At 42.7% G+C, this 57,671-nt stretch carries 54 protein-coding genes and 1 tRNA gene (2 of these 55 running past the window's edge); 6 read left to right on the forward strand and 49 right to left on the reverse strand.

What is annotated here, in order from left to right; genetic code table 11:
- The 7 genes from MAHAU_RS09705 to MAHAU_RS09740 all read right to left on the reverse strand — a co-directional run.
- Positions 1 to 1,741: the 5' portion of a UPF0182 family membrane protein gene (locus tag MAHAU_RS09705; protein WP_013781553.1), read on the reverse strand. 983 nt of this gene lie to the left of the window's left edge; only the first 1,741 of its 2,724 coding nucleotides appear in the window; its start codon is at positions 1,739 to 1,741; the stop codon falls past the left edge of the window.
- Between the two features lie 30 nt (positions 1,742 to 1,771).
- Positions 1,772 to 2,056, reverse strand: coding sequence for a hypothetical protein (locus MAHAU_RS15770; RefSeq protein WP_171804978.1), 285 nt, complete (start codon positions 2,054 to 2,056; stop codon positions 1,772 to 1,774).
- A gap of 929 nt (positions 2,057 to 2,985) precedes the next feature.
- On the reverse strand, positions 2,986 to 3,885 hold the full coding sequence (locus MAHAU_RS09720; protein ID WP_013781556.1) for an ABC transporter ATP-binding protein: 900 nt from the start codon (positions 3,883 to 3,885) through the stop codon (positions 2,986 to 2,988).
- A gap of 140 nt (positions 3,886 to 4,025) precedes the next feature.
- Positions 4,026 to 4,994, reverse strand: coding sequence for a polyprenyl synthetase family protein (locus tag MAHAU_RS09725; protein ID WP_013781557.1), 969 nt, complete (start codon positions 4,992 to 4,994; stop codon positions 4,026 to 4,028).
- A 10-nt stretch (positions 4,995 to 5,004) separates the two neighbouring features.
- Entirely contained in the window at positions 5,005 to 5,523 is a 519-nt protein-coding gene (locus tag MAHAU_RS09730; protein ID WP_013781558.1) for a Gx transporter family protein, read from the reverse strand.
- 14 nt (positions 5,524 to 5,537) lie between these two features.
- Entirely contained in the window at positions 5,538 to 5,921 is a 384-nt protein-coding gene (locus MAHAU_RS09735; RefSeq protein WP_013781559.1) for a NusG domain II-containing protein, read from the reverse strand.
- Positions 5,905 to 6,939: an FAD:protein FMN transferase gene (locus MAHAU_RS09740; RefSeq protein ID WP_013781560.1), complete on the reverse strand. Its 1,035-nt coding sequence runs from the start codon at positions 6,937 to 6,939 to the stop codon at positions 5,905 to 5,907. Before MAHAU_RS09740 ends, MAHAU_RS09735 begins: the two co-directional genes overlap by 17 nt.
- A gap of 299 nt (positions 6,940 to 7,238) precedes the next feature.
- On the opposite strand from MAHAU_RS09740, the gene MAHAU_RS09745 reads away from it, so the two are divergent.
- On the forward strand, positions 7,239 to 9,041 hold the full coding sequence (locus MAHAU_RS09745) for an FAD-dependent oxidoreductase (protein ID WP_013781561.1): 1,803 nt from the start codon (positions 7,239 to 7,241) through the stop codon (positions 9,039 to 9,041).
- A 66-nt stretch (positions 9,042 to 9,107) separates the two neighbouring features.
- Positions 9,108 to 9,959, forward strand: a complete 852-nt coding sequence (locus tag MAHAU_RS09750; RefSeq protein WP_013781562.1) for an aldo/keto reductase — start codon at positions 9,108 to 9,110, stop codon at positions 9,957 to 9,959.
- Between the two features lie 87 nt (positions 9,960 to 10,046).
- Here MAHAU_RS09750 and MAHAU_RS09755 read toward each other — a convergent pair whose 3' ends face one another.
- The 33 genes from MAHAU_RS09755 to MAHAU_RS09915 all read right to left on the reverse strand — a co-directional run bounded on the left by MAHAU_RS09755 (position 10,047) and on the right by MAHAU_RS09915 (position 47,530).
- Positions 10,047 to 11,066: a carbohydrate kinase family protein gene (locus MAHAU_RS09755; protein ID WP_216086235.1), complete on the reverse strand. Its 1,020-nt coding sequence runs from the start codon at positions 11,064 to 11,066 to the stop codon at positions 10,047 to 10,049.
- Positions 11,067 to 11,117: 51 nt separating this feature from the next.
- A complete protein-coding gene (locus MAHAU_RS09760; RefSeq protein WP_013781564.1) occupies positions 11,118 to 11,864 on the reverse strand; it encodes a class I SAM-dependent methyltransferase in 747 nt (248 codons plus the stop codon).
- A 35-nt stretch (positions 11,865 to 11,899) separates the two neighbouring features.
- The gene (locus MAHAU_RS09765; protein WP_013781565.1) at positions 11,900 to 14,275 is read right to left on the reverse strand and encodes a glycoside hydrolase family 94 protein; all 2,376 of its coding nucleotides are present in this window, start codon (positions 14,273 to 14,275) and stop codon (positions 11,900 to 11,902) included.
- 20 nt (positions 14,276 to 14,295) lie between these two features.
- Positions 14,296 to 15,288 carry a LacI family DNA-binding transcriptional regulator gene (locus tag MAHAU_RS09770; protein ID WP_013781566.1) on the reverse strand — a complete coding sequence of 331 codons (993 nt, stop codon included), beginning with the start codon at positions 15,286 to 15,288 and terminating at the stop codon, positions 14,296 to 14,298.
- 56 nt (positions 15,289 to 15,344) lie between these two features.
- Entirely contained in the window at positions 15,345 to 17,015 is a 1,671-nt protein-coding gene (locus tag MAHAU_RS09775; protein ID WP_013781567.1) for an extracellular solute-binding protein, read from the reverse strand.
- A 50-nt stretch (positions 17,016 to 17,065) separates the two neighbouring features.
- Positions 17,066 to 17,959 carry a carbohydrate ABC transporter permease gene (locus MAHAU_RS09780; protein ID WP_013781568.1) on the reverse strand — a complete coding sequence of 298 codons (894 nt, stop codon included), beginning with the start codon at positions 17,957 to 17,959 and terminating at the stop codon, positions 17,066 to 17,068.
- Between the two features lie 14 nt (positions 17,960 to 17,973).
- A complete protein-coding gene (locus MAHAU_RS09785; RefSeq protein ID WP_463179960.1) occupies positions 17,974 to 18,867 on the reverse strand; it encodes an ABC transporter permease in 894 nt (297 codons plus the stop codon).
- Between the two features lie 246 nt (positions 18,868 to 19,113).
- Positions 19,114 to 19,578: a DUF3189 family protein gene (locus MAHAU_RS09790; RefSeq protein ID WP_013781570.1), complete on the reverse strand. Its 465-nt coding sequence runs from the start codon at positions 19,576 to 19,578 to the stop codon at positions 19,114 to 19,116.
- Positions 19,579 to 19,587: 9 nt separating this feature from the next.
- Positions 19,588 to 20,001: a DUF3189 family protein gene (locus MAHAU_RS15100; protein ID WP_013781571.1), complete on the reverse strand. Its 414-nt coding sequence runs from the start codon at positions 19,999 to 20,001 to the stop codon at positions 19,588 to 19,590.
- 2 nt (positions 20,002 to 20,003) lie between these two features.
- The gene (spoIIP, locus tag MAHAU_RS09800; protein WP_013781572.1) at positions 20,004 to 21,116 is read right to left on the reverse strand and encodes a stage II sporulation protein P; all 1,113 of its coding nucleotides are present in this window, start codon (positions 21,114 to 21,116) and stop codon (positions 20,004 to 20,006) included.
- Positions 21,103 to 21,897 (reverse strand): DUF1614 domain-containing protein, encoded by a 795-nt coding sequence (locus MAHAU_RS09805; protein WP_013781573.1) that lies wholly within the window; start codon positions 21,895 to 21,897, stop codon positions 21,103 to 21,105. Before MAHAU_RS09805 ends, spoIIP begins: the two co-directional genes overlap by 14 nt.
- Before the next feature lie 89 nt (positions 21,898 to 21,986).
- On the reverse strand, positions 21,987 to 22,874 hold the full coding sequence (gene pstA / locus MAHAU_RS09810) for a phosphate ABC transporter permease PstA (protein ID WP_013781574.1): 888 nt from the start codon (positions 22,872 to 22,874) through the stop codon (positions 21,987 to 21,989).
- Positions 22,871 to 23,758, reverse strand: coding sequence for a phosphate ABC transporter permease subunit PstC (pstC, locus tag MAHAU_RS09815; protein ID WP_013781575.1), 888 nt, complete (start codon positions 23,756 to 23,758; stop codon positions 22,871 to 22,873). Before pstC ends, pstA begins: the two co-directional genes overlap by 4 nt.
- A 79-nt stretch (positions 23,759 to 23,837) precedes the next feature.
- Positions 23,838 to 25,559 (reverse strand): methyl-accepting chemotaxis protein, encoded by a 1,722-nt coding sequence (locus tag MAHAU_RS09820; protein ID WP_013781576.1) that lies wholly within the window; start codon positions 25,557 to 25,559, stop codon positions 23,838 to 23,840.
- Positions 25,560 to 25,633: 74 nt separating this feature from the next.
- Positions 25,634 to 26,596, reverse strand: a complete 963-nt coding sequence (locus MAHAU_RS09825; protein WP_013781577.1) for a phosphate ABC transporter substrate-binding protein — start codon at positions 26,594 to 26,596, stop codon at positions 25,634 to 25,636.
- 112 nt (positions 26,597 to 26,708) lie between these two features.
- Complete coding sequence (gene guaB / locus MAHAU_RS09830; protein WP_041644556.1) at positions 26,709 to 28,166, reverse strand: IMP dehydrogenase; 1,458 nt, start codon at positions 28,164 to 28,166, stop codon at positions 26,709 to 26,711.
- 84 nt (positions 28,167 to 28,250) lie between these two features.
- Positions 28,251 to 29,441 (reverse strand): ROK family transcriptional regulator, encoded by a 1,191-nt coding sequence (locus MAHAU_RS09835; protein ID WP_013781579.1) that lies wholly within the window; start codon positions 29,439 to 29,441, stop codon positions 28,251 to 28,253.
- The gene (locus MAHAU_RS09840; RefSeq protein WP_013781580.1) at positions 29,438 to 30,484 is read right to left on the reverse strand and encodes a bifunctional heptose 7-phosphate kinase/heptose 1-phosphate adenyltransferase; all 1,047 of its coding nucleotides are present in this window, start codon (positions 30,482 to 30,484) and stop codon (positions 29,438 to 29,440) included. Before MAHAU_RS09840 ends, MAHAU_RS09835 begins: the two co-directional genes overlap by 4 nt.
- Entirely contained in the window at positions 30,465 to 31,475 is a 1,011-nt protein-coding gene (locus tag MAHAU_RS09845) for a GSU2086 family protein (RefSeq protein WP_013781581.1), read from the reverse strand. The genes MAHAU_RS09840 and MAHAU_RS09845 overlap by 20 nt, the downstream gene beginning before the upstream one ends.
- A 3-nt stretch (positions 31,476 to 31,478) precedes the next feature.
- Positions 31,479 to 32,288: an HAD family hydrolase gene (locus tag MAHAU_RS09850; RefSeq protein ID WP_013781582.1), complete on the reverse strand. Its 810-nt coding sequence runs from the start codon at positions 32,286 to 32,288 to the stop codon at positions 31,479 to 31,481.
- Between the two features lie 187 nt (positions 32,289 to 32,475).
- The gene (locus MAHAU_RS09855; RefSeq protein ID WP_013781583.1) at positions 32,476 to 33,660 is read right to left on the reverse strand and encodes an MFS transporter; all 1,185 of its coding nucleotides are present in this window, start codon (positions 33,658 to 33,660) and stop codon (positions 32,476 to 32,478) included.
- A gap of 91 nt (positions 33,661 to 33,751) precedes the next feature.
- Positions 33,752 to 34,216 (reverse strand): pyridoxamine 5'-phosphate oxidase family protein, encoded by a 465-nt coding sequence (locus tag MAHAU_RS09860; protein ID WP_013781584.1) that lies wholly within the window; start codon positions 34,214 to 34,216, stop codon positions 33,752 to 33,754.
- A 114-nt stretch (positions 34,217 to 34,330) separates the two neighbouring features.
- Positions 34,331 to 35,065, reverse strand: coding sequence for a hypothetical protein (locus MAHAU_RS09865; protein ID WP_013781585.1), 735 nt, complete (start codon positions 35,063 to 35,065; stop codon positions 34,331 to 34,333).
- A gap of 38 nt (positions 35,066 to 35,103) precedes the next feature.
- Entirely contained in the window at positions 35,104 to 37,002 is a 1,899-nt protein-coding gene (gene glgB, locus MAHAU_RS09870; protein ID WP_013781586.1) for a 1,4-alpha-glucan branching protein GlgB, read from the reverse strand.
- A 2-nt stretch (positions 37,003 to 37,004) separates the two neighbouring features.
- Positions 37,005 to 38,126, reverse strand: coding sequence for a glucose-1-phosphate adenylyltransferase subunit GlgD (gene glgD, locus MAHAU_RS09875; protein WP_013781587.1), 1,122 nt, complete (start codon positions 38,124 to 38,126; stop codon positions 37,005 to 37,007).
- Between the two features lie 14 nt (positions 38,127 to 38,140).
- Positions 38,141 to 39,286 (reverse strand): glucose-1-phosphate adenylyltransferase, encoded by a 1,146-nt coding sequence (locus MAHAU_RS09880; protein ID WP_013781588.1) that lies wholly within the window; start codon positions 39,284 to 39,286, stop codon positions 38,141 to 38,143.
- 13 nt (positions 39,287 to 39,299) lie between these two features.
- Positions 39,300 to 41,075, reverse strand: a complete 1,776-nt coding sequence (locus MAHAU_RS09885; protein WP_013781589.1) for a glycoside hydrolase family 13 protein — start codon at positions 41,073 to 41,075, stop codon at positions 39,300 to 39,302.
- A gap of 12 nt (positions 41,076 to 41,087) precedes the next feature.
- On the reverse strand, positions 41,088 to 43,526 hold the full coding sequence (locus tag MAHAU_RS09890) for a glycogen/starch/alpha-glucan phosphorylase (RefSeq protein WP_013781590.1): 2,439 nt from the start codon (positions 43,524 to 43,526) through the stop codon (positions 41,088 to 41,090).
- Positions 43,527 to 43,550: 24 nt separating this feature from the next.
- Complete coding sequence (gene glgA / locus MAHAU_RS09895) at positions 43,551 to 44,978, reverse strand: glycogen synthase GlgA (protein WP_013781591.1); 1,428 nt, start codon at positions 44,976 to 44,978, stop codon at positions 43,551 to 43,553.
- Positions 44,979 to 45,010: 32 nt separating this feature from the next.
- A complete protein-coding gene (locus MAHAU_RS09900; protein WP_013781592.1) occupies positions 45,011 to 45,697 on the reverse strand; it encodes a TVP38/TMEM64 family protein in 687 nt (228 codons plus the stop codon).
- A complete protein-coding gene (locus MAHAU_RS09905) occupies positions 45,694 to 46,275 on the reverse strand; it encodes an anthranilate synthase component II (protein ID WP_013781593.1) in 582 nt (193 codons plus the stop codon). Before MAHAU_RS09905 ends, MAHAU_RS09900 begins: the two co-directional genes overlap by 4 nt.
- Positions 46,276 to 46,404: 129 nt before the next feature.
- Entirely contained in the window at positions 46,405 to 46,734 is a 330-nt protein-coding gene (locus MAHAU_RS09910) for a ferritin family protein (protein WP_013781594.1), read from the reverse strand.
- A 1-nt stretch (position 46,735) separates the two neighbouring features.
- Positions 46,736 to 47,530 carry a family 1 encapsulin nanocompartment shell protein gene (locus MAHAU_RS09915; RefSeq protein WP_013781595.1) on the reverse strand — a complete coding sequence of 265 codons (795 nt, stop codon included), beginning with the start codon at positions 47,528 to 47,530 and terminating at the stop codon, positions 46,736 to 46,738.
- A gap of 253 nt (positions 47,531 to 47,783) precedes the next feature.
- On the opposite strand from MAHAU_RS09915, the gene ymfI reads away from it, so the two are divergent.
- Entirely contained in the window at positions 47,784 to 48,524 is a 741-nt protein-coding gene (gene ymfI, locus MAHAU_RS09920; protein ID WP_013781596.1) for an elongation factor P 5-aminopentanone reductase, read from the forward strand.
- 62 nt (positions 48,525 to 48,586) lie between these two features.
- Entirely contained in the window at positions 48,587 to 49,486 is a 900-nt protein-coding gene (locus tag MAHAU_RS09925) for a M14 family metallopeptidase (protein WP_013781597.1), read from the forward strand.
- 3 nt (positions 49,487 to 49,489) lie between these two features.
- Here the strand turns inward: MAHAU_RS09925 and MAHAU_RS09930 are convergent, their stop codons facing one another.
- From MAHAU_RS09930 to MAHAU_RS09970, 9 genes are all read right to left on the reverse strand, one after another.
- Positions 49,490 to 49,999 (reverse strand): ferritin family protein, encoded by a 510-nt coding sequence (locus tag MAHAU_RS09930; protein ID WP_013781598.1) that lies wholly within the window; start codon positions 49,997 to 49,999, stop codon positions 49,490 to 49,492.
- 60 nt (positions 50,000 to 50,059) lie between these two features.
- Positions 50,060 to 50,144 (reverse strand) — tRNA-Tyr (locus MAHAU_RS09935).
- Between the two features lie 71 nt (positions 50,145 to 50,215).
- On the reverse strand, positions 50,216 to 50,719 hold the full coding sequence (locus MAHAU_RS09940; RefSeq protein WP_013781599.1) for a hypothetical protein: 504 nt from the start codon (positions 50,717 to 50,719) through the stop codon (positions 50,216 to 50,218).
- Between the two features lie 81 nt (positions 50,720 to 50,800).
- Positions 50,801 to 51,751 carry a D-2-hydroxyacid dehydrogenase gene (locus tag MAHAU_RS09945; RefSeq protein WP_013781600.1) on the reverse strand — a complete coding sequence of 317 codons (951 nt, stop codon included), beginning with the start codon at positions 51,749 to 51,751 and terminating at the stop codon, positions 50,801 to 50,803.
- A gap of 12 nt (positions 51,752 to 51,763) precedes the next feature.
- Positions 51,764 to 53,161, reverse strand: a complete 1,398-nt coding sequence (locus tag MAHAU_RS09950) for a peptidoglycan D,D-transpeptidase FtsI family protein (protein ID WP_013781601.1) — start codon at positions 53,159 to 53,161, stop codon at positions 51,764 to 51,766.
- Complete coding sequence (locus tag MAHAU_RS09955; protein WP_013781602.1) at positions 53,148 to 54,413, reverse strand: FtsW/RodA/SpoVE family cell cycle protein; 1,266 nt, start codon at positions 54,411 to 54,413, stop codon at positions 53,148 to 53,150. Before MAHAU_RS09955 ends, MAHAU_RS09950 begins: the two co-directional genes overlap by 14 nt.
- Entirely contained in the window at positions 54,414 to 54,920 is a 507-nt protein-coding gene (locus MAHAU_RS09960) for an FHA domain-containing protein (RefSeq protein WP_083809892.1), read from the reverse strand.
- A 58-nt stretch (positions 54,921 to 54,978) separates the two neighbouring features.
- Positions 54,979 to 55,347, reverse strand: a complete 369-nt coding sequence (locus MAHAU_RS09965; protein WP_013781604.1) for a response regulator — start codon at positions 55,345 to 55,347, stop codon at positions 54,979 to 54,981.
- 19 nt (positions 55,348 to 55,366) lie between these two features.
- Positions 55,367 to 56,335 carry a type II CAAX endopeptidase family protein gene (locus MAHAU_RS09970; RefSeq protein WP_013781605.1) on the reverse strand — a complete coding sequence of 323 codons (969 nt, stop codon included), beginning with the start codon at positions 56,333 to 56,335 and terminating at the stop codon, positions 55,367 to 55,369.
- A 153-nt stretch (positions 56,336 to 56,488) separates the two neighbouring features.
- Between MAHAU_RS09970 and argF the strand changes: the two genes are divergently transcribed.
- Positions 56,489 to 57,451, forward strand: coding sequence for an ornithine carbamoyltransferase (gene argF, locus MAHAU_RS09975; RefSeq protein ID WP_013781606.1), 963 nt, complete (start codon positions 56,489 to 56,491; stop codon positions 57,449 to 57,451).
- Positions 57,452 to 57,464: 13 nt separating this feature from the next.
- Positions 57,465 to 57,671, forward strand: partial view of a GNAT family N-acetyltransferase gene (locus tag MAHAU_RS09980; protein WP_013781607.1) — the 5' portion only. Its footprint extends 291 nt past the window's final position; the window shows 207 of its 498 coding nt (coding positions 1-207); its start codon is at positions 57,465 to 57,467; its stop codon lies off the right edge, out of view.

The following is a 57,671-nucleotide window of genomic DNA, read 5'->3' on the forward strand; positions in this document are numbered from 1 at the left end:
TGCTGGTGGTGTAAGCATCTATTATCCAATACAGCCTGCCATCGTCATCTATAACGATATACGGATCATCGTCGTAGCGCAAAAACGGCGCTATCATCCTCACTCTATCGGCTATATCGCGATTTATCAGTATCCTGCTTCCGGCGTTTATATCCGATGACAAAAGCAATCTGAAATCCCCTGTATACAGCGTAAACAGCAGGCGATTTGCAAATGACATAGCTATGCCAGTCTCTTCCTGATAGATTGTTTCCTTGTTTTGTTCGCCCATGGGATAATCGAATTCTTTTTGCCCTGTCTTTACTATAACATATTGATCAGTAGATTCGCCGAAGTATATTTCCGGCCTCTTTATGTCGACGCCATCAGCGTTCTTGGGCGGTATATCCTTTATAATCAACTGCGGTTGTCCACTAGGTGTTACAGCATTCACAGGCGACATAACAACGCCATAACCATGTGTATATCTAAGATGCTGATTTATCCACGTCTTAGCATTATCCGGAAGTTTATCGATATTTAGCTCCCTAGGTGATAGAAACACCTCGGTATAGCGTTCATCCAGCATATAACGATCTATATCTATGTCATTGAATTGATAGTACAACCTTATACCTTGCAATTGGTTATATACCTCTAACGCTGGTCTATAATCGTTAATCCGTATATTATCTATAGTATCCCTGTTTTCATTTAGATCCTGGACCGTCAAAGTCTGATCTGCGTTAAAATCTTTTTCTTCTATTTTATCCAAACCATAAGCCATTTTTGTATACTTTATGTTGTTCTCTATATAAGGCTGTTCTTTCTTAAATTCATTGGCCGATACAATCAAGCCTTGAACCACGCCTCCGGCAACGGCTGAAACTACAAGAAGCGCCACTATAGCTAGAGGAGCCGATGCAGCCCACCATATCTTTTGCCTTATAGCTCCGATAATAAACACAAACGCTCCTGCAACCGATACAATCATAAGTATTCTGTAAAACAGCAGGGTAACGTGAATATCGGTATATCCCGCTCCTACAACCTTGCCGCGCGTGGAATACAGAAGGTCAAAGGCTTTTAAGTAATAACCGAAAGCCAATGTCAAAAAGAATATGAAACCGAGCCATGCTATACGCTTTATAGCCGCGCGTACTATATCCTTGTTTGAAACAACCCTAACAACGTTATCCTTCTCGAACAAGCGATAAAAGCGCGTTTTATCCGACATATACATAAGAGCGTATACCAGTATTGTAAGTATCGCCAATATAACAGTAAAATTTAATATAAAGCTATAAAGGCTATGTAAAAAAGGCAAACGGAACATATAAAGGCTTAGGTCACGCCCAAAAATCGGATCCTTTATGCCAAAATCGGACGAATTGATAAACGTAAGCCATTGAGACCATATACCTGAGGATTCGGATAAAGCTATTACAGCCGATATGAATAGCAAAGCTGTGATTATAACAGTATTCAACAAGCGGGATTGCCGCTTTGTTAAAGCAGCCGCCATATAACGCATATAATCACGCTTAACCATACTGCTGTATGCATACAACACGGCAAACACTGCTATAAAAACGGGAATAGCGATCTGTGCCTGCGTTATAAAGCGGGTCATAAATACCGAAAGGTAACCTATACTGTCAAACCATTGGTAGTCCACAAAAAATCCCGTCAAAGCCAGCAATACTATGATAACGGCTATTATTATCGTTACAAGCCATCCTATCCATCGTTTCAGCGTCATTGCATCCATCCCTTCGTTATACTAGGCTATCTATATTTTACCCCCCATAGCCAATTTATGCAAGCTAATATTCTTGGCAAATAGCTTTATTACATATCCTTCATCATCGCAAAGTATAAATATATTTCCTCGCTTAACAGGAGCAGCGTACCAACCGGCAATCACTTTTTGGAAGATAGATATCAGTCTAGCACTTATCATTTCTTCTGGCAATGATGTTTTAAGCCTCTTCATTCCTCGATCAATGTTCATTTGTACACATATTCCATAGTAATATAACAAATCATAGCACCAGTAACTATAAAACCACTTCATACTATTATACTACTTTAAGCCTTCCTGCTTTAGCAATAGTAATAAGGCAAGTTGCCTCACAATAGGTGATGTTGTTTTACGCAAAAGTAAGGCGTGAAGTTTCTCCTTTAGTTTCAATTGCTATTCATTTCAAAAACCGCTTACTGATCACGCCTACATTTTCCTTATCCTCCATCTTCCTACAATGTTTGTTATAATAATATACATAAACGAGATTATGATGACCATTATGAGATTGTAAGAAATCGGCCCTTTTTCTGTCATATCTGGCAAAGCGGCAAGGCTTTTTGTATAATATCGCGGTATTATGTATTTAACGATCGGCGTAGAGTAAAATATATTTGAGCAAATGAAGATTCCGATCGATAATAAAATATTTTGAAGGGGTTTAAAGAATAAGCCGGTGAACAACGCGATATTTGCAAAACAAATGAGCTCAAAGGCCATAGCTATCATATTAGCGAAACAGTAAAACGAATATTTATCAAAAAAAGTTTGAGATATTAAAGAATTAGAGGTAATTATAATCTCGGAAACCAAGTAGGAGAAGATGCAGTACAATAGTATATGTATCAACAACGCCCCACTTAACACCAGGCTCTTTACAGTATAAAGGTTGTCCTTTCTCTTTAACCTCGGCAAATAAAGCATGAAATAATTACTATCGATTTCACTGGACAAAGTATTGGTCGCGATTACCGAAAAAAGAATATGGTATACCCCAAGGTCGGTGACAAAGCCTAAAGTCACAATCATCAGATAGAACCTCGATATCGTAGATACGCCTGGAGGAAAACTTATATCCAATCCGAATTTCGGATATTGAATACTAAAAGCAAGGATCAAAGGTACTATGAATATAATAAAAGAGAGCCAATATTCTACTTTCCTTGTTATTTTAAATATTTCTGCCCTAAATATCTCTCTCATCAGACATCACGCTCCATAAACAAATTTTTCAATGACAATTCTTCTACCCATATATCTACCACATGCATATTACAAGTATAGATGAGTTTAAGAAGATCATCTATGGAATATTTGTCCGCCTTAGATGGTTGGAACTTCAAGATATTATCAGACAAAAATTCTACTCCCATTTTTGATGCTTCGCCTATGAATCCATCAGGAATGTTATCTATCTGTACAGTATATAATCTGGAGCGCTGCATAGGTCCATTAAAGGTGCAACGTCCCTGCTTTATCATTACAACAGTATCACATATGTCCGCCACATCTTCTAAGTCATGGCTGGAAAAAAGCACTGCCATATTATGCTCTTTCGCTTTCGACACAATAGCATTCTTCACTATATCTTTCCCTATAGGGTCTAGTCCTAAAAAAGGTTCATCCAACATAAGGAAGGTTTTAGCCGTCATCAATGCTTGAGCTAAGCCCAATCGTTGTCTCATGCCGTAAGAAAAGTGTTTAACTTTTTTATTTTTTACATCCAAAAGCTTCACTAAATCGAGGCTCTCTTTTATTTTATCCCAAATTATCCTCGAATCTACTTCTCCGTCTGCCCATAACAACAATTTTAGGTTATCATTGGCGGTAAGGTAGTCTAAAAAAGCGCTTTCTATTAAAATGCCAAAATTCCTAGGTATGCTCATATCATCCTTCAAGCTTCGATTACGATAGTAAATATTGCCGGCATCAAATGACTGTAATCCCGCGATACACTTGAGAATCGTAGTTTTGCCTGCACCATTTTCTCCCAAGAGGCCGACGATTTGTCCTTTATGTATGTTAAAAGATATACCGTGCAGAACCTTTTTCTCGCCATAAGACTTTTCCAAATCTTTTACATAGATTATATCATTCCCCATGAAAAATAACCTCTTACATATAAATTAATTTGTAACTGTTCAACGCCTCATGCTATCATGATCACAACCGTAAATGAAAATGGCGCAAATTATTTTCGTAGTAGGTACTGTGAAACCTAGGCAATTTTATATAAACATCATCAATACCTACGTTCCACCGATTCGTTCAATATAGCCAGCATAATACGCTTGTGCTCATTATCTGGCAGCAGCTTTATGTCTTCAACCGCTTTAGCCGCAAAGTTGTTCGCTATAGAACGCGCTTTTTCTATGCCGCCCGCTGCCTTGACCATAGCCTTAACCGCTTCCACATCAGAAGCATCATACCTGTCTTTGTTCAGAACATCTAGCAAAGGCAAACGATACTTGGTATCTAATGCATATATCAGCGGCAAGGTATATACGCCTTCTTCAAAATCAGCACCCGCTGGTTTGCCTAACTCCTCCTGCTGGCCTTCAAAATCCAGTATATCATCTATGATTTGGAATACCATACCGAAGTCCATGCCAAAATTTTCTAAGGCGTTATATATCGGTTTGGAGCAACCTGCCCTTTTTGCACCTATGACACAGCTTAGAGCAAACAGATCGGCGGTTTTATGTCTTATGCGCCTTAGGTAAGAGCGCACAGAGACTGCAGTATTGTAGCGGTGTTGGTATTGATCGACTTCTCCCTCGCAAATCTGCTTTACAACTCTCGATACCTCATAAAGATCGTCAAACGACACTTCTTTGCTGAGCAACGAGAAGACCGTACTAAATAAAAAGTCCCCGGTAAAAACGGCCACATCTTTACCCCAACGCGATTGTACGGTCGGTTCGCCGCGCCGTATAGGCGCATCATCTATTATATCGTCATGTACCAATGTGGCCATGTGAAGGATTTCTATCGCAGCGGCCAGATGGATTATCTCATCGCGTTTATAACCGCCGAATCGCGACGACAATATCACCATAAGGGGTCTTAAGCGTTTACCTCCAGATCCGGCCAATTGATTTATAACATCAGAAAGCAAGCGTTGATGCGTCTTAAGCGCTCGCTTTATATAATTATCGACAGAATCCATATCTTGCTTAATGTCATCGGTATAAAGTTCAAATGCAGGCATACCTATCTCCTTATTTCATAAGCCATTTCATATGACTTTTTATATATCGTTCCAAAAACGAGGCCACCAATCCTATAAAATAACCGGCCATCACTCCGGTAATCAATAATGCTGGCAAATAAGCGAATATTCCAGCTGTATTGGCAACTATACTAAATACCAGCAGCTGACCTATATTATGAAACACGCCCCCAGCAATGCTTATACCAGCCAGGCTAAAATATTTATCAAACCTTTTATACATAATGCTCATCACTACGGTACTGAGCAAGCCTCCAGCCAGGCTGTAGAAAAACACCACAAACCCGCCACCGAATAGCGAACCCAAAAACGTCCGCAGTATGACCACTACAACAGCCTCTTTAAAGCCAAAAAACATTATAACTATTAAAGTAACGATATTGGCCAAGCCCAGCTTTGCTCCGGGAGGCATAATGCCCGAAAGCGGTATAAAACTCTCAAATATGTGCAACATAAGGGCTATGGACACCATTACGCCCAACAATACGATCTTATTAGTTCTGCGCATAGAATCTCCACTCATCAATAAGCCACGCTATCTACACCGGAAGGCTGACCCATAATCTGTACGGTCAGTTTATGCGGGAGGCATACTATAATCTCCCCGGGCTTATCTATCCATCCCGTATTAACACATATCTTATCAATACAATCTGCATCTTTTACTCTGATACGACCAGCACTCACTTCTATCGTATTATACCCTCCACCAGCTATCTCTACAGTAAAAATATCATCCTTCTGCATACGCGATGCCGGTATTTCTTTGTAGATATCATTACCTGTTTTTATGATCGCCCCTGTAGCCTTTGCGTCAGATATATTATCGCGGTAATACAATGTCCCATAGCCAACCATTACGGCAATGGCTATAACGAGCAGCAGTATTCTATCGCCCTTCTTCATATACAAAATCCTTATCGGTTATATTGATCTTATCCTGAAGACCGCTGGACACGGTAATTCTTTTATCGTTTGTTATCATGATGCATTCGATATTAGGCAGATCCTCGACAATCTCCATACCTTTTTCAGGGCCTAATAAAAATACGGTAGTTGAAAGAGCGTCGGCATCTATGGATTTACCCGCTATAATGCTGACACTGGCCAACCCGTTATCCGCTGGATAGCCGGTAGACGGATCCAAAATATGATGGTATCGCTTGCCATCTTTTATAAAGTAGCGTTCGTACGTCCCTGACGTCACGACAGTCTTATCTGTCTCTTCGACCACCGCTGCATAATTACCGGTAGGCTTAAAGGGGTTCTGTATGCCCACACGCCACGGTTTCCCATCCGGCCTGGTACCTACCACGACAACATTGCCCCCCAGGCTTATTATACCGTTTTTTACGCCATACTCCTTAAATATTCTTACTGCCTCATCGCCCGCATATCCCTTTGCTATAGCCCCGAGGTCTACGGACATGCCTCTTTCCGGCAATCCTATAGTACCCGCCGATGCGTCTATTCGGAGCTTTCTGTAATCTACAAGGGCTTTCGTGCTATCTATAGCCGCCTGAGACGGTACCTCCTCTTTCTTGCCTATACCCCATAGACTTACCAGCGGCCCTATTGTTATATCAAAAGCCCCCTCTGATAATTGACTGTAATGTTGAGCGGCCTGCACGACATACATGGTTTCATCGCTGACTTTTACAGGGTCTTGTCCCGCAGCTTTATTTATTTTATACACATCTCCCGTTTCAGAGCTTACGCTCATCAGTACATCTATTTCTTTTATACGCTTCATAGCGGCATCTATAGCTTTTTCGCCGTTTGGCCCATAAGCAGTAAGCTCCATCAATGTATCCATAAGGAATTCGGTTTTTACTGTTTTTTCGGGCTCTTTGCTGCATGCCGATACAATGAGCAGCAGGTTTACAATGATCAACCATAATGATACAAGCCTTTTATATTTCAAGCTATTTGCTCCTTCAAAAATAATTAAACTAATGAATAGTATAGCATAGTATTGTACAAAAATCGACAATATCTCATTGGTTAACATTATATCAAATTTTCTTCGGTATTTCATCTGTTATATTGCGGAATACCATGATTCCATTGTTTGTTGTATTAAGCCATTATAATGCTATTCTTCAGCAAAATATTGCTTGAAAAAAATATCGTATATGATACAATATTAAAAGCATAGTATAACTATTGGACTAATTATTTAACAATCATGGTTAATATTTTAACGCAAAGGGGAGATGTTATTTGCCACAAAAACGCATAGTGATACTTGGTGCCGGTTTTGGCGGCCTTACCGAAGCTAAAGCTATACATAAGTATCTCAAAAACGATCAAGATGTCGATATCTTAATGGTAAACCAAAGCCCTTATCACGTATACCTCACAGAACTGCATGAAGTAGCCGGAAGCAGGGTATCGGAAGACGGCATACTGGTACCTATAGAACACGTACTCGAGCATACCAAGGTACGTTTTGTACAGGATACCATTAAAACCGTTGATGTCGACAACCATAAACTGATATCGGATGAAGCGGAATATCCTTTCGATTATCTTATCGTCGCCTGCGGAAGTCAACCTGCATATTTTGGCATCCCAGGTATGAAAGAAAATGCTTTAACGCTGTGGTCGCTAGATGATGCCAAAAAGATACATCAACATGTGCTGGATGTATTTGAACAGGCCTCTAAAGAAAAAGACCCTGCCAAGCGCAAGGAATTACTAACTTTCGTGGTAGGTGGCGGTGGATTTACAGGTGTGGAGATGATGGGTGAGCTGCGTCAATGGACTGAAGTATTGTGTAAACGGTATGGTATACCAAAAGAAGAGCGTACCCTTATCATCGTCGAAGCATTGCCCAAGATACTGCCTAATCTGCCTGATTCATTGATCGAAAAGGCCAAAAACTACATGACTAAAAAGGGCATAAACATCATGACCGATTCGCCCATAACAGAAGTAGAACCAGGCATCATACACTTGAAATCCGGAGAGACGATAAAAGCGGGCACATTCATATGGACCGGCGGCGTGGAAGCTAAAGATTTTGTAAAGAATATCGGACTTAGAACCGGTAAGCGCGGCAAGATAGAAGTAAATAAATATATGCAATCGGTAGACGATCCTAATATATATGTCATAGGCGATGATGCATACTTCGTTACCGAACACGGTGAGATGCCGGCTTTGGTGGAATCAGCCATGGAAAGCGCCGAGTGCGCGTGCTATAATATAGCCGCTGACATACACGGGCAGCCCAAGAAAGAATTTAAGCTGGAGCTGCGCGGCGTTATGGTATCCATAGGCAGCACCTACGCCGTAGCTCATGTCATGAATATGAAGATGTCGGGCGTATTTGCGCTCCTGATGAAGCATCTTGTAAACCTTAATTTCTTATTCGGGGTAGGCGGCATAGAATCGATAGTAAAATATATAAAATATCATTTCTTCCAAAGCAACAGAGGCCGTCCCATGATCATAAAACATATGACGGTGAAATCCCAAACTTTCTGGCTGTCCCTCATACGTTTCTTCCTCGGGTTATTGTGGATAACCGAGGGCATAACCAAGGTACAGGACGGATGGCTTTCAGGTTACGCCAAGATAGGCGACGTCGGTTCCGGTGCCAGCTTGCAGCTCGTTGGTCCATCTACACCAGGTTGGTACGCATGGATAGCTGAACATATAATATACCCTAATGCGATATTTTTCCAGTCGCTCATAGTGCTGACCGAATTGGCATTAGGCCTTATGTTCATATTCGGTTTCCTAACGTTTATAGGAGGCATTATATCAGCCTTCATGAGTATAAACTTCATGTTATCGGCAAGCGCCAGCGCAGGAGCCGCTGTAACACCGTCATTGTTGAATCCGGGTAATCTTTGGATACTGGTATTGTCCATCGCCATGCTGGGCGGTGCAGGAAGGGCTTTTGGACTGGATTATTACTTCATGCCGTATCTGAAGGAATTGATACGCTATTACCAGCGCAATCACAGATTGGCACTGATTCCTTTGATAAAGCATGTGTTGAAAAAAGACCAATAAGTGATATAATTAAGGCAGAATTAAAGATTCTGCCTTAATTATTTAAACTGCAGGAGGTTATATAAAATGGAGAAACGCGTACTCGGAAAAACGGGAGAAAAGCTTTCTATAATCGGTTTCGGCGGAATAGTGGTATCCGGCATGGAACAATCTAATGCCAATAATGTAGTAGCTGATGCCATAGATAAAGATGTCAATTATTTTGACGTGGCTCCCACATATGGCGATGCAGAAGTAAAACTCGGATATGCCTTGGAAGGTAAACGCAATAACGTCTTTCTGGCTTGTAAGGCCGAGGAACGTACCAAGGACGGCGTAATGAAACAGCTTGAGCAATCGTTGAAAAATCTGCGTACCGACTATTTTGATTTGTATCAAATGCACTCCATGACCACACAAGAAGATTTTGATATAGCCATGGGACCTAATGGAGCTCTAGAAGCTCTGGTGGAGGCCAAGCGCAAAGGCCTGACGCGTTATATAGGATTTTCAGCTCATTCCGTGGAGATAGCCCTAAAACTCATAGATGCTTTCGACTTTGACACCATATTGTTCCCCACCAACTGGGTTAATTTCTTCAATGCTGATTTCGGCCCGCAAGTAGTAGAAAAAGCCGCTCAAAAGGGTATGGGGTATCTGGCTATAAAGGCCATGGCTATGACCCCGTGGACTGAAAATGAAGTGCGCGCTTATCCAAATTGCTGGTATAAGCCGGTCGATGATCCTGAGTTGGCAGCGCTAGCATTGCGCTTTACATTATCGCAACCTAATGTAACAGCAGCTATACCGCCCGGTGATCCTAATTTATTTAAGCTCGCTTTAAGCATAGGTGAAAGGCCTTTCGAGAAAATAACCGATGAAGAGGTAGAGTTTTTAAAACAACGAGCAAAGGGATTAAAATCCATATTCCCACAATGAAAGATAGGCGTTATACGAGGATTAGAGGCGGTCGTAACAGGCCGCCTTCGCTATTTAGCTAATCATCTGCAACAATCAACAAGAATGTTATAATTTGCGCCGCGGCATAGTCATAAATAGCTTTTCCATACTATCTATATCCCTCATGCCATCTGTAGAACCAGGCTCGGAGAGACAGCTTGCAGCCGCGGCAGTACCTATTTGAAGAGCTTTTTTTATGTCCCAACCTTTATAAATGCAATACAATACCCCGGCACAAAATGCATCGCCGGCACCCACCGTTCCCTTTATATACCCGGCCGGCAGTTCCAGCGATGGCTGAATATAGAAATCATTGCTGTCGTCCAAAGCGAAAGCCCCTTCAGGCGCATGCACAACAGCCCAATGACCAATCCCCATCTGCTTTAATCTAGTGCATATCGGTTTCATATTATCCAAAATTAGCTTCTCGTCCTTGTCTCTTGCCGGAATACCGGTTATAAGGGATGCTTCCACTTCATTAATGGTACAATAATCGGTATATTTTAAACTTGGGGGTACTATCTTCGAAAAGCGGTCGCTGTTTTCACTGACTACGTCCAGCGATGTTTTCATACCGCTGCATTGGGCTAAGAAAAATGTGTGGGCCAATACCGTACCATACTCGGGATCATAAGCATCCAATTTATCCAATAGGAGCGCATAACCTACGTGGAGTATATCAGCTTTTATACGGTTAAAATCAAAATGAGAAATATCCAGCAATGAATTGGCCCCTCTAAAATGGAAGAATGTTCTATCTCCGGTCGATTGCACGGTCATTACATCAGTAAAAGATGTACCCAGTTTATCTTGGCGAATTATCATATCTGTATTAATACCATGTTTCTTTAATAAATCTATAACGAAATCTCCAGGCTCATCGCATCCTGCCACACCAATGCCTTCAAGCGGAATGTCTCCATCCATTTTTGCCAAATCTATCAGCGTATTCGGCAAGGCCCCTCCGACTGACCGCTGTATAGACAATATGGTAGACAAATTCCCTTGTTTCGGATAACTGTCTATAATCTTGACATAGTCGAAGACTATATTGCCGCCTATGGCAATCCCATTCCGATTCATCATGCTCCTCCTTTAATTATTATCGCGCCGCTTTTATTATATATCGCCCCGCAATCACTTACAATACGCGCCACCTCGATCTTTAGCCGTCTCGATCACTAACAGCATCGAGCTATCCAAATCAAACGGTCGCTTGTCGAAATCACCGTAAAGGCTAATATCAGCAAAACCCGCATCTGAAAGGATTGAAACAAGCTTTTGGCTTTGCAGTGGCAAAAGCTTTACCGAATTCTCAAAGCATTGGCCACCAACAGTTAACTCAGTAATGAATTCTATGTACCCCTGTGGTTCAAAACGATATCGCCTATTGAATACAAGGCCTATATCGTCGTTGCGTACGGTAGGTAATTGATCGATGCGATATTTAATGATTCTATCATAGTTCATTATTTGGAGCAATAGCTTTCCAGGTGCTTTCAAGACGCGATGGAATTCTTTAAGAGCGATCGAAACCATCGCTTCATTGCTTAGATGCACTAAAGAATTGCCCATGCACATGACGCCATCGAAACTAGCCGGTTGGAAAACGGACAAGTCGGTCATATCCATAACATAAAATGCCGCAGTTAGCCCACCATCCGCGGCACTGGCCATGGCTATATCGATCATAGCTCGGCTTATGTCTATACCGATCATATTATATCCCATCTTAGCCATAGCAAGCGTATAGGTACCGGTGCCGCAGGCTACATCCAACACGCTGGCGCTTTTATCAAACACGCTTTGCACGAGGTCTAATTGTTGTTGTCCTACCGGAAATATATAATCATAATATCTGCTTATTTCTTCATAAAAGCCCATATCATAATCCTTTCAACGCGCTAGCATATACTGGCTTACCCCATTATAACCTCGACTTTATGGCATTTACCGTCTCGCAGATCCGGTAATTTATTGCCGTCGATTTTTTTGTCATCCAGCTTTATTTCTTTAATTCCGCTATTAACATGAGCGTTATTATTTATTAATATATCATATATCGTCCCGCGAAACAAGCGCGTATATCTAAATCCATCCCATGCTGACGGTATAGCGGGCGCTATAAGCAAACCGTCTTTCTCAGGCCGTATGCCGAGTATCCATTGCACCGCCACCCTATGCAACCATTGGGCCGAGCCGCTGTACCACGTCCAACCACCTCTGCCGAAATTCGGCGACTGTGGACCATCGGTATTGCCAGGTGTAACATAAGGCTCCACTTTATATGAATCAATATCATACGAACGGTTAGGAGGGCATATTTTCTGATATAGCTCGTATGCTTTCTCCGGCTGGCCCGCCATGATATACGCTACTACCGCCCACGTAGCTGCATGGGTATATACGCCGCCGTTTTCCCTCAATCCTGGTGCATACCGCGATATATATCCCAGGGCTTCCGACGGCTCGCTGTATGCGGGATATAAAAGCAAGGTACCGCAATCTTTGAATAGGTACTCTGTCACTGCATCCATGCACTGCTTTCGCCTCTTCTCATCAGCTATGCCACTTATCACGGCCCATGTTTGCGGATTCAAATAAATCCACCCTTCTTTGTTATCCTTTGAGCCTATTTTATCCCCCCAATCCGTAGTCGCTTGAATATACCACTGTCCATCCCAACCGAACTTATTTATATTTTCTTTTAATACAGACTGTACATCGACGCACTTATCGGCAAGAATATCATCGGCTTTCAAGCGCATGATAGGTATAAAATCGGTCAATATCGCATACAAGAATTCGCCGACCCAGAAACTTTCGCCCTTCATATCAAGGCCTATGCCATTTAATCCGTCGTTCCAATCGTTCTCACCGATGAGCGGTATACCTCGCGGGCTGAAACGCATAAAGCTTCTTTCAATGGCCTTAACGCAATGGCAATATAATGTATCCTCCCCACCATCGTAATATGGCACAACCTCATCCAATATAGAGTAGTCATCGGTTTCTTTGATATAATTTTCGGTTACATAAGGCAACCAAAGCAGATCGTCGGAGCAAGTAGTTATGCTACCCCAATTGCCCAGCGGCATCCACCAATGCAGCACGGTACCATCGCTGTGCTGTTTGCCTGCATGTATAAGTATCCTCTCTTTGGTGTACTCAGGTGCGCTTTCCAGAAATATAAGAGAATCCTGCAGTTGGTCTCTATATCCATAACCCCCGCTGACCTGGTAATAACCAGCTCTTCCCCATATGCGGCAGGAAATAGCTTGATATTTAAGCCATGTATTTGTCATAAAATCCATGGCCTTGTCAGGCGTTCGAATAATTTCATTCTGTAATAAAGGCTTCCAAAAATTTTTCATGCTCTCAAAAGCCGCCTCGCATTCGCGCGTATCATTATACCTTTTAGCAAGCACGATGGCTTGTTCACCATTATCAGCACAACCGAGGGTAAAACAAAGGCTTTCCTGCTCATATGGCTCAAGGTTTACACTGACCTGAAGGGAGGCTATGGCATCGCCGAATCGCCCTACGTTGCGGGCTAATACTCTATCATGCACTGCTTTTGGATTCTTCTCATCGCAGTACATGCCAATGAACGACTCTTTGTCGCCATCATATGATACTGGCTTTAAACTCGACGTGTGAAACGCTACATAATCCCAACTTCGGTTGCTATGCTGTCCTTTAGCATTAGCCAAATCGGACATATATTTTCTAACTGTGAACCCATTTATATCATTATTATATTGCGTATCTATAAACAGCTTATGAAATTCCCTATGCTCGTCAGGAGCATTGCCGAGAGTCCATTCCATATACGTGAACAGGTCAAGCGAACGCTTTCGATCGCTTTTATTGATAAGTTTTACTCTCCATATCTCCAGAGGTTGACCGGGTACGGCAAAAAGCGTCCACCGGCTTTCTATCCCTTTATATTCCTGTATAAAGGTCGTATACCCTATGCCGTGGTGAACTTCGTAGTGCTCAGGTTCACGACACATCGGTTTATAACTGAGTGACCAGCATTGAGCCGTATCGTTATCCCTAATATAGATGTACTTGCCCCACCTATCCTCTATTATATCCTGAAAGCTCCTGGTGAGACGATTTTCGCCAGCGCTGAAACGCCACGAATAGCCTCCGCCTGTCTGAGAAACGATAAATGAATATTCACCGTTGCTTATAGCATTTACCCAAGGCCGTGGTGTGAACGGCGTCTTTATTATATATTCGCTGCCATCATCAGAAAAATATCCATACTCATTTTCAAATAATCCCATAATCTTAACTCCTCTTAATTTTACGATTCACCGCATGATTTGCGAATTATAAGTTCGGCAGGGAGTATAATCTCCTCCTCATTTGGGAAATCTCCCTGCAAAGCTTGCATCAAAAGGCGTACTGCCAGGCAACCCATTTCATACACCGGTTGCTTTATCGTCGTCAACGGCGGATCGACATATTGAGCCAGCCTTATATCGTCAAACCCTATGATGGCTATATCTTTGCCTACCTTCAGGCCAGCTTCATCAAATGCTTCCATTGCCCCTATGGCCATCTCGTCATTAGCGGCGAAAATTCCCTGAGGCAAATCGTTCTGAAGTAACATCAGTTTAGCGGCTTGATAACCCCCTGCCTCTATGAAATTCCCCTTATAACATAATTTCGGGGCATACCCTATTCCATAAGCCTCTAAAGCCGCTTTATAGCCTTCAAAGCGCTTTATATTATCGTACGAATCATCGCTACCACTTATATATGCTATTCTCTTATATCCTAAAGATATAAGATATTCTACAGCCTTATAAGCGCCATTGAAGTTATCCACCTCGATATTTATAATATATTTGCTGCTTAATCGGCGATCCAGCAAAGCTATGGGCATATCTTGCCGTGCAGCCGATTTTATCAGATTATCATCCAAATTATGCGCAAATATGATCATGGCATCGGTTCGTTTTTCTTTCAAGAATTTGGCCGCGGTGCTGTCAAATCCCCCTATAGCGCTAAGTGCCATAAGGTCATATCCGCTGGCCAGCGTCGCTTCCTGCACGCCCCTTATAAGCTCTGAAAAGAAAGGACCTGCAAGGTCAGAAACTATAAGTCCTATCGTGTTGGTCTTACTCGATTTTAAATCCCTCGCATTACCGTTCGGACGATATTTAAGCTCTTCCGCCGCTTTAATGACCCTCTCTTTTGTCTCAGCACTTACCGGACCGCTGTTATTCAATGCATATGATGCCGTCGATATAGAAACGCCGGCCTTTTTGGCTACATCTTTTATAGTAACTATATTATCACCTCCTCTAAAATTATAGGATACGGGGTTAGACCCCGTATCCTAAGAATTTACTGCGCTTGACTGTATCTGTCATAAGCCGCTTTATAGATGCTTAAATACTCGTCCAATCCCATTTGCTTAAGCTGATTTACGTAGTTATTCCAACCCTCATCATCAAACGAATATTTGCCGTTTATAACCTGCTCTTGAATCTCATTCACATAGCCCTCTATATCTGCTTTCAACGCCACCAATCTATCATTCTCTTCAGTGGTAAATATAAATTGCGGCCATACTTCTTTTATAATATACGGCTTGGACTTTTCAGCCGCTTCCATCGGTGGTTCAGTAGATTCAGAACCCTTAAAATATTTCTGCATTGTAATCCCCGGCCAGCCGGAAACCGAGGGCATATATTGCGACCTAGCCTGATCCTGATTTAAACCATTCGGGTTATTAGTTATAACATCGGTGAATACATATTCCCCATTGGCATCCACCGTGTATGTTTCCCCTTCTATACCCATATTGAATAGCTTGATACCTTCTTCGCTATACATATAATCGAGCCATCTTACCGTTGCCTCAGGATATTTATTTTTATCGGTAATCACAGCCATAAACGGTGTTTCAGCAACCGGAGATAGCGAAGGTACTATCTTGTCGCCCTGCGGCCCTTCCAGCACACCTATACCTGTATAATCAGTAACTGTTAGCAATGTTGGACTCCAACCAGCATAAGCACCTATTGTACCATTATTTGCTTTTGCTATGACTTTATCCCAACCAGAAGTAAATATCTCTTGATCCAATAATTTTTCTGAGTAAAGTTTGCGCATATATTCTACCATATCCCTATACTTCTCATCTGCAGGCCAAAATCTGAGCTGGTTGGTACTCTCATCCATATCTACAAAATTAGCAGCATTTCCTCTGTTGCCTAAGCCCCACGCTCCTTTTATATTCTTTATGATACTGCCTAAATTTTGTCCTGTCAAAGGTATTTCATCTGCCTGGCCATTACCATTCGGATCCTGCTCTTTAAATGCTTTCAGAGCGTTATATAATTCCTCAGTTGTAGCCGGCTCTTTTATCCCTATTTTATCCATCCAACCCTTTCTTATCCACAAACGATCTCCTAATCTCATCGATAAGAAATCGGGGTCAATAAGTCGTGGGAAGGAATAAATACCACCATCAGGAGCGGTTAAGCCTCTAGCTACATCTGGGTTCTTTTCATAAAAAGCTTTTATGTTGGGCGCATATTTATCGATATAGTCATTGAGTTTTATGAATACCCCCTGCTGACTGCCATATGTTACTATGTCGGTAGCATCGATAAACATCCTGATAAATACATCAGGATAATCTTGACTGGCCAATGCCAGATTCTTTCTTTCGGTAGTGTTATCCCACGGCACCAATTCCCACTCTACGTGTATGCCGGTCATTTCCTCATATTTCTTTATGACAGGCATATCAGCGTTATTGGCTTGGCCAGGCGACTGGTTTGACATAACCTTGATGGTTATGGGCTCCTTTACAATAGGTAGACCCGTTTCATTTAAAGAATCCGGCACTGTCGTTTCCCCGTTGGAAGCCTGTTCATCAGATCCACCTTGTTCACCGCTCGGAGATGCACTATCCTCGGTAGTATCGCTATTTGAACAAGCCAACATAACAGATGCTATCATCAAAATAGCAAGCACTAAAGACAAAAACCTAAAACCGCGCTTCATAGAAATTCCTCCTTAAAAATATTTGTTTTATATTTGCTAAAGGGATACATCTATCCCTTAATAGCACCTATCATAACACCTTTAACAAAGTATCTTTGCAAAAACGGATATATAATCAGTACAGGTACACTAGCGACAACTATAGTAGCGTACTTTATACCTTCAGCCAACACCTGCTGCTGAGCTATCGACTCACTTGCTGAATTCATGAGCTGCTGCATTTGATTCTGAACTAATATTTTCCTTAAGACCAGTTGCAATGGATATTTAGCTTGGTCCCTCAAATAGATAAGTGCGTCAAAATAGGAATTCCAATGACCCACCCCGTAGAATAGTACCATAACAGCTATTATGGGCATTGACAAAGGTAAAATTATGCTCCATAATATTCTCCAATTTGAGCATCCATCCAACATAGCTGATTCCTGAAGTTCAAACGGTATGCTGGACTGAAAGTACGTCCTCATGATTATAACATTGTATATAGAAATAGCCCCTGGCAGTACCATAACCCAAAAATTATCTATCAATCCCAAATCCCTTATAATTAGGTAAGTCGGCACCAATCCACCACTAAAAAACATCGTAAAAGTAAACAATCCCATAAATATGTTCCCACCACGAAGATCCTTTCGCGATAACGGATACGCTGTAATAATAGACAATATAACATTTACTGCCGTGCCCACCAACGTATAGAGTATGGTATTCCAGTAACCGGAAATAATCTCATTATCCGCAAAAACCTTCTTGTAAGCATCAAGATTAATACCTTTGGGCAAAAGTATTATCTCACCGTTTAAAACCTTCATTGGATCACTAAAAGAAGCGCTGACAACATATATTAGAGGATATAATACTATTACCGTTATTAATACTAATAAAAATCCATTTACTATATCAAAAGCCTTATCGCTCCTTGACTCTATAAGCCTATTATTCATACATCATCGCTCCTTTACCACAGGCTCACGTCATTGACGCGACGCGAAATAGTATTTACTATAATCAAAAGTATGAAATTTATCACAGAATTAAACAGACCTACGGCAGTAGAAAAACTGTACTGCGCTCCTAATATACCCATCCTGTATACATATGTCGATATAACATCGGACGCTGGCATATTCAGATTGTTTTGCAGCAAGAACACCTTTTCAAAGCCCACGTTCATTATGCTCCCGACATTTAGGATTAAAAGTATAACAACCGTAGGCATTATCCCAGGTAAATCTATATGCCAAATCCGTTTCATCCTGCTAGCCCCATCGACTATAGCAGCCTCGTGCAGCTCGGGATCAATGCCAGCTAATGCAGCCATGTATATAATCGAGTTCCATCCCATATGCTGCCATACGTCCGATAATACATATATCGTTTTGAACCATGCAGGCTCTATCATAAAGTATATAGGTTGTCCCCCTAAAGCTACAATCAGTTTATTGACTATGCCATTACTTGGCGAAAGAAATGAAATTATCATCCCTGCTACAACTACTGTAGAAAGGAAGTGCGGTGCATATGTTATAGTCTGCACAGTATTCTTTATAACGCCGTTTCTTAATTCGTTCATCATTATAGCTAATATTATAGGAATAGGAAATCCAACTGCTAAACTATATAAGCTTATACCCAACGTATTCGCCATAAGACGCCCAAAATTATAGCCGTTAAAAAATCGTTCAAAATGCTTAAATCCTACCCAAGGGCTACCCCATATGCCCTTAGTAGCTACGAAATCTTTAAATGCCAATTGCACGCCATACATAGGCAGGTAATGGAATATAAGGAAATACAATATTGCCGGAATTAACATTATATAAAGATCATAATTCCTTATCGCATATCTCATAGTAGAGTTCTTGCCAATACCCCTATCCAACTTATTAGAGCTCCCCATTGTCAGCCAACTCTCCCTTCTGTACGGTTTAAAAATACCACCCGTTATCGAAACGTTTCTATAAAATGACTGGTTTATCGCCTTACCCCTGTTATTTGATTATCAAAACACATATAATATAGCTGTATCACCTATATCGAAACGTTTCTATAAATCTGCTTTCATTATACAATCCTAAAAGCATCTAGTCAATAGATATCACAAAAATTTTTTCTCATATTCTTTTACCTTGTCCACAAGTTCCACAAACTGACCATATGTACGCATAATACCCTCTATGCTGAGCGGCCGGCCCAGTTTTACCCATCTTAAGTGCCGTGACATATATCCGCCTATGGATGTAAGCGGATGAAGTGTTATCAATGCATCGACCATTATTATGTGGTCAGCAGTTATGCCTGATATATTAAGATAACTATATACAGCATTTATGGCCAAATCCTTATCACCTTTGACGCCGCATATATATATATCATTATTGAATTCATCTGTGCCCATAAATACCCATTTACCCAATTGATCCTCGTCCATTTCATCGTAAAACGGAATAGCACGGAATTGTCCATATGTCGGCATCCCCTTCCGTGGCAAGTAACCCAAATGTATAGCAGCAGCGGTAACAGAGGAATGAGAACCGCCGTAGCATGTATAAATAAGTTTCATAAAAAATCCTTATACTGAGATTTGATTCTTCACATAACTTACCGCTTTTATAAACGCGCTATATCGCTTTTTCAGTAGCATATAATACAATTGCTCAGGAAGGGATATATTTATGTCTAACCCACTTACATCAGCATAATATACCCCTTCGTCCATATGCAATATATAATCGACAGAAACCAGCTCGTTTCTTACAACAGAAATATTATTCTTAGTGCCTAATATATATACCTCATTGTAGCCTTCATCTATTCCTACATATATAAACAGACCAAAACACGAGGCGTATTTTCTCCCAAAATATGGTATACTTAATATCTGCTTATTGTCTGGTACATATTCTCCAGGCAATATGCCAATATGCATAGCAGCAGCCACCGCAGCGGCATATGAGGGTGAATAGCTATGGTATATTATTTTCATACCTACTTTTTATTGCGCCCCAAAAAGCTGGTCCAATTATTCTTTATTTTGCTGAACATTTCCTTGCTGCCCGAACTCACAAACAGGAATATGCCGCCTACCACAGCAATACCTACAATCCACCATATGATACCGCTGCCTGTGCCGGCATCGCTCTTTTGGGCCGGTTTGGTCTTAGCGGTTTGGCCTGTTTCGGGCGATTTAACGCTGCCGCCGAATATTGCTGTCGATACCACGTTCGCAAAAATTTTTGCCGAATTTTCTGCTCTTTCTTTTGTATGATCATAAGTGCCGAATTCGAAAAGCAGCGATCTGGGCGAAAGGTCCTGATTATAGTCGCCTTTACCATAGTATATATCCTTGACCATACCAGGATATGTCTTGTCAGCTAATGCCTTTATCTTATAGGCCAGTGCCTCGTTGGCCTTCCTATTGGGATTGCGGCGGCCTATGACAATGCGCACCTTTGCGGCATTTTCGCCGGCTACTGTGGTAACGTACTGCGTGTGAGGTACAGCATCTCTGTGTATATCAAATGTAGCGGCCGGTTGGGTTTTACGTATAAGCTGAAGCGCCGTGCGCCGTGAACGCCTATATGCTCCCGCATCATGCGGCACGTGTGATGTTTCATCTAAATTCACCTTAACGCCGTGCTTTTCCAAACCAGCCTTAAAAGCCTCGGCCACATCATATATACCGCCTTTTTCCGGTTTGCTCGAAGTGCCGTCGCTGGGTATATAAGACTCATCGCTATGCGTGCAATACATGGCTATCTTCTTATCATCGCCTTGTTGTGCCATAACGGCCTCCACATCATCTATCATGGATACATCTACATCCGGCAGCGTTATGGTCTCTATATATTCCGCTTTAGCAGTATGATTTTGCTGGTCTACCGATATTATACGATACCTCTTATTATCGCTGCTCAGATATTCGTCATCTTTGGACACATCCCATGCGATCATAAAAAGTTCTTTGTCATCTTGGTCATATATCGTAAAATATTTTTCTTCTTCACCATACCAATCGTCTGCTTTTACAAGCATTTGTATATTTCCGATTACCAGCGACAAACATATCAGAACCGATACAACCAACTTATTTATTTTCATCTTCATTTCCCTCCTGAACTGGCGTAATGATGATATTATCGTCGTCGGAACAGACTTCTACCACACTACACGAACTATCAGGTCCTATATCCGGTGTTGATAATTCATCGCTGATCTCCTGATCTTGACCCAGCATACTGGTGAAATGGCCTTTATCGTAGCCCATATCTTTTTTTGCCGTACCGCCTTGTAACTTTTCGCGGCTCTCCCCGACCAATTCTGCTAACAAAACAGCCAACAAGCCGGATATAACCGTGGCGTCGAACATGCCCGCACCGCCTATGCTAACCGGCCCCGTAATGCCTGAAGCCAGATTGGTCAATCCCTGCGCAACATCTGCTATGATCATTCCCATAATACCGGCTATAAAGGCTGAACGACGCGAGCGACCTAAAAGGTATGCTATAAGGCCGGCCATTATACCGTAAATATACATGGGATCTATAGGCATAGTCTCCGGCTCGGAAGGAAATAAACGCCCCACGAGAAATACGGCTGCACCTGCTATAAAGGACGCTATTATAGCCCTATTGCGCTCGGTTGACGTTTCAGCTTTTGCCAGTAGATATACTGCCAATATTATAGGCACTATACCGCCGCCTATATTTATCGACATACCGAACCCCAACGGTATATCTGGTATAAATGTGCCTACTATCATAGCCCCCACAAACAGCAAAGCCGCCGTATCGCTCAGCCGTAGCTTATCCAACACTCTCTGCGCCACACCGAATACTATTAAAATGGCTACGGCTATAAGCGCTACCAATCCAAAAGTCATAAAAAAATCACCTCTTTTCAATATTGAGCAATATTTATATTGCCCTCAAAGGTGATTTTTTATCAAAATCAAATATATAAAATGTTTTTTTACGCTTTGCCAGTCAGGCGCCTGTGCAGCCGACTTCCCAGCCAGCGTGCCAAAGCATTAAATAGCAATACCACTATGATCAATACAGCCGATGAACCATCAGCTACTTCTCGGGCATCCGGTAAAAGGCTCTCGGAATTGACTTTCCATATATGAACGGCCAGTGTTTCAGCCGGCCGCATTATATTAAGCGGCGAACGCGGATTAGTGAAATCCCATACCTCAAAGTTTATATTAGGCGATGACATGCCTGCAGTATACATTATAGCGGCCGCTTCGCCGAATACGCGACCAGATGTCAGTATAATGCCTGTAAGTATACCCGGCAGCGCTATCGGAAGTATCACCTTGGTTATGGTCTGCCATTTGGTTGCACCAAGCGCTAGGCTGGCTTCTTTTAATTCATCTTTAACCGTCCGTATGGCATCTTCGCATACCCTGGTCATAACCGGAAGGTTTAAGACCGTCAAGGACAATGCTCCACCCAGTAATGTATAGCCCCAACCGGTGAAATTAACAAATACCAGCAATCCGAAAAGACCTACTACTATGGACGGCAGCGATGCTAACGTTTCAACGCACAACCTTATAGCGTCGGTAAGTTTTCCCGGACGCGCATATTCGGCAAGGTATATGCCCCCGCCTAATCCCAGCGGTATCGTGAAAATCATGGAAATAATGAGCATCATAAACGAATTGAAAATTTGAGGTCCTATTCCTCCACCGGCATCCAGCGTTTTAGAAGGCGATGTAATGAAGTCCCAGCTTATAACATGTCCACCTTTATAGAGAATATATCCCAAAAGTGACGCCAATAGTAAGACTACAGCAACGATTATTATATAAAAAATCGTCGTAGCTATTTTGTCTGCGGTCCTCGCGCTCATTTGTAAGCCTCCTTTTTACCGATAGCACGGATAATCAATATAAATATAAGCGATATGATGAGCAGCAGCAAAGCGATAGACCATAAAGCATCGTTGGGCAATGTATTCATGGCTGTATTGCCCATTTCCATCGTTATAATACTGGTCATGGTATGAACCGGGTCCAGGAGGGAGGAAGGTATATTCATAGCATTTCCTATGACCATTTGCACGGCCAATGCTTCGCCCAGTCCTCTGGCCAAGCCCAATATGATAGCCGTCAATAGGCCCGGCGTCGCAGCGGGCAGCAGTACGCGGCGTATGGTCTGCCAGCGCGTCGCGCCCAAAGCCAACGAAGCTTCGTTTAATTCTTCAGGTATCGCTCTTAAGGCATCGGCCGCCACACTGGCTATAGTTGGAAACATCATGACGGCAAGCACAAGGCCGCCAGCCAGCACGCTAAAGCCCAATCCCCCTATATTATTGCGTATAAAAGGCACTAGCACGCTGAGGCCTATCCATCCATACACCACTGAAGGTATGCCTACAAAAAGTTCTATGACCGGCTGAAGCAACTTTTGCCCCCATGCAGGCGCGATATCGACCATAAATATGGCCGATGATATGCTCACCGGCGCGCTTATCACAATGCCGAGTATAGATACCGCAAGTGATCCTATTATAAATGTCAAAGCTCCCACCTGAGGCGGGTTAGCCTCCGTACGCCACTTGGTCGACGTCAAAAATTCGATTGGAGAAACGCCATCTTTTACAAAAATGGTTAACCCTTTAGAAGCAATAAATATGACTAACGAAAATGTAACTATGATTACCAATATAGCACAAAGGAAGGTTATAAAGCGGCCAAAAGCCTCATTGCGTTTTTTAGCTTTTAATGTATTCATCTTCACTCCTCCGTATATTTACATACGGCATTATTATACCATTCGTATCTTAAAACATTGTTAATTCTGTGTTAAATTTTCAGTTCCATGCTGCTATTACTTCGGACGCTATTTTATACTCGGCCACGCTCTCACTGAGCATCTGTGCCATACTGGACAATCTCTGTACCGATTCGTCGAGTGCACGCATTATTTCATCATGCTGCCTGGTCGCTACAGCTATCTCCTTATAACTTGCGGATATGTCCGATGCAGTACCAGATATACGCGACATAGCTTCTACTATGGCCTCCACTCCGCTATTCACCTGATTTATTTCTTCTACCATAGCACCTATATGTTCATCGGTGTTATCTACATTACTCAGAATACTACCGAATGACTTATCTAACCTTTGCATCAGATCATTCGCATCATCCATGAGATCCTTGCAGCTTCGCCCTATATCCACCGCCTTATCCACGTCATCTGACATCGACGTCATTATCTTGCCTATATCCTCCGCAGATGACGACGAATGCTCAGCCAATTTTTTTATCTCAGATGCCACCACCGCAAAACCTTTGCCGGCTTCACCTGCTCTAGCTGCTTCTATAGAGGCATTGAGCGAGAGCAATTGCGTTTGCGATGCTATATTCTTTATTATTCCGACGGCTTTAGCGACCAACTCAGAGCGATCATGTATGGTCATTATAAGCTGGAATGTATTCCTTATACCATCGGCCAACGATGCTATTCTACCTTCCATATCGTTAAGCCGCTCCTTACCGTGCTGCGCCGCCTCCAACATAGCTTTACTGGCTCTATCGGTTTCCTGTATTTTTTGCTCTATGACTTCTACGGATGCCGACATCTGTTGTGTAGCGGCCGCCGTCTCCTCTATCTCGGCTGCCTGCTCCTCAGAGCCAATAGCTATATCTTTTACGCCTTGAGATATGCTGCTCATACTCTTGGCGTTTATATCAGATGCTTCTATGAGTGTTTTACAGGTATACGACATGCTGACTGACGCCGTCTTTATATCGGTAATCAGGTTCTCCACATTATGTATCATTTTATTAAAACCATGGCTTAATTCGGTAATCTCAGGACTTATCGCCATTTCATCGGTTCGCACAGTAAAATCGCCGCTTTCTGCTCGTCGCATTGCATCGGCTATACGCCTTATAGGGTTGGTCAACATCATGCTGCCCATCCATCCTATTATAACCGCTAAGACAAGGCTTATAAGCGCTATCCATAATATGTACTTCCCTATTTCATTAACATATGTAAGATAATCGGCACTGCGGACGCCTACTGTATAAATCCAATCCTTGCCTGGAATATACCCGAAAGATATTTTCATGTCATGACCACCGACATTTTCATTTATGATACCATTTTTCTGTTCTACAATGCTATCCACCAATTGTTTATCATATGTATTCAGCACATCGTCTCGGCCATTGCCCATCCAATCTATGGTATTGCCATTTAAATCTATGAGATAGATGTAGGCAGTCATACCTTGGTTGTTGAAGCCGTTCCTCTCGGCTAATAATATCATTTTTAAGCGCGAATCAAATACCTGTGTATTTAAGCCAGACATTATAGCCGTAACCTGCTGTACAACGCTACGCGTAGAATTGGAAAGCAGCGTATCCATGAGAACGGTTATATTGCGGTTACTGTAATAATATGATACGCCGCCTACAGCCGCTATCGATATCAGGACTATAGCAATCAATAATCCCATTATTTTATATTGAATCTTTATGCGGGCATTTAATGCAGTAACGCCTTTTATAAGCTTTGCCATATGTGTCGCCTTCCTTTTATCATTTATAGAGTTAAAAAAAGCCGGTTCTCACCGGCTTTTGATTATATAGCGATTTATTTCAGCTTGGCTGCATCGCTACCCGCTATATAGTTCTTTTGTCTGGCTATTTCCGCTACGTCATCGGTAGTCATAAAGTCCAGGAACGCTTTTACAGCGCCAGTAGGCTCACCTTTGGTATACATATGACCCCATGACCATATAGGATATGTGCCGGCTACTATATTATCTACTGTTGGCTCTACACCGTCAAGCTTTAATGCCATCACCGTATCGTTCAAGTAAGCCAATCCAAGATAGCTTATAGCACCTGGCGTTTCAGCCACGGTTTTAAGCACGGTACCATTGGAATCTTCGGTAAGCGTATTGCCTTCTATAGGCTCTTCGCCATCGAATGCTACTTTTACAAAAGTAGCCCTTGTACCAGAGCTGGTAGGCCTGTTAACAACCACTACGGCCTGATCCTTGCCGCCGACATCCTTCCAATTGGTTATTTTGCCTAAGAATATGTCCTTCAATTGTTGTTTGGTAAGATTATCTACACCGACATCCTTATGAGCTATCGCCGTGAAGCCTTGCGCTACCACCTGGTGGTCAACCAATTCTTTAGCTTTATCGGCATCCAGTTTCTCCTCGGCAAACACGTCGGAATTGCCGATATCTACAGCGCCATCAGAAACCTGGCTTAAACCGGTACCACTTCCGCCACCCTGTACCGTAACCATTACATTGGGATGCAATTCCATGAATTTGGCCGCTGCTGCTTCCACCAAAGGCTGTAGAGCCGTAGAACCTGCCGCTGTCACTGTCCCTGACAGGTCATCTGCAGGGGCGGTCTCTTCAGAAGAGCCATTGCTCGACGTATCGTCGCTACCTGATGCACTATTGTCAGACGTCGACGCATCATTGCTAGGCGCTGCGGTATCACCGCTGCCGCTACATGCAGAAAGCACCACCAAAGACAGCATCAGCATAACTGACACCAATAATATAGACCATCTTTTTCTCGAGTTTTTCATAATGATATAATTACACCTCCAAAAAATTTTATTTAATCTTTCAACAAGTGTAATCATATCATAGCAATGTAAATTCTATATTAATTCCATGTTAAATTTACGTTAAGCCGATTTACCTCAGCGTATAGTTGGGAGCTTCTTTGGTTATATAGATGTCATGTGGATGGCTTTCCTTTAAGCCGGCATCGGTTATTCTTACGAATTTAGCTTTGGTGCGCAGCTCATCTACAGTATGGCATCCGCAATAGCCCATACCCGAGCGCAAACCTCCCATGAGCTGGAATACGGTCTCGGAAAGAGGCCCTTTATAAGGAACGCGCCCTTCTACGCCTTCAGGTACGAATTTGCTGCTGTCCTCTTGGAAGTACCTATCTTTGCTGCCTGATGCCATGGCTCCCAGAGAGCCCATACCTCGATACACCTTAAAGCTACGGCCTTGATATATCTCCATCTCTCCAGGGCTTTCCTCAGTACCGGCCAGCAGGCTGCCTATCATGACGGCACTGGCACCTGCAGCTATAGCCTTGGTTATATCACCGGAATACTTTATACCGCCATCGGCAATAACCGGTATATCGTACTTATCAGCTTCTTTAGCGCATTCATATACAGCCGTTATCTGTGGAACGCCCACGCCAGCCACCACGCGCGTCGTACATATTGAGCCCGGACCTATGCCAACTTTCACACAATCTGCTCCTGCTTCTATAAGTTCTCTGGTAGCTTCAGCAGTGGCCACATTGCCCGCTATTAGCTGCATTTCAGGATATTTGCTCTTTATAGCTTTCACCATATCTATAACCTTTGAGGAATGGCCGTGAGCGGTATCCACTGCTATAATGTCTACCTTGGCCTTCACAAGAACATCCACTCTATCTAATGTATCGCGTGCTGTACCTACGGCCGCCCCTACCAATAGTCGCCCGTTTTTATCTTTGGCAGCATTAGGATATTGTATGGCCTTCTCTATATCCTTTATGGTTATAAGCCCTTTTAACATGCCGTTTTCGTCCACCAATGGCAGTTTCTCTATCTTATGTTTCCTCAATATCTCCTGAGCTTGTTCAAGCGTGGTCCCCACAGGTGCAGTAATCAGATTCTCTGCTGTCATAACGTTGGCTATGGGTTGATCGAAATTGGTTTCGAACCTCACGTCCCTGTTGGTTATTATGCCTACAAGCTTACCATTTTCATCTACGATTGGCACGCCTGATATACGATATTTTTCCATAAGAGCCATGGCATCATACACCTTATGCCTGGGCGACAGATAAAACGGATCAACTATAACGCCGTGCTCCGAGCGTTTTACCTTGTCCACCTCCATAGCCTGTTCCTCTATAGACATATTCTTATGTATGATACCTATGCCGCCTTCGCGCGCTATGGCTATGGCAAGTTTTGCATTTGTAACCGTATCCATCGCAGCGCTTAGCACTGGTACGTTCAGCTTTATAGTTGCAGTTATATAAGTGGATATATCTACTTCTTTCGGTATAATATCGGATTTAGCCGGCAACAATAACACATCGTCGAAGGTTAAGCCTTCTTTCACAAATTTATCATCTATGATAATCACGACCTTCTGTTTATTATTTTAACGATAAGTTTAACAGAAAGATAATGGTATGTCAAGTTATGAAGATGATTGAATTTAGCGCTGTTCAACTTCATTTTTTGCACCGCCGAGGCTATAGAATTCGTTTATGATCAACGAAGCAGCCGACACAATGTCAATATCGTCCGGCAAAGATGACATATAGATCTTTTTATCGCATATGCCTCTTGTAATAGATGTCGCGTTAACAGTGTTCCTGATACTCGCGAGCAATATTTCCGGTTTATACTTAATATAACCAGTCAAAATCACAGCCTCCAATTCCAGCACATTCAACACGTTAACTATACCTGCGGATAGATAAGCCGCTTCTTTTTCTACAATGCCTTTGCAAAACGGATCCCCGGCAATAGCCTGATCAACGATAGCTTCCCATGTCCTTATATCCTTACGAACGTCAGCCACATCTTTCAGCACCGCCGATATGGAGGCATATGCTTCCAAGCAGCCTTTATTACCACAATTACAGCATCTCCCATTGATATCTATAGATATATGTCCTACCTCGCCGCCGAATCCACCTACGCCTTTATACAGTTTATCGTCGATGACGATGCCTGCACCTATACCAGTATCCACCACCAGGAGCATAAAATTGCGAAAATCTTTTCCCACACCGTAATCTTTTTCGGCTAATGCCAGTGTAGAAGAATTATTTTCAAGGGAAACCTCCATATTGAGCTTTTCCCCCAGCCGCTCTGAAATTTTAATGCCTCTCCATATATCGAAGTTAGGTGGATCGAGTATAATACCGGCAGCGCTGTCGAGCGGGCCGGGCGCACTAACGCCAAGCCCCAAAATCCTATCGCGCCCAACGCCCGTTTCTGCTATACAGCTTTCTATTTCTGTAACTATGATCATTAAAGCATCATCAGCGCTGCTGATGTGCGAAATATCTATTTGCTTTCTTATTACCACACCGCCTTTTAAGTTTACTACCCCCAATGAGCAACCGGCACGGGATAAATAAAGCCCAAAGGCATAATAGCTATTCTCATTTATATCGAGAATAATCGGTTTTCTGCCGTAATCAGCCTCACCGACTTCCTTTTCAATGACAATGCCTTCCTGCTTCAACTCATCTACTATATTTGTCACAGCAGCGCGTGTAAGACCTGTTTGCCGCGCAAGTTCGGCTCTAAAGACCCTTTGTTTGCGTATAATGTTCAAAATCCGCCGTCTGTTGCTCATCTTCATATATTGAGAATTACGTGCCGCATTTTTCATGTATTTGACACTACCCGCGCCTTTATTTCTTCTATAGTAGCCGTACCTGTCACGCCTATTTTCTTGATAGTAATGCTTGCGGCTATATTTGCTATAGCAGCGGCTTCATATCCCTCAGCTCCCAAAGCCAAAGCGCATGAGAAGGCCGAAAGAAAGGTATCTCCGGCACCGCACGTGTCTATAGGCGGTTCTATCTCAGGCGAAGGTATATAATAGGCCTCACTGCCTTCAATATATATACACCCTCTCGCCCCCAACGTCATGCACACTGGTGAACGATTTCTCTTCGAGAGCGCCAATGCTGTCTCTATGAGTTGATCAACAGTAGCATCCCTTGGATCTTTATCGCTGTTCATAGCCCTATAAGCCTCTACATCATTGGGCTTCAATATCACGTTATTATACAAGCCGATCCTGTCCCTGCTGTCTACGATTACTTTCACGCCTTTTGATGAAAGTTCCGTTATCTTGTCTCTTATAGCCAGCGTAATGCACCCGAACCTCATTTGATCGGTCACACATAACACATCCGAATCCGCGGCTATGCTTTCTATTTTATTCGTCAATCTTTGTTCATCAGTTTCAGCTAATGGACGGAAATTTTCAAAGTCGATTCTTGGATCCTCATACTCCACATCGGATATGCCTCTCCTTAATGGTTTGCAGTATGCATTGGTTACACGATCCACGCCTTTTATCACCCCTGTCGTATCTACGCCCCTCTTTTTCAGCTCCTTATAAAGCACATCCCCCCTCCAATCATCGCCTATAATCCCGATCATACAGGCTTTCAAAGGGCTTAAAGCAGCCACATTCGCAGCCACGTTACCAGCACCTCCTGGCGACATCCACTCCTGTATCACCGGCAAGGGGAAATGCGGTGTCTCTCTTGAAAGCTCGCTTTTGGTCATATCTGCCCGCCAATATACATCGAGAGCAATATCGCCTACAATCGCCACTTTCAGCGTGCCTATGCCATCCAATATATCCTTCGCCCGCTTGCTATCGATGCCGCCTATAATTTTATAGGTAATCCTTGACACCGCGTTCCACCTCCGGCAATTTCTCTGTCAGTCTTTTATATAAATTCGGTATGGTTTGCTTGTGATCTCCGCAGAAATGCCAGCCTTTGCCGCCCATGCTGGTCGGCCGGTTGACGATGTTTTTGCGCGGCCGATAATAATAATGCGGATCATCATATCCTATCTTTGCCTGGTAATCTCCCAAATCGATAATGTCAAAATTTGCGGTTGTTATATGGTATGTAGGGTATCCCAGATTCCTCGCAATAGATAGTGCTTTCAGAAACACCTCAGCCCCTATGACCGCCGAACCGAAGTTCAAGAATACCCCTTCATCCATCCGGGAAACGGAGTAACAGTATTTGTGGAAATCGATGCCGCTGGCTTTGCCTATCGCCTCAAAATCCACTATGGGATGCTGATGAATAATATCGGTACCCAAAGCGATATGATAAGTGGCTGGGACATCGTTTTTATAGGCTTGATACAATATGCAATCTTCTTTATACGGAAACCTTTCCGGATGTTTATCAATATATACCGCAAGGCTCTCACCATAACCAAGGCTCTTTGCGGCACCCTGCCGTATGGCCTCATTCATCCATCTGCCCGTTTCCTCCCACATGCCGAAGGAACCGTCTTCTATAGCTGTAGGTACATCTTCCGAAGTTCCGCCATTGAAAGCCAACTCAAAGTCATGTATGCTACATGCCCCATTACCGGATATATGTGTAATAAGTCCTCTTTTTATGAGCTCTATGATATACCGCGATAAGCCGTTTTTGATCACATGCGCTCCCATCGACCATATCACGGCTCTGCCGTTTTGCCTTGCTTCAGCCATCCTGCCTATCAATTCGTCAAATCCTTCTTGGTCCCAATCAGGTATCGGATCCCTGTCCGGCACAGCCATGTTATCTATGGTCACAAGGTTCTTCCTCTGGCTTACTGGATACGTCTTGATATTGGAAAAATCCAATTGGCCGGGTATCTTTACATTTTTATCCTCCATTTGTCACTCCTCCAATCCAAGCCACTTTAAAATCTCACAGGTCTTTTCAAAATCACCTACTATAGCATGGGCTCCTGCTGTGATAAGCCTCTGCCTTTTTGTAGGGTTTACGCCGCAGCGTTTCTCTTCATTGCTCGCCACGCCTATAGTAACCGCGCCTACCTCTCGGCCCAACGCGATCTCAACTTTTCCATCCCCAATGACCACAACCTCCGGGCCCCTGAGTCCATAATCATTTATCAACCTTTTCAATACCGCCTCCTTTGAGCAATCCGCCCTGCCTTCCGGTGCTCCGGCTATCTCCTTGAAGTAGCCGTCCACACCCAGAACATGCGCTTCATTGACCACGTCGACATCATCGGTGCCGCTGGCCGCATAGATATCTACACCGCATTCATCAAGTGCCTTTAAGAATTTCATACTATCCTTGATCAAATAGCCCTCCGGTGATTTTCCCCCGGAAAGTATTGTCGTTATCCTCTTTTTAACGGGTTCCATCAACCTTCGGTTATATTCGGCTTTATACTGCCATGGATCTTCAGGAGCATAAGGATTTCTTCGATATCTTTTTACGGCATCCGCAAGCCACTGCATTTGAAAAATGGTCTGAATACCGGTCGAAGCATCGATATATTCCCTTACTTCTCTTATAAGCTCGTCATCCGACGGCGTGCCGCCTGTTATCATCTCTATCATGAACGGTTCCATTATGCTTTCCCAGCCATGCCTGAGCGTGGATATTGTGCCGTCGAAGTCAAAAAGCGCTGCTCTAATCCTCGGCCTGTCTTTTGATAATTCCTCTAAAATCTCCATAATTTCACCCCTCAATGCCCTCTCTGATATTCCTCTGCAAGAAGGATATTGCCTGCTAATCTCTCGGCAGCACCCAAGTTGCTATAAGTATATAGCGAGCATAAGCATTTGTCAACTCGTTTAACAAAATTGCCTTGAGGCTAATCGTTACCCTCGCCTATGCGTAATAACCAATGAATAGTCACAGCTATATTTTTGTTAATCTTTTGTATAAAACGAGTCCCAAAGTAAGCAAAAAAGGAAAAGCGATAGCCGCAAACAACCCTGCTCTCAAGCTGTTTCCCATATGGTCCGATACCATTCCGACAACGGTCGGCCCCGATGAACAGCCAAAGTCGCCCGCGAGGGCTAAAAGCGCAAACATCGCCGTACCGCCCTTTGGAAATTTTGCAGATGCGAGGCTGAATGTACCTGGCCAAAGAATACCTACAGATAGCCCGCATAGGTCGCAACCGATGAAAGCCAGAATAGGCCAAGGTGAAAATACTGCCAACAAATAACTAACCATGCAAAAGCAGCCGCAGGCAATCATAAACATTTGCAAATTAATTCTTTCGCTGAATTTAGAATAAACGATACGGGATATTCCCATAAGCGCTGCAAATATGCATGGACCTGCAAGATCCCCGACGGTTTTAGGTACCCTCAAACCCGATTCTGCAAAAGCCGAAGCCCATTGGCTCATTGCCTGTTCGGAAGCTCCGGAACAGATCATTAACAGTATAAATAGCCAAAATAGATTTAAGGATAATAGTTTCTTAATAGACATGCCTTCGCCATCCTCAGTTAAAGTGGTAATAGGCACCTGCGAAAAATAGAATGCATTTAGCAATGGCACAATTGCCCATGTGAAAGCAAGGACTTTCCAATTTTCAATACCAAAAGTAACAAAAAACAATGTGGAGCCGATCACCACAAAAACGTATCCCCAGCAATAAAATGAATGCAACAGGCTCATAGCCGCAGATTTTTTATCGGTCGGACAAGCTTCCACAATCGGGCTCACCAGTACCTCAATCAATCCGCCGCCAATGGCATAAATAAAGATAGCAAGGAGAAGCCCTATATATGGGTCAGAGAATATTTCGGGGAAAACACCAAGTCCCACCAGCCCAAACGCAGCGAAGATATGAGCCAGCACTATAGACGTCCTATAGCCTATCTTGTCCACAAATTTTGCCGATATCAAGTCGACGATCAACTGAATCCCGAAATTTATGGTTACAAGCAACGTTATTTTATTTAGAGGAATTTGGTATGTATTTTGAAAGGTCAAGAACAATAGTGGCGCAAAATTATTGACAATCGCCTGAGTGATATATCCGATATAGCTTGCATAGAGCGTATGGTTATAGTTATCTTTTATATGCATATAGTTCCTTTCTCCCACCGTTTCGCAAAATATAATCACTGCTCCGCCTCAAAGCAGTAGAATCATATTTTATCATATAAAAGCAAAAAAGTCACCGCCTTGCTTTTCCAGTCATATGCTCAATACTGATTTTAATGACTTTCGTGTTAATGCTATTTTTTTCAATATATTTAATCCCTTCCTCAATAAACGCTTTAGAATATTTCTGAACAAGCTCAAGCAAAGCATTTTCCTTTTCCTTATCAAAGACTTCTATCGCTCGTCCAAATACAATTACGCTCTCATACCTGTAACTGAACTTATCGGGCAGTGGTTCTGTATTGCCGACTACACAAAAAGAGATTTTATTGTTATACTTAATATTATCTAACTTACTTCCTTCTACAGCAGAATGGAAATAAATGCTTCCATCATGGTATACATAGTTCAGCGGGGCTCCGTATGCATACCCATTTTCACCAACTGTCGATAAGATACCGAATTGACCGCTTTCCAATAGTTTAATAGCTTGTTTGTTATCGATATTTCTATCCTTCCTTCTCATATCTTTGAACATATTTTCATCTCCCTATCACCGCTTTTTCATTAATCAATATTTCTCGTACCGCCAGGTCGTAAAATTCGTCTACGACAAGTGGTACGAAAATAATGTCGAGCAACCGGAAGGTTGTTACCAATCTTCTGCAAGAAATATTATCTCATTTCTTTGCTTGCTGATAGCAACGAGGCTTAACTCACCGTGGTTCCAATCATTTAGCTGATAAGGCTTGCTATCAATCAAATAAATTGTAAAATTTTCCGGCAAATTTTCATATTCCAAAACATCAAATGGGCCTGAAATTATACCATTTTTCTCGGCTTCACTATCTTCTGGGTCTCCTATCCACCTCGCTATCTCAGAAAATTCATTAATATAATTTTGAATGGAATCTGGATCCGTCTGAAACTTTAAACCAAATATTTCACTGCCCTGCAAAAAAGCAGGATTATAGATAAATGTAACATTTTTTGCATTGCCCGGAATCTTATTTGGAAATTCTTCTGTTAAAGGATTGTTTGGATAATCTGTAAGCTTTAAAATCCTTTGATATTTATCGGTATCGGTTGTCGCGGTTGTCACTGCATCAAAGGATATATATGCAAAGGCGGATAATTGCACAAAACCCAAAACAAAAATTAATATTCCTGTTATTATAGATGACACACCGATCTTTAATTTCCCCTTCACAGTAAAAAAAGTGGTCACAGCGAATAAAACAAAGGGGATAGCAAATATTAATCCCTCTAAATAATACGGTTCGATTGATCTCACAGTTACCAATAAATATGCCACTATAAACCATGCCAATGAGATTATTGACATTATTGCAGGAAAAGGAGCCTTTTTAATCCATTCACGCACCATATCCGATCCCTCCATAATTTTACTATTGTTTTATTATATCAAAAATGTGCCTTTAATACAACACCGGCCATCGGCGGGACCTTTATCGTTAAATGGTAATCCTGATTATGCCACCTGCCTTCCTCTGCATAAAGCGTCTGACCCATCACCTGTCCCGAACCGCCGAAGCCGATGTCATCGGTATTGAGTACCTCATCATATGCGCCCGGATACGGCACGCCTATCTTATAATCATAATATACTATCGGCGTAAAGTTGCATATTATCACCAACGTATCCGACGGATGGTCGGTTTTGCGCATATATACAAATATGCTCTGCTCGGTATTGTTCGGGTCTATCCATTCAAACCCTTCGGCATAATAATCGAGCTGCCACAGCGCTGGATTCTCCAAATAGAAATGATTCAGCGTTTTGAAAAAATCATGTATTTTTTTATGCATATCGAAACGCTCTATAAGGAACCATTCGAGCTGCTCATAAAAGCGCCATTCGATAAATTGCGCGAATTCACAACCCATGAAGATGGTCTTCTTGCCCGGATGGGTATACATATACAACATGTAGGCGCGAAGACCTGCGAATTTGTTCCAGTAATCGCCCCACATCTTATCTACCAGGGCCTTTTTGCCGTGCACCACCTCGTCGTGCGATATGGGCAATATAAAGTTCTCAGAATAATGATACATCATGGAAAATGTCATCAAGCTATGGTAATACTTGCGGTATATAGGATCCATGGTTATATACTTCAATGTATCATTCATCCAACCCATATTCCATTTAAAATTAAAGCCCAGGCCGCCTACATATACGGGTTTGCTGACCATGGGCCACGTCGTTGACTCCTCGGCTATCATTATGAGATCTGGGTATTCTTTAAACAGCGCCTCGTTTAGCTGATGCAAGAACCCGATGGATTCGAGATTTTCCCGACCACCGTATATATTCGGAACCCACTGCCCATCCTGTTTGCCATAGTCAAGGTAAAGCATATTGGCTACTGCATCCACTCTAAAGCCGTCTACATGGAATTCTTTAAGCCAATAGAAGGCATTGGATATAAGGAAGCTTTTGACCTCGGGTCGCCCGAGGTCAAAATTAGCCGCTCCCCATCCCTCGGTCTCTGCCCTTCTCGGATCCTGATATTCGTATAAAGGTGTACCATCGTAGCGATATAAGCCATGAGCATCCTTGCAGAAATGACCAGGCACCCAGTCTAGTATAACTCCTATGCCATTTTCATGGCATGCATTTATAAAATATTTGAATTCATCTATCGTACCATATCGACTGGTCACGGCGTAATAGCCGGTTATAAGGTAACCCCATGATGCATCCAGCGGATGCTCCATTATAGGCATAAGTTCTATATGCGTGTAACCCATATCTCTTGCATATTTAGGTAATAAATTAGCCAATTCGGCATATGTCAGAAATTCTCCATTTTCTTTGCGCCGCCATGACCCCATATGCACTTCGTATATATTTAACGGGCTTTTGTATATATCTATTTGAGCCCTTTTGTTCAGCCATCCTTCATCGTTCCATGAAAAAGGCATCGGATTTGCCACTATCGACGCCGTATTCGGGCGTTTTTCGGCATAAAAGGCATAAGGATCGGCCTTAAGCAGCCTTTTCCCCTCGGGCGATATTATCTCATACTTATATATATCTCCCTCGCTTATACCAGATATAAATGCACTCCACAGGCCACCTTCCGATATGCGCTCTAGAACATATGGCTCGCCACCGTGCCAATCGTTAAAATCACCCGTCACGCTGACCGACCGGGCATTGGGAGCCCAGGTAGTGAATCGGACACCATTTTGTCCACCTTCTTGGCTTATATGGGCCCCCATGAACTCATAACATTCATAATGCTGTCCGGCATGAAAGCGCTTCATATCACCCTTTTTTACAATATTTCTTGCCATGCTTATACCTCTCTAACCAATTCGCGCTTCTTTGCTACTACAAAAGGCATATCCTTATCGCCTTTTAGCTCTTTGCCAGGTTCTATGTTGACATATTTATCAGCTATTATATTGGTGAGTTTACAGCCATCGCCGATTATAGCACCCTGAAATATTATACAATTATTTACCACAGTCCCTTTGCCGACATGCACCTTTCGGAATAATATGCTGTTTTTTACAGTGCCCTCTATGATAGAACCGTTGCCTATCATAGAGTTTTTTACCACATTGCCTTCAAGATATTTGGCAGGCACTTCAGTAGTAGTCTTGGTATAAATGGGCCGCTCATCCAAAAACAGTTGTTTATATACGCGTGGATTTAGCAGCTCCATACTGGCCTTATAATAAGCATGCAGCGAATTTATACACCTGAGATATCCATTATACCCAAAAGCCCTTACCTTATAGCGATCCAACGAGCTGTATATAGCGTTCTTTATTTTCCTAAAGCGCCCACTGGTTACGCATTCGGTAAGTATTTCTATAAAGGTAGATTTCCTCATTAAATACATTTCCATGCAGATATCCGCTTCGTTATCCTTGCCGATGTTTCTACCCACACCTTCAATGCGCCCATCCTCGCCTATGTCAAGCGTCTCACACAGAAAGAAATTATCCTGAGCATCATCGACGTGCTTATACACTATAGTTATATCATTGCCTGATCGCTTGTGAAAATCCATCACCTCATTGAAGTCTATATTGCACACCATATACGACGACGTCAGCAGAAGATACTCTTGAGCCGAACGTTCGAAATACTCTATATTATTGGCAAAGCTGTATACATCATCAACGCGTGGCTCCAGTGTACTGAAGTTGAATACGCGTATACCCTCTACCCTGCGGTTTAAATCCCATGGTCGGCCATCCCCAATATGATCGGTCAATGAGCGGCACTGCATCTTGGAAAATATACCGACATTCTCCACTCCAGCATTGCTCAAACTCGATAATATAAAGTCTATCACTCTATACCTGCCGGCTATGGGAACAGAAGCCAACAGCCTGTTTCGTGTAAGCTCCTGTATCATGTCCTCATTCTCGTCCAGATTTATAACGCCCATGCAATTTTTCAACATACTCAGTCCCCTTTCTAATTAGCTACCATACCGGTCTTTATCTCTTCATAAAGGCCTATGGCGGTAACATTTCTGCCGTCACCAACGACGCTGTTTTTGCGTATTATAGCATTACTTCCTACTATCGCTTTATTTACTATAGCGTTTTCACCTATATATACGTCGGGCATTATAACCGAATCTATTATCTTGGCATTTCTTTCTACTTTAACATTTGTAGATAACACCGAATGTATAACTTCGCCGTGTATCTCGCATCCGTCAACCACTATGGAATTCTGGACTTTAGCAGCGTTGCCTATATACTGAGCCGGCATGGCTTGTGCCAACGAATAGACGCGCCATGTAGGATCACCTATATTAAGATCATCATTTTCACTTAAAAGATCCATGTTAGCTTCCCAAAGGCTTTCCACTGTCCCCACGTCTTTCCAGTAACCTTTAAATGGGTAAGCATACAATCTCTCACCGCGCTCCAGGATAGCCGGTATAACGTTTTTACCGAAGTCATGAACAGATTCAGGATTATTAGCATCTTCTATCAAGGCTTCTTTGAGCAATTGCCAGTCAAACACATATATGCCCATAGACGCCTTGGTGCTCTTGGGGTGTCGAGGCTTTTCTTCAAACTCGTATATAGAAAGGTCGTCATTGGTATTCATGATGCCGAATCTTGAGGCCTCGCTGAGAGGGACATCGGTAACAGCTATGGTGCATCGTGCCCCTTTATCCTTATGAAATGCTATCATCTTATTATAGTTCATCTTATAGATATGGTCTCCCGATAGCACCAACACTAGATTCGGTTCATACGCATCTATAAAGGGAATGTTCTGGTATACGGCATCGGCTGTGCCCTGATACCAATTGGCCCCCGAGGCCTTCTGATGCGGCGGCAATATGAATACCCCGCCATTCAGCCTGTCCAAATCCCAGGGACTACCTACCCCTATATGCGTGTGGAGTTCCATAGGCATATATTGGGTCAGTACCCCCACAGTGTATATGCCGGAATTGGAGCAGTTGCTCAGCGTAAAATCAATTATCCTATACCTGCCGCCAAATGGCACGGCCGGTTTAGCTAAATTCTGAGTTAGAACACCCAGCCTCGAACCTTGACCTCCGGCCAATATCATCGCTACTACTTCCCTTTTTCTCATAACGCGCACCCCTTTACATGAATATTTTAAAATCTAATGCGTTTATATCTATGCTAACCCCTTGTGTAGGAACGTCTACAGATACAGCCCTCTCAACATTCCTGTTTATAAACACAAAGGCTTTGCTCCCTTCATATGACCTCTCATAGCATAACACATCTCTGCCGGATGGATGAAATTTAAAATCCCCTTTATCAAATATATCGGTATTTCTTAAATCGGACATTCGCTTGTAAAAAGCTAAAATATCATCGTTCTCTCTACCCCATGGATATGTTCTCCTATTATCCGGATCTGTGCCCCCTTTGATGCCGACTTCATCACCATAGTATATAAGCGGCACGCCAGGAAACGTCATCTGTATAACCACAGCCAGCTTGGCATACTTATATGCGTTTTCCCCCTTATCTTCGAAAACAGTAAATATCCTTTCGGTATCGTGCGTGCCCAGCACATTCAATGCCGCACAAAAGGTCTCGCGCGGATAATTTTCGTACAAGCTCATCATGCGCCTTGTAAATCCTGTAGAGTCTATATCACCTCTTAAAAAGCCTATAACCGCATTCCTAAACGGATAATTGGTCACTGAATCCAATTCGTTCCCAAAAAGATATCTCCGCCTTCTGGAGTAACTCACTTTATTTGATGCATCTTCCCACACCTCTCCTATAAGCACGCTGTCTTTATTCACTTGTTTCATTTCGGCCTTAAAGGCTTCTATAAATTCATCGGGCAGCTCATCTGCCACATCCAGCCTCCAGCCGTACGCTCCCGCATTCATCCAATGTTTTAATACCGAGTCACCGTCGTATATTATAAAATTCTGGTAACTAGGAGCGAGTTCATTAACGTTCGGAAGATTTTTTATATTCCACCAACATTCATACTCATAAGGGTATTGTGTGAACCGGTACCAGCTATAATAAGGAGATTCTTTGGACTGATACGCCCCAATGCTGTCATATCGTCCAAATTTATTGAAATATATGCTGTCAGCCCCGGTATGGCTGAACACACCGTCCAATATTATTTTTATGCCTCTCTTGCCCGCTTCTATGCATAGTTTTTTGAACAAGCTTTCATCGCCATACATAGGGTCTATTTTTTTATAGTCCCCTGTATCATATTTATGATTGCTGCTGGCCTCAAAAATAGGGTTTAGGTATATGGCCGTAACATTTAACGATTTAAGATAATCCAGTTTTGCCATAACGCCCTTCAGATTGCCGCCGAAGAACTCCCAGCGTTCTATATCATCCTCTTTATTTCTTATATACATCGGGTCATCGTCCCAGCATCCATATATAAAACTGTTTTGCTTGGGATTTGATACTTTGCCATCCTCATTGCCGTTCAAAAACCTATCAACGAATATCTGATAGACTATACCCTCCTTAAACCATTGTGGTACGGTAAAGCCTTTATAGACCGTGATTTGATAAGGCGGAGGTACCGCATCGTACAGCTTGCCCGTACCTCCCATACCGTCCTGTTGGCACCCATAATAGAGCACATTTTGCCCTGCATACAGTATAAAATAATAATTTATAAGGCCGGTATATTCATCGCCTATATCTACCCTTCCTTCAAAAGCGTGACCTTCTGCCCCGGCAGCCTTCGTCATAGATAAGATTTGTTCGCTGCCGTCGAAAAACTTCAGTGCTAATTCAGCGTTTTCGATACCACCCGCTTTAATCCTCAATGTCACTGTACTGCCGCTTTTAACCGCCCCAAACGGCGTACGATAAAATGTATCATGCGAATCATGTTTGGCGTAAACCTCTATCATAAAGCCCCTTCTTTATAGATTTTTGTATAAATAATCTGATCCCCATATGCCTACGGCATATTCCTCAATGGTCCTGTCGCTAGAAAATATGCCAGAATGGGCTATATTTACTATAGCCATCTTATTCCATTTAATGCGATCCTCGAACATTTCATCCACCCTAGCCTGTGCTTCCAAGTACGGCACGAAATCCTTTAGCACGAAGAATTCATCGTTATATGTCGTCAAACTATCATATACGGCACGGAATTTATCCTTATCTTTAGAATATTTGCCGTTTATAAGGTCATCCAGCACGCGTTTTAACGCCGGAGCAGCCTCTATTACATCAGCCGCTGAATAACCGCCGTTTCGATAATAATTCAGCACCTCTTTGCTGGTCAGGCCAAATATGACTATATTATCATCGCCTACCTCATCGCGTATTTCTATATTAGCCCCATCCAACGTTGCAATGGTTATGGCACCGTTCATCATAAACTTCATATTACTGGTACCCGATGCTTCTTTGGTGGTAGTGGATATCTGTTCGCTGAGGTCGGATGCCGGTATTATAACCTCAGCCAGCGATACTCGGTAATTTTCCAAAAAAACCACTTTCATGAGGTCGTTGACCCTCGGATCATTGTTTATCTTATCAGCTATAGCATTTATCAGCTCTATAATATTTTTTGCCAAATAATAACCGGGTGCTGCCTTACCGGCAAATATGAATGTCCTGGGCACTATATTCACATGCGGATTATCCAGCAACCTATTATAGAGGTCCATTATGCGCAGGCAATTCAGCGTTTGCCTTTTATAGGCATGTATGCGCTTTATATGGGAGTCGAACATAGAAGACGGGTCGACAGTTATGTCATTGTGTTCTTTTATATAATGAGCCAACCTCTCTTTATTAGCTTTTTTTATACTCTCTAACTCGGCTTGAACAGCACCATCATAAGCATATCTCTCAAACCGTTCCAAGTCGATGGGGTGTCTTATCCAACTATCCCCTATAGTTTGCCTTAACAGCGATGCAAGGCCCGGATTAGCCTTCATAAGCCATCTGCGATGCGTTATACCGTTGGTCTTATTGTTGAACTTTTTGGGATCCAGATAATAAAAATCCGCCATGACCTCTTTCTTAAGTATTTCAGTATGCAGCTTAGCCACGCCGTTTACGCTGTGTGAGCCTACCACTGCCAGATGGGCCATGCGCACATAGCCGTCTGCTATTATAGCCATCCTGGCTATCTTATCCCATTGCCCCGTATAAAGATTCCACAACTGCCTGCAGAATCTCTCATTTATCTCGTTGACTATCATATAAATACGCGGCAACAACTCCTGGAACATGGATACCGGCCATTTTTCCATAGCTTCGGGCATAATGGTATGGTTGGTAAACGACATGACATCGGTGGTTATACGCCACGCCTCATCCCATCCCAAACCCTCTTCATCCATCAGTATTCTCATGAGTTCCGGTATAGCAAGGGCCGGATGCGTGTCATTTATATGGACAGCTATACTGTCATCCAATTCCTTTATATTGCCTCCACAAGCTTTAAACTTCTTTATAATGCTCTGTATACCGGCAGATACGAAGAAGTATTGCTGTTTTAACCTCAGTTTCCTGCCTTCATAAAATGTGTCATCAGGATAAAGCACCTGGGAAATCGCCTCTACAGAATTCCTATAATCCACAGCTTTTGAATATTCGCCCCTGCTGAACGAGGAAAAGTCAAATTCATCCACAACAGGCTCGGCGCTCCACAGCCTAAGCGTATTTACAGTGCCATTTTCATAACCCACTATAGGTATGTCATAAGGAACTGCCATAACCGGCTCATAATCCCTCTGATAAAATACAAGGCGTCCACCCTGGTTTATCATATCCACATATCCCCCGAATTTAACTATCTCAGCCTCATCGGGTTTTTTTATTTCCCATACGTTACCGTTTTTCAGCCAATCGTCAGGCGCTTCCACCTGAGCCCCGTCGATTATCTTCTGCTCAAAGAATCCATACTTATATCTTATGCCGCAGCCATGGCCGTATATATTCAACGATGCCATGGAATCCAGGAAGCACGCGGCCAGCCGACCCAAGCCTCCATTGCCCAAACCTTGATCCTCTTCCAATTCCTCCAGCTTATCCAGATCTATACCCAATTCAGAAAGCGCCTCTTTACACATATCCCTTATACCTAGGTTGAGAAGTGTAGTTCCTAAAAGTCTGCCCAATAAGAATTCCATAGAAAAGTAATATACTTGTTTTTGGTGCGAAAATGAGCATTTTTTATTGCTGGCCACCCATAATTTTGCTACATAATCCCTTATTAAGCCGGCCAGCGCTTCATATTTATCATAATCCGCTCCTTCCGACAATTCTTTACCGTTTATCTCTATAAACTTCTCCTGGTAATCGCTTTTGAATTTATCTTTATTTATATTTAGTAGCATATGATTACCTCACATCTATATCCATTAAGTTATGCTTTTATATAACTCCATGTACTCTCTGGCAGAATTTTGCCAACTATTGTCGCAATTCATCGCCTGTACAACTATATTATACCATATTTCTTCATCATAACGATAGTATTTCAGCGCCATGTCTAAAATTTTTGTTAAAGTCAGTGGGTCATATGACACAAAGCTAAATCCAGTACCTTCGCCAGTAAATTCATTATAAGGTTTTACGGTATCTTTAAGACCACCCGTTTCATGAACCAGCGGCAGGCTTCCGTAACGCATGGCTATAAGCTGGCTTAATCCGCACGGCTCGAACAAAGATGGCATAAGGAAGATATCCGATGAGGCATATATCTTATGTGCCAACACATCATCGAATAATATATTGGCCGATACCTGCCCTGGATACATGCGCTCAAGGTTTCTGAAAAACCATTCGGCATTATGTTCGCCGGTACCCAGCACCACCAATTGGATGCCCATTTTAAGCATATCATGTGCTGCCGCCTCTATAAGCCCTACACCCTTCTGCCATGTCAGCCTTGATATCATGCCGATCATCGGCATATGTTCATCTATACTCAAACCCAGTTGCTTTTGAAGCTTTAATTTATTTTCTGTCCTTGTTTTGACAGTTTCCACATCATAATTTTTGAATATATATTTATCTACGGCAGGATCATATATTTCATAGTCTATACCGTTTATTATGCCATGAAGGTGATCGCGGCGACTTCTCAAAAGACCGTCCATGCGCTCTCCATATTGTGGCGTCTGTATCTCCTCGGCATAGGTTTTGCTTACGGTGGTTATTTCATCGGCAAAGCTTATGCCTCCCTTCATAAAACTGACGGCGCCATAGAATTCCAAAGTGCCGTTATAATAGAGTTCTTGTCCTAAGCCGAAAAGATCCGATAATATATTGGGATCAAAATTGCCCTGATATGCCAGATTATGTATGGTAAATACCGTCTTTATATCGCTGTAAAATGGATCATATTGATACTGAATCTTATATAGAACCGGCACCATCGCGGTTTGCCAATCATTGCAATGTATAATATCGGCCTTCCAGTGTATTTCTTTAAGCAGCATCAACACCGCGCGATCAAAAAATGCAAACCGCTCGGCTTCATCGTCATATCCGTAGCATCCGTCTCTCAAGAAATAATACTCATTGTCGATAAGGTAATATGTCACGCCGTCGACGTTATATTCAAAGATACCGCAATATTGATTGCGCCAGCCCACCGGCACCATAAACCATTTTACGAAATTAAGGTCTTCCGCCGGCACCTTTATGTTTTTATATTTCGGCATCACCACTCTAACATCCACCTCCATGCGCTTGAGGTATTTGGGCAATGCATATGAAACATCAGCAAGGCCTCCTGTTTTTATGAATGGCTCAGCCTCAGATGTTGCAAATAAGACGTTCATTCTTTATCACCTTTCTATTTTTGCAATAGGTTTTATGAATCGCGCAATTTTTTATCGATTCGTTCCAAAATAGCCCTGCCTTTAAATATACCTAAAAGAAAGAGAATCGCCGCTATAACAGCAATACCAGCCAACAGCCAGTAATTTCTCTCGACTATATTAGAACCCCAATAGGCTGAAATCAGTATACCGGGTAGCCTGGCTATAAACGTTATAATAAAGAAATTACGGAACCGTATAGGCGAAAGACCCGCTGCATAAGCCAGCACGTCCTTCGGCAAACCGGGTATAAGAAATATAAGAAATAATAAGGCCTCGCCCTTAGGCTGGTTTATAAAATCATCGAATTTATGAACCCTCTCGCACCCTATAATACTCTCTATAGCTCTACGCCCAAGCAATCTGGCCAACCCAAAACATATGAGCGAGCCTATTGTTATTCCTATGGATGACAAAAGCGTACCCAAGAGCGTCCCATATAAATAGCCTCCTGCTATCTGAACCACTTCTCCGGGTACTATAAATACTATGACCTGCAATACCTGTACTATGATAAACACTGCAAATCCCATGCTGCCGTAGCCCTGTATCCACAGGCGAAATCTATCGGCATCGCGTACCAATTCGATAAAGGGCTGAGCAAGGAATACCATAGCGATGATGATGGCAACAATAAGTAAGACAAGTGGCAGTATCTTCAGAAATATATTTTTTTTCATCGTTTAAGCGATTTAACCATACCTATAAAATTACTTAAAAGCTCTCGACCCTGATGGGTCAATATAGCTTCGGGATGAAACTGTACCCCTTCTATAATGTAATGCTTATGCCTTATACCCATAATCTCTTCATCTTCTGTAGTAGCCGTAACCTCGAGATCATCCGGTATGCTGTTCGGTTCAAGCACCAGCGAATGATAGCGACAAACACGGAGCGGATTATCAATGCCTTTATATATAGTCCGCCCATCATGTCGCACAAAAGATGTTTTACCGTGCACTGGTTGGGCCGCTTTAATCACCCTTGCCCCAAATACCTGTCCTATGGCTTGATGACCCAGACATACGCCTAATATAGGTATCCGTCCAGCAAACCGCCTTATAGCATCCATAGTTACACCTGCCTTGTCAGGTGTGCAAGGGCCGGGCGATATAACCAACATATCGGGTTGCATCTGTTCTATTTCGTCCAATGTTATGGCATCATTTCTGTATACTTTTATATCCTGCCCCAATTCGCCGAAATATTGTACCAGGTTATAAGTAAAAGAATCGTAGTTGTCGATCATCAACAACATAGCTAATCTCCTCTCGTCTCGTCTATTATGCATTTATTCTAACATTTTTTATGAATGGGCGCAACAATTCAAAACATATGTTTTATATATAAAAGGAGAGAACGACTTCGACCGCTCTCTCCTTTTCCATCATACATTACCTACCGTAAATCCGCCGGATGAGGCTTTAGAAGATGCTTCATTCTCAAAATGATCCTCTTCAAATTTTTGATTTTGAACCGGATCAAATCTCTGAAGCAGATGCGTCAATTCAGCAATATGCTCCTTTTCCTCGTCTCTTATATGAGCAAGGATTTCTTTTATTTCCGGGATATCTATAGAGTCGATGTGATACTGATAATTATCTGTAGCATCTATTTCCCCCGCTATATCTTCCCTAATCCATATCAAGAACTGCTCTAAGCCTTCCGTCTTATATTTGCTACCGCTGTTAGCAGCAGAACCATTTCCATATGCCATATCACTGCACCTCCTTGCAAGTTAACGCAACTATGCTGTCCGGACGTTTTATTCTCAAGCCTAGTATCTCCAATATTCTGAAGCGATGATTCATGTCGGCGGTTTCCACAAATGCTGTTATAATATCCTGACCGATAACAAGATCCATATTCTGCGCATTGGCCGATACAATGAAAGCATCTTCATCTTTCAGTACAGGAGATTGATACAATTTGACTCCAAGCCTCTCTATCCTTTCGGCATCCAGATAAGGCGTATCCTTATATACCTTATTGAGCGCTGCAAATAATGGTGGACTTGTAACCATAACATAAGGGCCAAATTGATAATGGCTCCTTAAAAGCGCAAGCGCCGCCACCACATCATCGTATGCGCTGCCTTTCTGCCAATCGTTTCTCGCATATGATAATTTGCCGTTGACCGTCAATATGCCTTCGGCTCCTTTTTCAGTATCTCCGTAGAATAAAAGCTTGTCCTCATCCGCAGCCAACATAGCAGCAGCGCTAAAGACCTTTCCGGTATCCAGAGGCAAGTTGTTCTCTTCAAAATACTGAATATCTCTCCATCCGTAAACAAAATCGCGGCAAAGCATGTTCAGTCTTACAAACTTCATACCCGCTCCTTCATTAGCCTCTCCGTTTGGTACCACAAAAGTACCAGCACCGACAGGGCCAAATAAAGGAAGGAACTTCCTGCCTACCAGCACAGCTTTAGCGCTCTCTACTACACTCTTATCAATGCCATCCCATTGCTCCTTCGTCAGCGGAGCATCGTCTCGCAATAAATAATCAGCCATTTTATTTACCTCCTATCCTATGTATGATATCTGTATCTATTTAATATTATATATCATCCGCTAATAATTTTCCAGTATAAATTTCAATTCTCTTTCATAATAGGCCTTCTTATTTCTGCAACTATCATACCCATTAATATAAGCAGGCAACCAAGCAGTTCGCTCCATATTATCTTTATATACCACTCCACGGTCGTTGTGTTATAATATTATTGCTTTATAAGCAAATTCATCCAAACCGAAAGGAGTAAAAATGGAATTAAGCGGTAAAACAGCGCTTGTAACTGGCGCCTCACGCGGCATAGGGCGTCAAATAGCCATTGAATTGGCCAAGGCCGGCGCTTCTGTAGCCATAAATTATAAAACCGATGAAGCCGGCGCCATAGAAACCCTACATGCCGTACGCCAAGCCAACAGATACGGCATAACGATAATGGCTGATGTAAGCGATTATGAATCGGTGCGGCAAATGCTGGATGATATCATACAAAAGCTGGGCAAAATCGATATATTGGTCAATAATGCAGGAATTTCGCATATAGGTCTTTTTATTGATACCGACATAAATTTATGGGGCAATATCATGAACACCAATCTCAAAGGCACTATGAATTGCTGTCATGCTGTCCTAAGGCATATGTTACCTCGCCAAAGCGGCAGCATAATAAACATATCGTCCATATGGGGCAATGTAGGAGCAGCATGTGAAGCAGTATATTCAGCATCTAAAGGCGGTATAAACGCCTTCACGAAGGCGCTAGCAAAAGAACTAGGCGCATGTGGCATACGCGTAAACGCCATAGCACCCGGCGCTATAGACACCGATATGAACAAATGGATGTCCGCCGAAGATAAGCAGATAACGCTGGACCAAATACCCATGAAACGTTTGGGGAAGTGCTCGGAAGTGTCAGCTTTAGCCGTCTTCTTGGCCTCTGAAAAATCCTCATATATAACGGGTCAGATAATAGCAGCAGATGGTGGAATATTCTAGGCGCTTATATCATAAAATGAACAAAGGAGATATAACTTAAAAGCATAAAGGAATGGTAAAATATGAATTCTCAAATAGTACGCACCGATGTACCATATGATTATCAGACCATGGTTTCTGACCTAGAAGCGCTTAAATCAGCATATCCTATTATACAAAGTAACATCATAGGTATCTCGGTTTTAGGAAAGGAGATTTACACCTTAAGCATAGGCATAGGACAAAGGCAGGTATACTATAACGGCTGCCATCATGCCAACGAATGGATAACAGCTCCTTTATTGATGCAGTTTGCTGAAAGTTATGCTCAAGCCTATCAAACAGGTACCACCATCCTTGGATGGGATATACGGTATTTATTCAACCATACGACTATATGGCTGACACCAATGGTAAATCCCGATGGCGTGGATTTGGTCATACATGGCATCGATACAAGCAATCCTTTTTATGAGCAGGTGTTAAGATGGAACAATTACAGCACGAATTTCAGCAACTGGAAAGCCAACATACGCGGCGTGGATTTGAATCATCAATATAACGCGCATTGGTATGAGCAAAAAAGCCGAGGTCCAGTCGGACCGGGCCCTGCAAATTATTCAGGCTCAGCCCCGGAATCGGAACCTGAATCCAGAGCCGTAGCTGATTTTACACGATATCATAACCCGAATTTAATTATAGCATATCACTCTCAAGGGAGAGTAATATATTGGGGATACAGAGGCCTGGAACCTCCCGAATCACAAGCCATAGCAACATATTTCAGCACATTGAGCGGATATACGCCCATAAGATACGCCGGCACCGACGCCGGTTACAAAGACTGGTTTATACAGGATTGGCGCCGTCCTGGCTTTACTATAGAAGTAGGCATGGGCATAAATCCTCTTCCGACATCACAGCTACCGCAAATATATCGTGAGAATCTGGGCACTATGCTACATGGTGCCAGCTTAACATAGATGCTATATGCTATCCGTGTCCAACAGGTCCAAAAGACGCTGTATATCTATAACGTGCTTTCTCTCTTCGGATATAAGGGCGCTAAATGCGGATTTAGCGGCTGGATTCTTTGCATGCGCAGCAAGTTCGCTGTAATATAATATAGAATCCTTCTCGACCTGCAGCGCCAAATCCAATACATCGTATATATCCGCCACCTGTTCCACAACGTCATCTATCTCTCCGACCGGCGGAAATACAGCTGACATCGATATGGCTTTAAGGTAAGAAGATACTTCCGGATCATATATGTATTCATCGCTGCCCGCAGGATTATCAGCCAAGTACTTATCATATATGGCTTGGAAGCGTGCGGCATGAGCTTTTTCTTCCCTCGCAAGCCTTTGAAATAGGGCTTTTACTTCTATATCCGATACCATTTCAATCGCTTTTGTATAGAACTCATACCCGTTCTCTTCTATCTCCACGGCTATACGTAATGCTTCCAATTCATTTATTTGATCCAATTCCATTTAATCGCACCTCTCTGTATATATAACAAAAGCCCACAGGCAGAATGCCTATGGGCTCATTGGTGGAGGGAGATGGATTCGAACCATCGAAGGCTGAGCCAACAGATTTACAGTCTGCCCCCTTTGGCCACTCGGGAACCCCTCCGCGTCACAATTGTTATTATACAATATCTATTTCCTGCAGTCAATAGCCATAGCACAAATTTTTATGGCTTATCACGCAGTCCTGGTAACTGAAGGAAATACTTTTGCGCTTATAAGCGAGCGATATACTGCCAACGATATGGCTGAATCTACCGCATGGTGAAGCGCCGTTCCTATGCCCACTATCACAAGGGCCGAATACATATCGAAGCCGAACGGCAGTACCACCAATGCCTCTAATCCTGCATGTATAGGCAGCGTAACAGCTAATGCTCCTGTAAACGGCACACCACGTTTTACAAGCTGAGCTCCTACAAAAGCAAAGATCGGATGCATAGCCGCCCTAGCTACTATTACCAACGGTAAACCTTTCAGCAAAAAGCCCAATGCCGAGCCTAAGCCGACTACCACAGCCACCAAAGGATTGACAGCCATAGCCAGCATAACAGGCACATGAGAGGCTATAGTGGCCGAGAAAGGTGGTATGGTTACAGCCAGTACACCTCCAAACCATAACGGTATCATTATGGAAAAAGCCGTCAAGATGCCGGCAAGCACTATATCTTTAGTTTTCATGTATATAAGTCCTTTCTATATAGAATTTCTAGAAATATTATATAGAAAGATTAATGTCTTGTCAATTGTATTGTCAATCCCTTAATATTGTTTATCCAAATCTATCTTGTTTATAAACTGGTCGTTACCATATATATATGCCCTTAAATTAGGTATAAATATATTCATAACCCTTTCAATATAACGCCCATTATCGCCCGCCGTATGCGGCGTTATGATGACATTATCCATATCCCACAGCGGGCTTTGCAATGGCAGTGGCTCTTGTTCGAATACATCCAGCCCGGCCCCAGCTATCCATTTTTCTTTTAATGCCTTTATAAGCGCCTTCTCGTCATGAGTGGACCCCCTTCCGGCATTTAAGTAATAAGCCGTCGGCTTCATAATTTTGAAACGCTCTTCGTTCATTATATGAAATGTGTCTTTGGTCAAAGGCAATACATTTATGACATAGTCGCTTTTCTTAAGCAATTCTTCCCAATTGGCAGGCCCATACATCTCATCCACGTAATCGGCAGGTTTACCCGAATAGCGAAATCCCAGCGTCCTCATCCCCAACGCTTTTGCCAATCTGGCCACTTCCAGCCCTATAGACCCTACACCTAATATACCTGCTGTCTTGTCGAACAATTCATCGGCATTATACGAACGATCCCACTTTTTATTCATTTGATTTCGTATATATGTATTTATTTTTCTAGCAAAGGCCAGCATCATACCTATAAGCGTTTCAGATATAGGCACGCTGTGAACGCCGCTGGCATTTGTAAGTATTATACCGTATTTCTTAAATGCGTCAAACGGCATGTCGTTAACCCCGGCGCTCCATGTCTGTACCCATTTGAGCGGCGTACCATCATACAGGCATTGCTCAGCGGCACGCTTATCCCAACCCAGCAGTATTTCAGCATCTTTCAATGAAATCTCGCAGTTATCATCAACAGCAAACGTGATCTCCCAGCCGGGAATTATTCTTCTTATTTCGTCTATATACTCATCGTCAATATCCCTAAAAACAACCAACTTATGCATCAATACTCTCCTTTACTTATATCCTAATATCAAAGCCTGCTCCATTACCTTGCGAGCTATAGGAGCGGCCTGAATACCTCCTGTACCGGCATTCTCCACTATAACAGCCACCGCTATAGATGGAGTGTCGGCAGGGGCAAAGCTTATAAACCACGCATGATCCTCTTGTTGGCCCCCAGCTTGCGCCGTGCCTGTCTTACCGGCAACATCGACACCGGATATGCGTGCAGATTTGCCAGTTCCATCGGTTACCACCGATACCATCATATCGGTTATCTCGTCAGCTATGGGCTTATCTATCACATGAGCATAGCGCCTTGGACTAAAGCGCCGTATGATACGCCCCCTGCTGTTTTCCACTGCCTTGACAAGTCTCGGCTGCATTATATCTCCATCATTGGCTATAGCTGATGTTATCATGGCCATGTGCATGGGGGTCACCGTCACTTTGCCTTGACCTATGGCATTCTTAGCCAGCTCATCGTCAGTTATATGCTCTTCTTTCGGAAAATTACTGGCGTATACCGTCATGTCATCCCATGTAAACGTTTTATTGAATAAAAATGTTTTAGCGGTTTGTGACAAAAGCTTATCGCCAAGCTGTAATCCTATACTGGCAAATGTGGTATTACACGACACCTCTAATGCCTCATTTATGTTCAGTTGTCCATGCGCTTTATTGCCCGAGCATCTGAGTTTATAATTTCCCACATTTATATATCCCTTACATGTAAAAGTTTGCGAATCTATATCTGGTATGTTTTTCAAAGCCGATACCAGCGTTACCACTTTAAAGGTAGAACCCGGCGGATATGTGCCCTGCAACGCCTTATTATATAATACATCCTTATCGTTCAATGAAGCCAGATTATTCGGATCAAAGTCCGGTTTGCTCACCATCGCCAGCACTTCGCCTGTGCGCGGATCCATAGCCACCACCGCACCCCGTCTATTGCCCAGCGCATCATAAGCTGCCTTCTGCAAACGATAATCCAGCGTCAATATAATGTTATTACCGTGCAATTCATGGAATACGAAACGTTGTACGGCCTGTTCAAGTACGCCATTATTCAAACCCAAAAGATAGGTGGCTTGAGAATTCTCTATACCGGCCCGACCAAGTTTCGGATCCACATATCCGACTACATGTGCAGTCACCGCTCCATGCGGATAATCCCTTACCCATTGATTGTTCCTTTGTCGACTTACAGCAAGCATTTCACCATTTCTGTCTTTTATATCGCCCCATACCACATCCCGGCTTTTCTGCGTTATGCGTTTATTATAATAGCTGTTGGCCAGCCTATTACCTTGGAAAAAATAAGTATACAACAGGTATCCCATTAATAGTATAAATACGGCTGCAAAAACGACCAACACCTGTTTGGTATTTCTCTTAATACGATTCACTGTAGCGTTCTCCTATTATTTCCTCCGGATAAACCCCATTGGAAGACTTAGGCTGGATAACCGTACTTTGCATAATGCCCACTAGCATAAAACTGGCCACCATAGAACTGCCACCATAACTGACAAACGGCAACGTCACCCCGGTAAGGGGTATAAGCTTTATAACGCCTCCTATGATAACAAAGGTTTGAAATCCCAACATAGCAGCCGCACCTATCGCTATCAGCGCATTAAACGGATCATTCGAGCTCAAGGCTATTTTCATTCCTCTGTAAATGAGGATAAAATACATAGCTATAATCGCCACAGCTATCAATATGCCAAATTCTTCGGCGATAGCAGCGAATATAAAATCGGTCTTAGCGGCCGGTATTATATATGGTTGACCTAAACCTAATCCGGATCCAAGCCACCCGCCGGATCCTATGGCTATCAGCGATTGTACTATCTGATAACCGCGATCTGTCGCATCTGCCCAAGGATTAAGCCATGCCTCTACCCTTGTCCTAACATGCCCCAAGGTCAGATATGCCACGTAACCGACTGCACCTGCCAGTATAAAGCTGCCAAAAACGTAAATGATATTGGAGGTGGCTACATAGAGCATTATAACAAAAACAGCAAAATATATGACCATAGTACCGAGATCGTTCTCTAATACCAGTATAAACATACATATGGCTGCAAAAGCCATCAACGGCAACAGCTCTTTTATGCTCCTTTTCTCTTTTAGTATAGATGCCATTGCTAAAATAAAAAGCAATTTTACGAATTCTGAGGGCTGAACGGTATAGCCGCCCACTTCTATCCAGTTTTTAGCGCCGCCCCTCATCGTGCCTATTATCATGGGCAATAACAGCAATACCACCGACACTACGGCATAAATATGAAAGTATCGGTCTAAACCACGCATATACCGAGACAATATCAGCATGACAAAAAAAACCGATATGCCGAGCACGAACCACTGTACCTGCCGTATGGCGGTTTGTGCATCCAACCTATACAGCATAATGAAACCTATACTGCTCAGAGCAAATATGAGCAACATTATATACTCATCGCATTGCTTAAAAAAGCTTATTACGATAATATAAGATATCACATATACCGCCGACGTAAATGCAGCTATATATAGCGCCTGATCATCTATAGGCGACGATCTAAAAGCCAGCAATATAAACCCTGCGAGATTAAATGCTATTATAGTTATCAATATATCCCATGCCCTGCTTCTAACTCGATAAGTCATTTACCCTATCTCCTGGTTTTTGGCTATAGATGGGGTTTTTACCATGAACATCACAGGGCCTATGGCGATGGAGTCACCATCTCTTATGCGGGTGGCTTTTTTGACTCTTTTGCCATTAACAAACGTTCCATTTTTGCTGTGCCTATCTTCTATATATATTTTTTTATCTTCCACATATATAACAGCGTGCTGTTTTGATACATCATCTCTATCTATAATTATATAGTTATCTCTGCTTCTGCCTATAGTATTCCACTCCTTTATAGGAAATTCCATGCCTGCCCATATAGTAGAAACACCGTCAAGACATTCCGCCACTGATAATATGCCATACGATGGCTCTATAGAAGGTTTAGCAGCTCCGGCAGCGGCCAACGCATATTCCATCTTTATACCCTTTATGGTGCGATACAGGATGATATATATGAGTATTATAAATATATAACGGCTGCTCAGCGCAGTTACTTCATAGAGGTCGGCCCTCATTACTATCATCCCCCAAATCATAAAATTTTACCTGCCTTATTATAGCACGCTGCCGCATTTGTTTCAAATCAGCACTGCGCTAAGAATACATCACGCGCTGTATAGCCTCCATTAGCCTGGATTTCTCAAATGGTTTGACCACATACTCTTTAGCCCCGCTTCTAATGGCCTCTAACACCATATTTCTTTGCCCCAATGCCGAGCACATTATTATATTGGATTTGGGACTTACTTTAAGCAGCTCTTTGACCGCCTGTATACCGTCCATATCAGGCATGGTTATATCCATCGTTACGATGTCCGGCTTGACCTGTGCAGCTTTTTCGACAGCCTGGACGCCATTGCTGGCTTCAAATATTTTATCATAGCCGTTTTCCATAAGCATATCTTTCACGACCTTGCGCATAAAAGCCGAGTCATCCACCACTAAAAACGTCAAATTATCCATTAAGAACCCCTTTCTTTTACTATAAAACACTATTTAAATCTATTATCCCCAAAATCATCATTAGCTGCAACACCAGTTCAGCCGCTATAAATATTATCCCTATCATAAGCGGTATAAAATGAACAAATTTAGGGTGTTCAATATTCCCAGCCGCAGGAATATGTGTCCTTTTATTCGCTGTTGTATCCTTCAACATATTTAGAAACCATATGAATAACATCAACGAAGCAAAACCTATTATTGCATACACGCCCATAGTAACCCATAATTGAGAAGCAGGCAGATCGGCCAACGATTGGGCTATCTCCTCTTCGCCCATCGTCCCAGCCAATATAGTAGCTATATACGACAGCGTTACAGCTACCGCATTATTTATAAAATGCGCTATCATTCCCGAAAATATAGAATCGGTAATATACACCATATAGCCTATGGTTATGCCGAGGAATATAGGCCCTATGAAATTCTGTATGTTAGCGTGCATAAGGCCAAATAATATGCCGCTGTAGATTACAGCTTTACGTCCCCCGTAAACCTCATAGCCTCTCAATATCACCCCTCTGAACAAAGTTTCCTCGCATATGGCTGCCGAACCAGCTATGATAGCCAGTGCCTGTAAGTACGCCCTTCCGGTATCGATGACAGGTATAGGCTGCGGGAGGAGTTGTCCAGCCAAATCCAGCACATACATCCATATAAGCGATAGAAATGTTACCACCCCATAACCACTCACGGCCACTAGCACGATGATCACGACTTGCCGCCATGTTATGGGATTTAACCGCATAACATCTTTTATAGGCATTCTTTGCGAACCTACATAAATCAGGGATGACGCTAGTATTATACCAAACTCGGTTATCAACAAGCCCATGTAAATATCATATTGCTGAGCCATAGCTCCCACAGTAAAAAATAAAATCACTACTATCAAGAACAATATGTTTACGCCTAATACCGTCGGTCTTTTAGTGATGCTGCTTTCCATAATAAGCTTGATACTCCCGTCTATATGCATTTAGTGATATTATACTACATTTATGTTGTACGATAAAGAAGCAAAATTTTTATTTGCATTTTTATGCATCATTATGTATAATTATTAATATATTAAACGCGTACGTTTTCGGAGGATAAAATAATGGATTTGAACCTTTACGAATATAAAGCAGAAACTGCTTTTAGCCATAAGGACCTGTTATCGATACATGACCTTACACAAGACGAGGTATATCAAATACTAAGCCTTGGATTAAAGCTTAAGGCTCAGTCAAAAGCCGGTATACCGCACCCGTTGCTCAAAGGTAAAACGCTGGGCATGATATTTCAGAAATCATCAACGCGCACGCGCGTGTCATTTGAGGTGGGCATCTACCAATTAGGTGGCTACGGGCTTTTTTTGAGCAGCAATGATCTGCAACTAGGACGGGGTGAAACCATCGCTGATACCGCCCGCGTTTTATCACGCTATTTAGACGGCATCATGATACGCACGTTCAAGCAAAAGGACGTCGAGGATTTGGCCCATTACAGCTCTATACCGGTTATAAACGGCCTGACAGACCTCTTGCACCCGTGCCAGGTGTTATCTGATTTATTGACCGTATATGAAAAAAAGCAAAGATTTTCAGGCTTGAAACTGGCATTCATAGGAGATGGCAATAACATGGCTCATTCGCTTATGTTCGGCTGCGCCAAGGTAGATATGGATATAGCGCTGGCATGCCCGGAGGGTTATATGCCTGATGATGATATAGTCAAAGCCGCTAAGACCGATGCACAGCTATCGGGCAGTCATATAACAATAACGACAGACCCGGCAGAGGCTATAGAAGGTGCCGACGTGGTCTATACCGATGTATGGGCCAGTATGGGGCAAGAGGCAGAAACGCAGGAGCGCAAAAAGGCTATGCAGAATTATCAGGTGAACGAGTCCCTTTGGCAATTGGCGAAGCCAGACGCCATATTCATGCATTGCCTGCCGGCTCATCGCGGCGAAGAGGTAACCGACGCTATTATAGACGGACCGATGTCGGCCATTTTCGACGAGGCCGAAAATAGATTACACGCTCAAAAAGCCATAATGGCGCTTTTGATGGCATAAAAGGAGGATTGTTATGGAAATCATAGTTAGAAAGGCCACTTTAGATGATGCGGCATCCATTTATGATATTATACAGGAGGCCTTCACAAAATACCAGGAAGACCTCAACACAGATACCAAAGTGGCCGCTTTATGCGAAACGGTAGAGGATATAAAGCGTGACATAGAATGCAAACGCGTTTTGATAGCGCATTTGGGCAACATACCGGTAGGTACCATA

This window comes from Mahella australiensis 50-1 BON (assembly GCF_000213255.1).
Classification (GTDB): domain Bacteria; phylum Bacillota; class Clostridia; order Mahellales; family Mahellaceae; genus Mahella; species Mahella australiensis.

Excerpts from the sequence above, each read along its gene's own strand:
- MAHAU_RS15770 (WP_171804978.1), bottom strand. The coding sequence starts at position 2,056 with ATGAAGTGGTTTTATAGTTACTGGTGCTATGATTTGTTATATTACTAT.
- MAHAU_RS09720 (WP_013781556.1), bottom strand. The coding sequence starts at position 3,885 with ATGGGGAATGATATAATCTATGTAAAAGATTTGGAAAAGTCTTATGGC.
- MAHAU_RS09725 (WP_013781557.1), bottom strand. The coding sequence starts at position 4,994 with ATGCCTGCATTTGAACTTTATACCGATGACATTAAGCAAGATATGGAT.
- MAHAU_RS09730 (WP_013781558.1), bottom strand. The coding sequence starts at position 5,523 with ATGCGCAGAACTAATAAGATCGTATTGTTGGGCGTAATGGTGTCCATA.
- MAHAU_RS09735 (WP_013781559.1), bottom strand. The coding sequence starts at position 5,921 with ATGAAGAAGGGCGATAGAATACTGCTGCTCGTTATAGCCATTGCCGTA.
- MAHAU_RS09750 (WP_013781562.1), top strand. The coding sequence starts at position 9,108 with ATGGAGAAACGCGTACTCGGAAAAACGGGAGAAAAGCTTTCTATAATC.
- MAHAU_RS09755 (WP_216086235.1), bottom strand. The coding sequence starts at position 11,066 with ATGATGAATCGGAATGGGATTGCCATAGGCGGCAATATAGTCTTCGAC.
- MAHAU_RS09760 (WP_013781564.1), bottom strand. The coding sequence starts at position 11,864 with ATGGGCTTTTATGAAGAAATAAGCAGATATTATGATTATATATTTCCG.
- MAHAU_RS09765 (WP_013781565.1), bottom strand. The coding sequence starts at position 14,275 with ATGGGATTATTTGAAAATGAGTATGGATATTTTTCTGATGATGGCAGC.
- MAHAU_RS09775 (WP_013781567.1), bottom strand. The coding sequence starts at position 17,015 with ATGAAGCGCGGTTTTAGGTTTTTGTCTTTAGTGCTTGCTATTTTGATG.
- MAHAU_RS09780 (WP_013781568.1), bottom strand. The coding sequence starts at position 17,959 with ATGAATAATAGGCTTATAGAGTCAAGGAGCGATAAGGCTTTTGATATA.
- MAHAU_RS09785 (WP_463179960.1), bottom strand. The coding sequence starts at position 18,867 with ATGAGATATGCGATAAGGAATTATGATCTTTATATAATGTTAATTCCG.
- MAHAU_RS09790 (WP_013781570.1), bottom strand. The coding sequence starts at position 19,578 with ATGAAACTTATTTATACATGCTACGGCGGTTCTCATTCCTCTGTTACC.
- MAHAU_RS15100 (WP_013781571.1), bottom strand. The coding sequence starts at position 20,001 with ATGAAAATAATATACCATAGCTATTCACCCTCATATGCCGCTGCGGTG.
- spoIIP (WP_013781572.1), bottom strand. The coding sequence starts at position 21,116 with ATGAAAATAAATAAGTTGGTTGTATCGGTTCTGATATGTTTGTCGCTG.
- MAHAU_RS09805 (WP_013781573.1), bottom strand. The coding sequence starts at position 21,897 with ATGACTTTTGGATTGGTAGCGCTTATAGCCGTAGCCATTTTAATAGTA.
- pstA (WP_013781574.1), bottom strand. The coding sequence starts at position 22,874 with ATGAGCGCGAGGACCGCAGACAAAATAGCTACGACGATTTTTTATATA.
- pstC (WP_013781575.1), bottom strand. The coding sequence starts at position 23,758 with ATGAATACATTAAAAGCTAAAAAACGCAATGAGGCTTTTGGCCGCTTT.
- MAHAU_RS09820 (WP_013781576.1), bottom strand. The coding sequence starts at position 25,559 with ATGGCAAAGCTTATAAAAGGCGTTACTGCATTAAATGCCCGCATAAAG.
- MAHAU_RS09825 (WP_013781577.1), bottom strand. The coding sequence starts at position 26,596 with ATGAAAAACTCGAGAAAAAGATGGTCTATATTATTGGTGTCAGTTATG.
- MAHAU_RS09835 (WP_013781579.1), bottom strand. The coding sequence starts at position 29,441 with ATGAAAAATGCGGCACGTAATTCTCAATATATGAAGATGAGCAACAGA.
- MAHAU_RS09845 (WP_013781581.1), bottom strand. The coding sequence starts at position 31,475 with ATGGAGGATAAAAATGTAAAGATACCCGGCCAATTGGATTTTTCCAAT.
- MAHAU_RS09850 (WP_013781582.1), bottom strand. The coding sequence starts at position 32,288 with ATGGAGATTTTAGAGGAATTATCAAAAGACAGGCCGAGGATTAGAGCA.
- MAHAU_RS09855 (WP_013781583.1), bottom strand. The coding sequence starts at position 33,660 with ATGCATATAAAAGATAACTATAACCATACGCTCTATGCAAGCTATATC.
- MAHAU_RS09860 (WP_013781584.1), bottom strand. The coding sequence starts at position 34,216 with ATGTTCAAAGATATGAGAAGGAAGGATAGAAATATCGATAACAAACAA.
- MAHAU_RS09865 (WP_013781585.1), bottom strand. The coding sequence starts at position 35,065 with ATGGTGCGTGAATGGATTAAAAAGGCTCCTTTTCCTGCAATAATGTCA.
- glgB (WP_013781586.1), bottom strand. The coding sequence starts at position 37,002 with ATGGCAAGAAATATTGTAAAAAAGGGTGATATGAAGCGCTTTCATGCC.
- glgD (WP_013781587.1), bottom strand. The coding sequence starts at position 38,126 with ATGTTGAAAAATTGCATGGGCGTTATAAATCTGGACGAGAATGAGGAC.
- MAHAU_RS09880 (WP_013781588.1), bottom strand. The coding sequence starts at position 39,286 with ATGAGAAAAAGGGAAGTAGTAGCGATGATATTGGCCGGAGGTCAAGGT.
- MAHAU_RS09885 (WP_013781589.1), bottom strand. The coding sequence starts at position 41,075 with ATGATAGAGGTTTACGCCAAACATGATTCGCATGATACATTTTATCGT.
- MAHAU_RS09890 (WP_013781590.1), bottom strand. The coding sequence starts at position 43,526 with ATGCTACTAAATATAAATAAAGATAAATTCAAAAGCGATTACCAGGAG.
- glgA (WP_013781591.1), bottom strand. The coding sequence starts at position 44,978 with ATGAACGTCTTATTTGCAACATCTGAGGCTGAGCCATTCATAAAAACA.
- MAHAU_RS09900 (WP_013781592.1), bottom strand. The coding sequence starts at position 45,697 with ATGAAAAAAAATATATTTCTGAAGATACTGCCACTTGTCTTACTTATT.
- MAHAU_RS09905 (WP_013781593.1), bottom strand. The coding sequence starts at position 46,275 with ATGTTGTTGATGATCGACAACTACGATTCTTTTACTTATAACCTGGTA.
- MAHAU_RS09910 (WP_013781594.1), bottom strand. The coding sequence starts at position 46,734 with ATGGCATATGGAAATGGTTCTGCTGCTAACAGCGGTAGCAAATATAAG.
- MAHAU_RS09915 (WP_013781595.1), bottom strand. The coding sequence starts at position 47,530 with ATGGCTGATTATTTATTGCGAGACGATGCTCCGCTGACGAAGGAGCAA.
- ymfI (WP_013781596.1), top strand. The coding sequence starts at position 47,784 with ATGGAATTAAGCGGTAAAACAGCGCTTGTAACTGGCGCCTCACGCGGC.
- MAHAU_RS09925 (WP_013781597.1), top strand. The coding sequence starts at position 48,587 with ATGAATTCTCAAATAGTACGCACCGATGTACCATATGATTATCAGACC.
- MAHAU_RS09930 (WP_013781598.1), bottom strand. The coding sequence starts at position 49,999 with ATGGAATTGGATCAAATAAATGAATTGGAAGCATTACGTATAGCCGTG.
- MAHAU_RS09940 (WP_013781599.1), bottom strand. The coding sequence starts at position 50,719 with ATGAAAACTAAAGATATAGTGCTTGCCGGCATCTTGACGGCTTTTTCC.
- MAHAU_RS09945 (WP_013781600.1), bottom strand. The coding sequence starts at position 51,751 with ATGCATAAGTTGGTTGTTTTTAGGGATATTGACGATGAGTATATAGAC.
- MAHAU_RS09955 (WP_013781602.1), bottom strand. The coding sequence starts at position 54,413 with ATGACTTATCGAGTTAGAAGCAGGGCATGGGATATATTGATAACTATA.
- MAHAU_RS09960 (WP_083809892.1), bottom strand. The coding sequence starts at position 54,920 with ATGATTTGGGGGATGATAGTAATGAGGGCCGACCTCTATGAAGTAACT.
- MAHAU_RS09965 (WP_013781604.1), bottom strand. The coding sequence starts at position 55,347 with ATGGATAATTTGACGTTTTTAGTGGTGGATGACTCGGCTTTTATGCGC.
- MAHAU_RS09970 (WP_013781605.1), bottom strand. The coding sequence starts at position 56,335 with ATGGAAAGCAGCATCACTAAAAGACCGACGGTATTAGGCGTAAACATA.
- argF (WP_013781606.1), top strand. The coding sequence starts at position 56,489 with ATGGATTTGAACCTTTACGAATATAAAGCAGAAACTGCTTTTAGCCAT.